The organism is Streptomyces sp. NPDC018964, assembly GCF_044390325.1.
In the GTDB taxonomy this organism is placed as follows: domain Bacteria; phylum Actinomycetota; class Actinomycetes; order Streptomycetales; family Streptomycetaceae; genus Streptomyces.
Genome location: NZ_JBIRYZ010000015.1, coordinates 84,530 through 140,996 on the forward strand (window position 1 = coordinate 84,530; position 56,467 = coordinate 140,996).

Consider the following 56,467-nt stretch of genomic DNA (forward strand, 5'->3'; position numbering starts at 1 on the left):
AGACCCTCGCGGCCCCCCCGCCCCCGCCGCCCCCCCCGCGATCGGCCGGGGCCCCCCTCGTGCCCGGCCGCCGCCCCCGGCGCCGGGACCGCACCCGGGCCGCCTTGTCGGGGCCGATGTCGCCGAGGGCCGGCTGACGGCGGCCGACGCGGGACGGTCAGGCGGTCCCGCCCCGCTCGCCGTCCCCCGGCTTGTCGTCCTTGTCCCTCTCCTCGTCCAGCGACTTCAGGAACTCGGGGTTGTCGTCCGGCGCCACCCACTGCCGGCCGCCGCCGCCCCGGCCCCAGGCGGAGCCGCCCGCGCCCGCCGGGTGCCGCTTCTTGCCGGCGATCAGCCAGGAGATCGAGCCGACCAGCGGGAACAGCAGCACGAGGATCGCCCACAGCGGCTTGGGCATGTGGCGGATGTCATCGTCCTTCGTGCTGATGCAGTCGATGAACGCGTACACGCTCAGGGCCAGTGGCACCAGGAACATCAGCACCCGCAGCATGGGCCTCTCCAGCGAAAGCGGTGGGCGGTACAGGGCCAGCGTAACCGCTCGGGGATACTTGACCGCATGGCTTACGACGATCTTCGCTCCCTGCTCAGGGCGCTGGAGCGCGAGGGCGACCTCAAGCGCATCAAGGCCGAGGTCGACCCGTATCTGGAGGTCGGTGAGATCGTCGACCGGGTGCAGAAGGCCGGCGGTCCCGCCCTGCTCTTCGAGAACGTGCGCGGCTCGAGCATGCCCCTCGCGATGAACGTGTACGGCACGGACCGCCGCCTGCTGAAGGCGCTCGGTCTGAAGTCGTACGCGGAGATCTCCGAGAAGATCGGCGGGCTGCTGAAGCCCGAGCTGCCGCACGGGTTCGTCGGGGTGCGCGAGGCGTTCGGGAAGCTCGGCGCGATGACGCACGTACCGCCGAAGAAGGTGAAGGACGCGCCGGTCCAGGAGGTCGTCCTCACCGGCGACGACGTGGACCTCGAAAAGCTCCCCGCGCTGTTCACCTGGCCCAAGGACGGCGGCTCCTTCTTCAACCTGGGCCTCACCCACACCAAGGACCCGGAGACGGGCGTCCGCAACCTCGGCCTGTACCGCCTCCAGCGCCACGACAGGCGCACCATCGGCATGCACTGGCAGATCCACAAGGACAGCCGCAACCACTACCAGGTGGCCGCCCGGCGCGGCGAGCGCCTGCCCGTCGCCATCGCCTTCGGCTGCCCGCCCGCCGTGACGTACGCCTCCACCGCGCCGCTGCCCGGCGACATCGACGAGTACCTGTTCGCCGGGTTCCTGCAGGGCAAGCGGATCGAGATGGTCGACTGCAAGACCGTTCCGCTCCAGGTCCCGGCGCAGGCGGAGGTCGTCGTCGAGGGCTGGCTGGAGCCCGGCGAGATGCTGCCCGAGGGGCCGTTCGGCGACCACACCGGCTTCTACACCCCGCAGGAGCCGTTCCCCGCGCTGACGATCGACTGCGTGACGATGCGCAAGCGCCCGCTGCTCCAGTCGATCGTCGTCGGCCGGCCCCCGACGGAGGACGGACCGCTGGGACGGGCGACGGAACGCTTCTTCCTGCCCCTCCTCAAGATCATCGTCCCGGACATCGTGGACTACCACCTCCCCGAGTCCGGCGGCTTCCACAACTGCGCGATCGTCTCGATCGACAAGAAGTACCCCAAGCACGCGCAGAAGGTCATGCACGCCATCTGGGGCGCCCACATGATGTCCCTGACCAAGCTGATCGTGGTCGTCGACTCCGACTGCGACGTCCACGACCTGCACGAGGTGTCCTGGCGGGCCCTCGGCAACACCGACTACGCCCGTGACCTCACCGTCGTCGAGGGCCCCGTCGACCACCTCGACCACTCCTCGTACCAGCAGTTCTGGGGCGGCAAGGCCGGCATCGACGCGACGAAGAAGTGGCCCGAGGAGGGGTACACGCGCGACGGCGGCTGGCCCGACATGGTCGAGTCCGACCCGGACACGGCCGCCCTCGTCGACCGCCGCTGGAAGGAGTACGGACTGTGACCTCGGCCTCCGCGGCGCTCCCGCAGCAGCCGGGACGCACGAAAGCCTTCCTGCGCCTGGTGATGATCGAGCACTCGGTGTTCGCGCTGCCCTTCGCCTACATCGCCGCCCTCACCGCGATGTACGAGTGGGACGAGAACATCCACTGGGGCCGGCTGCTCCTGGTCACCGTCGCCATGGTCGGGCTGCGCACCTTCGCCATGGCCGCCAACCGGATCATCGACCGCGAGATCGACGCCCGCAATCCGCGCACCGCCCACCGCGAGCTGGTCACCGGCGCGATGTCGGTCCGGCACGCCTGGACGGGCGCGCTCGTCGCCCTCGCCGTCTTCCTCGGCGCGGCGGCCCTCCTCAACCCGCTCTGTCTCGCCCTCGCACCCGTCGCCGTGATCCCGATGGTGGTGTATCCGTACGGCAAGCGGTTCACGAACTTCCCGCAGGCCATCCTGGGTCTCGCGCAGGCGATGGGCCCGGTCGGCGGCTGGCTGGCGATCACCGGGTCGTGGTCCTGGGACGCCGTCGTCCTCGGCCTCGCGGTCGGCGTCTGGATCGGCGGCTTCGACCTGATCTACGCCTGCCAGGACGTCGACACCGACCGCGAGATCGGCGTGAAGTCGGTCCCGGCCCGCTTCGGCATCCCCGCCGCGATCTGGGGCGCCCGCGCCTGCCACACCGTCACCACGGCCCTCTTCGTCTGGTACGCCCTCCTCACCGACGCCGGCGCGTTCTTCTGGCTCGGCCTGCTGATCGTGGCCGGCGCCTTCGTCTACGAGCACACCATCGTCCGCCCGAACGACCTGACCCGCCTGAACCGGGCGTTCTTCAGCGTCAACGGCTTCATCGGCATCGCGCTGTTCGTGTGCGCGCTGCTGGACCTGCTGGTGCGGGGGCTGACCGTGTGAGGACGCCGGCGTACGGCCCGGGTCAGCCCTGGGGCTCCTGCGGCTTGGCGTCGATCTCGCGCAGGCCCTGGTCCCTGAGTTCGGTGCGGGCCTCGGTGCGGTGGCCGCGGGCGATGTAGTCCCGTACGACCACCTCGATCGCGTCCTGGGGCGAGCCGACCCCCGCCAGGACCATCACTTCCACCACCAGTTCGGCGTCGAGGCTGATGTTGACCTTGGCCATCGTTCCCCCCTCGTCCCGTGTCGCCCCCGCACTCTAGCCACCCGGCCGCCGGGTTCGAAGGCCTCCGACCGGTCCTGAGCGCGGACGCCTGCCGTCCGCCGGTAGGCTCGAGTTGTGAACGCAGGAGAAACGCGGCGCGAGCCTTGGATCGTGGGGGTGTCCGGGGCGTCCGGTACGCCCTACGCAGCCGCTGTGCTGCGTGCGCTTCTGGCGGCGGGGGAGAGTGTCGACCTCGTCGTCAGCCGGGCCTCCCGGCTGACCCTGCTGGACGAGACCGGCATCGCCTTCCGGGACGCCCACTGGCGCGACGACCTGCGGGAATGGCTGTCCCGGGGGGCGGACGGCAAGCCGGACACGTTCACCGTCGACCTCGACGGCGTACGGCACTGGGCCGCCGGTGACCTCGCGGCCGGGCCGTCCTCGGGGTCGTACCCGAGCAAGGGCATGCTGATCGTGCCCGCCTCCACGGCCTGTGTGGCCGGGGTGGCGCTCGGGCTGTCCAAGGACCTGTTGCAGCGGGCGGCGAGCGTCACCCTGAAGGAGGGGCGCACGCTGGTCGTGGCCGTACGGGAGACCCCGCTGAACGGCCAGACGCTGCGGCACCTGGTGACGCTGGACGACGCGGGCGCGAGCGTGGTGCCCGCCTCGCCGGCCTTCTACGCGGGCGCGACGCACATCCAGGACCTGGTGGACTTCGTCGCCGGACGCGTACTCGACGCGGCGGGTGTCGAGCACCGGCTCTACCGCCGCTGGAAGGGCGAACTCGGCGGCGGGTCCCGGCCCGACTGAGCACTTCGGCGGCATTCCAGCACGTGCAGAACTTCAGACCTCTTCAGTGGAAGGCTTCGATCGCATGGACGCGGTGGACAGGCAGCTCATCCAGGCCCTGAGGGAGAACGGCCGGGCCTCCTACGCGGAGCTGGGGCGCCTCGTCGGACTGTCGGGACCCAGTGTCACCGACCGCATCAACCGGCTGGAGGCGGCCGGTGTCATCACCGGCTACCGCGCCACCGTGGACGCCGCCTCGCTCGGCCTCGGCGTGACCGCCCTGATCGGCATCTCGCTCTCCGACGCCGCCGACCACGAGGACGTGGCGCAGCGGCTGAAGGAGCTGAAGGAGATCGAGGACTGCTGGTTCATCGCCGGCGACGACTCCTTCATGCTCAAGGTGCGGGCGACCGACGTGGACGGCCTGGAGAAGACCATCCGCCGGCTGTCCGGCACCAAGGGCGTCTCCCGGACCCGTACCACCATCGTGCTCTCCACCAAGTGGGAGAACCGGGTCGGTGAGCTGCCGGAGGAGACGGAGTAGCCGGGGCGTACGGTTGACCGGGTCTGTCTGACGAGGGAAAGAGGGATCGGCATGGACGTCGGGCTCAAGCGCGAGCTGGAGGAGAAGGTCAGGGCGGGCGAACGCCTGACCCGTGAGGACGGCATCGCGCTGTACGAGTCGGACGACCTGGCCTGGCTGGGCGGGCTGGCGCACGAGGTGCGGACGCGGCTGAACGGCGACGTCGTCCACTTCAACGTCAACCGCCACCTCAACATGACCAACGTGTGCACCGCCTCCTGCGCGTACTGCTCCTTCCAGCGCAAGCCGGGGGAGAAGGACGCGTACACGATGCGCATCGAGGAGGCGGTGAAGCTCGCCAAGGCGATGGAGTCGGAGAACCTGACCGAGCTGCACATCGTCAACGGGCTGCACCCCAACCTGCCGTGGCGCTACTACCCGCGCTCGCTCAGGGAGCTGAAGGCCGCGCTGCCGGAGGTCTCGCTGAAGGCGTTCACCGCCACCGAGATCCACCACTTCGAGACCATCTCCGGGCTGAGCGCGAGCGAGATCCTCGACGAGCTGATCGACGCCGGTCTCGAGTCCCTCACCGGCGGCGGCGCGGAGATCTTCGACTGGGAGGTGCGGCAGCACATCGTCGACCACCGCACCCACTGGGAGGACTGGTCGCGCATCCACCGGCTGGCGCACGAGAAGGGGCTCAAGACGCCGTGCACCATGCTGTACGGCCACATCGAGGAGCCCCGCCACCGCGTGGACCACGTGCTGCGGCTGCGTGAACTCCAGGACGAGACCGGCGGTTTCCAGGTCTTCATCCCGCTGCGCTACCAGCACGACTTCGTGGACATGAAGGACGGCAAGGTGCGCAACCGGCTCCAGGCGCGGACGCAGATGGCGACCGGGGCGGAGGCGCTGAAGACGTTCGCGGTGTCGCGGCTGCTGTTCGACAACGTGCCGCACGTCAAGGTGTTCTGGGTGATGCACGGCGTGCGGACGGCGCAGCTGGCGCTGCAGCACGGGGCGGACGACATGGACGGGTCGGTGGTCGAGTACAAGATCACGCACGACGCGGACGACTTCGGCACGCCGAACAAGCTCACCCGTGAGGATCTGCTGGACCTCATCCGCGACGCGGGGTTCCGGCCGGTGGAACGCAACACCCGGTACGAGATCATCCGGGAGTACGACGGCCCCGACCCGGCGCGCCGGGAGTCCCCCCAGCCGATGCGCGTGTGAGGTGAAGGGGCGGCGGAGTCCCTTCGACCCCGCCAGGGGGCGGGAGCCCCCTGGTCCCCGGCCCGTACCCGTCCGGTTTTCGGGTGCTCCACCCCCGGTAAGGGTTAGCATCGCCACATGTCCCTTACCTTCACGTTCGATCCCGCCGTCACGCCCGAGCTCCGCGACGGCATCCTCGACCTGTGGACCGACGTCACCAACGCCGGTGGGGCGGTCGGGTTCGTGCCGCCCGTGACGCGGGAGGACATCCGCCCCGCCCTGGTGCGGCAGCTCGTGTCGATGGCGGAGGAGCGTTCCCGCCTGCTCGTCGGACACGACGAGCAGGGCAGGGTGGCCGCGACCGCGTTCCTCACCTTCAACACCCATCACCTGATGACCCACTGGCTCTGGCTCTACACGGTGATGGTCCACCCCCGCCACCAGGGCAAGGGCTACGGCCGTGACCTGCTGGCCGCCGCCGAGCGGTCCGCCCGCACCGTCGACGGCATCGAGGCGATCCGGCTCACCTGCCGCGGCGGCCTCGGCCTGGAGCGCTTCTACGCCTCCTGCGGCTACAAGGAGGTCGGCCGGGTCCCGGGCGCCATCCGGGTGGCCCCCGGAGACGACCGCGACGACGTCGTCATGCTGCTGCCGCTGACCTGAGCCCCGCACCCCGCTGAAAGATCCACGCCCGGCCGTGCTTCACTGGACATCGTCCCTTCGGGGCGTTCTGACCGTACGCAGGGAAGAGTGGATGAGATGCTCCGCTACACACTGATGCGCCTCGGAGTCTTCGTGGGCTGCCTCGTGGTCGTCTGGGGCCTCGTCTACTCCGGCCTCGCCCCGCGCGGCCTCGGTGACTCCAACGGCCTGTGGATCGTCCTGCTCGCCCTGCTGATCTCGGCCCCGATCAGCCTCGTCGCGCTCCGCAAGGAGCGGGACCGGGCCTCCGAGCGGATCGTGCAGCGGGTGAACCGGGCCAAGGCCGGCCTGGAGGCCAACCGCGCCATGGAGGACACGGCCGACGACACCGCCCGTACGCAGGGCCAGACCTCGTAACGTCCGTCACAGCCGCGCACCGCACTCGGGCGCCCCGGTTTCCGAACTGACCCGGAAACCGGGGCGCTTCGCGTTGTGCGGATGCCTTCGGTCTCCCACCTCTCAAAGCAAGGCTTTGAGGATCCCAAAGCTCAGGTGTTACGGTCTTCGGGTGAAGTCAGCAGCCGTGTTCCCCACGCCCCGGAGTGTTCCGCTCGTGGCGCGTCTGCACGTGGACCTCTGCCGGGTCACTTCCGCGAACTGTCGTCACTGACGTTCCGCCGCGCCCCGAATCCACGTCACTTTCCCACGCGTCCCCCTCACCGGAGCATGTCCGTGTCCACGAACACGCAGTTCAAGCTGCCCGTACGCGCGCCCTTCTGGGCCCAGATACTCGCCGGCCTCGTCCTGGGCGTCCTGCTCGGCTGGCTCGCCCGCAGCCAGGACGTCTCCTGGCTGGTCACCACCCTGGAGAAGGTCGGCGGCACCTTCATCGGCCTGCTGAAGCTGGCCGTCGCCCCGCTCGTCTTCTTCGCGATCCTGGTCTCCATCACCAACCTGCGGAAGGTCAACAACGCGGCCCGGCTGGCCTCGCGCACCCTCCTCTGGTTCATGATCACGTCGCTGATCGCGGTGGCGATCGGCCTGGCCATCGGCCTGGTCACCAACCCGGGCGCCGGCACCGGCCTCACCCCGGCGGACGGCGGCGAGCCGGAGAAGACCGGCTCCTGGATCGACTTCCTCACCGGCATCGTGCCCACCGACGTCATCACGCCGTTCACCGAACTGAACGTCCTGCAGATCGTCTTCATGGCCGCCGTCGCCGGTGTCGCCGCCCTCCAGCTCGGCGAGAAGGCCCAGCCGATCCTCACCCTGAGCGAGTCCGTCCTCGAACTCCTCCAGAAGGCCCTGTGGTGGGTCATCCGCCTCGCCCCGCTCGGCACCGTCGGCCTCATCGGCAACGCCATCGCCACCTACGGCTGGGACCTGATCGGCAAGTACGCCACCTTCACCGCCGACATCTACGTCGGCTGCGCGCTCGTCCTCTTCGGCGTCTACCCGGCCCTGCTCGCGACCGTCGCCAAGGTCAGCCCCATCCAGTTCTTCAAGGGCGCCTGGCCCGCGATCCAGCTCGCCTTCGTCTCCCGCTCCTCCGTCGGCACCATGCCGCTGACCCAGAAGGTCACCGAGCGCCTCGGCGTGCCGAAGGAGTACGCGAGCTTCGCCGTCCCGTTCGGCGCGACGACGAAGATGGACGGCTGCGCCGCGATCTACCCGGCCATCGCCGCGATCTTCGTCGCGCAGATCTTCGACGTCCCGCTCGGCGTCGGCGACTACCTGCTGATCGCGTTCGTCTCGGTGGTGGGTTCCGCCGCCACGGCCGGCCTCACCGGCGCGACGGTCATGCTCACCCTCACCCTCTCCACCCTGGGCCTGCCCATGGAGGGCGTGGGCCTGCTCCTCGCCATCGACCCGATCCTGGACATGATCCGCACGGCGACCAACGTCGCGGGCCAGGCCCTGGTCCCGGTCATCGTCTCCGCCCGTGAGGGGCTGCTCGACCGGGAGGCGTACGACTCGGTCCACGCCTCGCCGGTCGACGAGCCCCAGCAGGTGGCCGTGGCCGCCTGACCCGGCGACCGACCGGCCGGCCGGCCGCGGCCCGCACCGGTCACCGCCCGCGGCCCCCGCCGCCCGCACCTCCCCGGTGCGGGCGGCGGGGGCCGCTCGGCCCCGTACGCTGATCGGCATGGGTGCCGTGAAGACGAAGCGGATGCCGCGTGCGGTCCGTGAACAGCAGATGCTGGACGCCGCCGTACGGACCTTCGGCCGACGGGGGTACACGGCGGCGTCGATGGACGAGATCGCCGAACTGGCGGGCGTTTCCAAGCCGTTGGTGTACCTGTACCTGAACTCCAAGGAAGACCTGTTCACCGCGTGCATCCGGCGCGAGGCGAAGGCCCTCGTCGAGGCCGTGCGCGCCGGTGCCCTCCCCGGTCTGCCGGCCGACCGCCAGCTCTGGTCGGGGCTGACCGCCTTCTTCACGCACACCGCCCGGCATCCGGACGGCTGGGCGGTGCTGCACCTCCAGGCCCGCACCCACGGCGAGGTCTTCGCCGCCGAGGTCGCCGCGATGCGCGCGGAGATCGTGGCGTTCGTGACACAGCTCATCCTCGCCGCCGCCCGTGAGGCGCACCACGACCCCGACCTCCCCGAACGCGAGGTCTCCGGGCTCGCGGAGGCCCTGGTCGGCGCCGCCGAGTCCCTCGCGGACTGGGCCAACGCCACCCCGGGCGTCACGGCCCGGCAGACGGCGGCGACCCTGATGAACGTCGCCTGGGCGGGTCTCGGCGACCTGATGGCCGGCCGCCGCTGGACCCCGCCGGACGACGAGCCCGCCCCGAAGACGGCTCAGAGCGGGCTGACCTCACCGGTCACGTGAACCCGGCCGCCGTCGCCGCGCAGCGCGAAGCGTCCGCCCTTCGCCGCGTACGTCACCGTCCCCGGCAGGAGCACCGGCGCCCGGAAGTCCGCGTGGACCTGTGCCGCGTCCGGGGTGCCGTGGGCGGCGAGGCAGCGGGCCACGGTCCACATGCCGTGCGCGATGGCGCGGGGGAAGCCGAAGAGCCGGGCGGTGAGCGGGTGCAGGTGGATCGGGTTGCGGTCGCCGGACACGGCACCGTAGCGCCGCCCGACGTCCCCGGACAGCCGCCACTCGTCGACGGCGGGCAGGGGCTCGCGCTCGCGTTCTTCCTCCCGGTCCTCCCGGTCCTTCCGCTGTCCGGGGGCGGTCCGGTGGCGGGCCAGGTACGTGCTCCGCGACTCCCACACGACGTCCCCGCCGTCCCGCAGCTCGGTGACCACGGTGGCCTGGGTGCCGCGCCGGTGCGGGGCCAGCGCGTCGACGTACACCGTCAGCGCGTACGCGCCCGTGGCCGGTGTCGCCCGGTGCCGGGTGATCCGTATCGACGTGTGGACCAGGCCCAGCAGCGGGAGCGGGAAGTCCGGCCGGCTCATCAGGCGCATGGCCAGCGGAAAGCCCAGTACGTGCGGATACGTCACCGGCAGCGCGTCCCCGGGGCTCGCGGAGCCGGTCGGGAAGCCGCACACCCGCTCGTACGCGGCGAGCCGGGCGGTGTCGACGCGCAGGGCGGGCAGCACCAGCCGGGCGCGGGGGTGGGCGGCGTCGGGGCGGGGGCGCTTGAAGGGGGAGAGCAGGGCGCCGCGCGCGAGGAGCGGAGGGAGGGCCGGGGAGTGCGGGAGGACGACGGTCGGTACGGACGTCATGGAACGCTCACGCCCCCAGCAGGCTCTGGCCGCAGACCCGTACGACCTGCCCGTTCACCGCGCCGGAGGCCGGGTGGGCGAGCCAGGCGGTGGTCTCGGCGACGTCGACGGGCAGGCCGCCCTGGGCGAGGGAGTTCATCCGGCGGCCCGCCTCGCGGATGAGCAGCGGGACGGCGGCCGTCATCCTCGTCTCGATGAATCCGGGCGCGACCGCGTTCACGGTCACCCCGTGCCCGTCGAGCGCACGCGGTGCGAGGGCGCGGACCAGGCCGGTGATCCCGGCCTTGCTCGCCCCGTAGTTGGTCTGGCCGGCGTTCCCTGCGATCCCCGCGATGGACGCCGTGGCGACGATCCGCCCGCCCCGCTTCAGCGTCCCGGCGGCGAGCAGCGCGTCGGTGGTGCGCAGCACGCTCGCCAGGTTCACCTCCAGGACGGAGCTCCAGCGCTCGGCGGGCATGTTGACCAGCCGCCGGTCACGGGTGATGCCCGCGTTGTGGACGAGCACGTCGAGGCCGCCGGGGAGGGCCTCGGCGATGCGGGCGCCCGCGTCGGCGGCGGTGATGTCGAGGGGGAGCGCCCTTCCGCCGAGCCGTTCGGCGACGCGCCGGGCGTCCGCCTCGGCCCCGGGGACGTCGAGGACGATCACCTCGGCGCCGTCCCGGGCCAGCGTCTCGGCGACCGCCTCGCCGATGCCGCGCGCGGCGCCGGTCACCAGGGCGGTACGGCCGGACAGGGGGCGGTCCACGTCGTACGGGGCGGGGGGCTCGTGCGCGCCGACGCCGATCACCTGGCCGCTCACGTAGGCCGATCTGGGGGAGAGCAGGAAGCGGAGGGTGGACTCGGCGGCGGGGGCGTCGGTGAGGCGGACCAGGTTCACGGTGATGCCCCGGCCGGTCTCCTTGCCGAGGGAGCGGGTGAATCCCTCCAGCGCCTGCTGGGCGGCGGCCTGGTGGTGGTCGGCGGGGTCGAGCGGGGCGCCGAGCACCACGATTCTGCCGCTCGCGGCGAGGGACCGTACGACGGGATGCAGGGCCGCGTGCACCGCGGCGAGCCCGTCGACGTCCCGTATCCCGCTCGCGTCCAGGACGACGGCGGCGGGCCGGCCGGTGTCGTCCGGACCGGGTCCCGTGCGGGCGAGCACGGGGGCGAGGTCGAGGCCGGACGTCCCGGCCGTCAGGTGGAGCAGGCCGCCGTCCAGCTCCGGCCGCTCCGGTGACCAGCGCCGCAGCGTCGCCGGCCGGGGCAGGCCCAGCCGGCGGGTGAGGAAGCGGCCGGGCGCGGTGCCGGTGAAGCTCAGATAGCGGTCGGCCATGGGGGATTCCTCCGTGACTGCTCCGAGACGTGCTTACTCTGGAGTAAGGTTACCGGAGGTAAGGCTATGTCACGGTGAGGAGCAGGTCGAGATGAGCACCCCCAAGCCCGCCGCCGTCCGGCGCGTCGCGGTCATCGGCGGCAGCCGCGTCCCCTTCGCCCGCTCCGACGGCCCCTACGCCACCGCCTCGAACCAGGAGATGCTCACCGCCGCGCTGGACGGACTCGTCGAGCGGTACGGACTCCAGGCGCCGGGCACGATCGGGGAGTTCGTCGCCGGTGCGGTCCTCAAGCACAGCCGTGACTTCAACCTCGCCCGCGAGACAGTCCTCGGCTCGGCGCTCGACGCCCGCACCCCCGCCTACGACATCCAGCAGGCCTGCGGCACCGGACTCCAGGCCGTCATCGCCGCCGCCAACAAGATCGCCCTCGGCCAGACGGAGGCCGCGATCGCCGGCGGCGCCGACACCGCGAGCGACGCGCCCCTCGGCGTCAACGACGACCTGCGCAAGGTGCTGCTGGAGGCGCGGCGGGCGAAGACGCTCGGCGGCCGGCTGAAGGCGCTGGCGAAGGTGCGCCCCGGCCACCTCGTCCCCGACATCCCGCGCAACGCCGAACCGCGCACGGGCCTGTCCATGGGCGAGCACGCCGCGGTCACCGCACGCGCCTGGGGCATCACCCGTGAGGCGCAGGACGAACTGGCGGCGGCCAGCCACCGGCGGCTGGCGGCGGCGTACGAACGCGGCTTCTTCCAGGACCTGGTGGTGCCCTTCCGTGGCCTGGCCCGCGACCAGAACCTGCGGCCGGGCTCGACGGTGGGGAAACTCGCCGCGCTGAAGCCGGTGTTCGGCCTCGACGGACCCGGACCCACCATGACGGCGGGGAACTCGACCCCGCTCACGGACGGCGCGGCGCTGGTGCTGCTCGCGAGCGAGGAGTGGGCGGCGGAGCGCGGCCTGGAACCCCTCGCCTATCTGACCGCGTACGAGACGGCCGCCGTGGACTTCGTGCACGGGGACGTCGCCGACGGCGAGGACGGCCTGCTGATGGCACCCGCCCACGCGGTCCCGCGCATGCTGGAGCGGGCCGGCCTCGGCATGGCCGACTTCGACCTGGTCGAGGTGCACGAGGCGTTCGCCTCCCAGGTGCTGGCCACGCTGGCCGCCTGGGAGAAGCGGGGCCTGGCGCCCGTCGACCGCTCCCGGCTGAACGTGGCGGGCTCGTCCCTGGCCACCGGCCACCCCTTCGCCGCCACCGGTGCCCGCATCGTGGCGACCCTGGCGAAGCTCCTCGCCGAACGGGGCGCCCCCGCACGCGGGCTGATCTCGATCTGCGCGGCGGGCGGACAGGGCGTGACGGCGATCCTGGAACGGACGTGAGTGACCCTCGAGTAACCCGCAACACTGCACACCCCCGGCCCGGGACCGTCCCCGAACCCGCACAGACCTTCCACGTCAGGGCCGTACGATCTCCGCACCGACCGGTGGTGAGCCCCTTCCCCCCCACGCCCACCGGTGAGCGCCTCGGCGTGCGAGGCACGTATGTCGTGGCATCACGCAGTTCCCCCGCACGCCCCAGGAGCCGCCCGTGTCCACCGCCTACTCCTCCGCTCTCGACGACGACGTCCACGGAGCTCCCGTCCTGGTCGAGCCGGAGATCCGGCGGCTGGACGGCGTCGTACGGGAAGCGTCCGTACCGCCGTTCGCCCGGCAGGTGCGGCACGGGTCGCTCGCCGACCTGCCGTTCGAGAACGCGAGGACGGCGCCGGACGAGGTGGTGCTCAGCCGGAAGACGGCGGACGGCGGGTGGCTGGACGTCACGGCGGAACGGTTCGCCGCGGAGGTCCTGGCCGTCGCGAAGGGACTGATCGCCGAGGGGCTGACGCCGGGCGACCGGATCGCCGTCATGGCCCGCACGATCTACGAGTGGACCGTCCTCGACTTCGCCGCGTGGGCGGCCGGACTGGTCACCGTCCCCGTCTACCCCACCTCCTCCGCCTTCCAGGCCCGCTGGATCCTGCACGACTCCGGCGCGGCCGCCCTGGTCACGGAGACCGCGGGCCAGGCCGCCGCCCTCGGCCCGGAGTTCGTGCACCTCCCCGGCCTGCGGCGGGTGTGGACCGTGGAGAAGGGCCACGTCGACGCGCTCGCGGCGGCCGGGGCGCACGTGCCCGACCAGGAGGTGGAGGTGCGCCGCGGCGTCCTGGGCCCCGACACCCTCGCCACCCTCGTCTACACCTCCGGCACCACCGGCCGCCCCAAGGGCTGCGCCCTCACCCACGGCAACTTCTTCGCCGAGGTGGACAACGCCATCGAACTGCTCTACCCCGTCTTCAAGGCCCGGACCGGCGAAGAGGCCTCCGTCCTCCTCTTCCTGCCGATGTCCCACGTCTTCGGCCGGATGGTCGCCGTCGCCTGCGTACGCGCCCGGGTGCGCCTCGGCCACGCGCCGAGCCTGGCCGCCGAGGACCTGCTGCCCGACCTGGCGAGCTTCCGGCCCACCTGCCTGCTGGCCATCCCGTACATGCTGGAGAAGGTCTTCAACACGGCCCGGGCGAAGGCGGAGGCGGGCGGACGGCTGTCGGCCTTCGACCGCGCGGCCTCGGTGGCCCGCCGCTACGGCGAGGCCGTCGAGGCCCGCCAGACGGGGACGGGCCCCGGCCCGTCCCGCGCGCTGAAGACCTCCCGCGCCTTCTACGACCCGCTGGTCTACCGCAAGATCCGCAACGCCATGGGCGGCAGGGTCCGGTACGCCATCTGCGGCGGCTCCCCGCTCGGCCGCCGCCTCGCCGCGTTCTACGCCGGTGCCGGCATCGAGATCTTCGAGGGCTACGGCCTGACGGAGACCACCGGGGCCTCGACGGTGACACCCCCGCTGAAGCCCCGGCTGGGCACGGTGGGCTGGCCGCTGCCGGGGACGCGGATCCGCATAGCGGCGGACGGCGAGATCCTGGTCGGCGGCGCGCACGTGCTGCGCGGCTACTGGGACTCCCAGGCGGGCGGGATCGCCCCCGCCTCCCCCGACGGCTGGCTGCACACCGGCGACCTCGGCGAACTGGACGACGAGGGCTACCTGACCATCACGGGCCGCAAGAAGGAGCTGATCATCACCGCCGGCGGCAAGAGCGTCGCCCCGGCCCCGCTGGAGAACTGGCTCCGCTCGCACCCGCTGATCTCCCAGGTCATGGTGATCGGCGACAACCGCCCCTACGTCTCCGCCCTGATCACCCTCGACCCCGCCGGGATCACCCACTGGCGCCGCATGAACGGCAAGCACCCGGTGCCGCCGGAACTCGTCCTCGACGACGAGGAGCTGTACGCGATCCTCCAGCGCGCGATCGACGAGGCCAACAAGATGCTCTCCCGACCGGAGTCGATCCGCCGCTTCACCGTCCTGCCGGTGGACTTCACGGAGGAGGCGGGCCACCTGACCCCGTCGATGAAGCTGCGGCGCGAGGCGATCCTGCGGGACTTCGCGGCGGAGGTGGAGGGGCTGTACGCGGGGTAGGTCACGTCGCCGCGCGGGCGAGGAGGAACGCCTGGGGCGTCGACTCGCCCTGGTCGGTGTCGGCCGCGCGCACCGTGCGCTGGACGAGGGTGAAGCCGGCCGCCTCCAGGAGCGCGGTGACGCGCTCGGGCCGCATCCGCCGGAAGTCGAGGGCGACCGGGTGGCCCCAGGGACGGTCGTGGCGGCGGGGCTCGTCACCGCACTGGAACGCGAGCAGCAGATGGCCCCCGGGTGCCAGGACCCGGCGGAACTCGGCGTAGACGGCGGGCAGTTCGTCCTGCGGGGTGTGGATGGTGGAGTACCAGGAGACCACGCCGGCGAGGGCACCGTCGGGGAGGTCCAGGTTCCGCATCGAGCCCTGTTCGAAGCGCAGGCCGGGGTTCTCGCGGCGGGCGATCGCGAGCATGGATTCCGACAGGTCGAGGCCGAAGACGGAGAGGCCGAGGGAGGCGAGGTGCGCGGTCACCCGGCCGGGACCGCACCCCAGGTCGGCCACCCGGCCGCCCTCGCCGACCAGCTCGGCGAAACCGACCATCACCGCCCGGTCCAGGGGCATGGCGGCGAGGGAGTCACGGAACAGGGCGGCGTAGTCCTCGGCGACGGCGTCGTAGAAGACGCGGGTGGTGACCACGTGATCGGCTGCGTGATCGGTTACGTCATCGGTTACGTGATCGGCGTCGGTGGCGGTCATGGGCGGTGACCCTACTCGCCCCCGTCGGCGGCACCGGGTGAAACCGGCCTCGCGCCCCGCGCCGCGAACGCGTCGGCCCCCTCCCCCTCCGAACCGGCCGGACGTGCCGGAATCACCGAGTCCACGCTGTCCCGGCGGGAGGCGGCGAGCGGGAATCCGGGCCGGGGGACCGGCGGGGCTCCGGCGACGGGCTCGGTGGGCGCGGTGGGCGCGTGGCGCGATATCTGCGCCGCGAGGCTGGAACAGGGGACCGCGCACACATCCGAACCGCACATTCCGGGAACCGTGGAGCACCTCGTGGTCGGCGCGGGACGGATGAAGGCGGAACCCGGCGGAGAGAGCGCGGAACTCGGCCCGGGGACCGCGTGACGTACCGCGGGATGCGCCGCACGCGTACGGGCGCGGGAAGCCGGCGCGGAATTCGTACGGGTCATGTGGCACGTATGAGAGGAATTCCCCGAACATTCACCGGGCATTTCGGCGGTGAGGGCGGGGGAGCGGAGTGAGGGGGACCAGAGCAGTGCGAGGGGAAAAAGGCAGGAGCCCCGTCGCCTGACGGCGTGGGGCTCCTTGGGTACTGCTAGTCGTTCCCGGATCGGGTGAGGATCAGACCGGGGTGACGTTCTCCGCCTGCGGGCCCTTCGGGCCCTGCGTGACGTCGAAGGACACCTGCTGGTTCTCCTCGAGGGAGCGGAAGCCGCTCGCGTTGATCGCGGAGTAGTGGACGAAGACGTCGGGGCCGCCGCCTTCCTGGGCGATGAAACCAAAGCCCTTTTCGGCGTTGAACCACTTCACGGTTCCGGTAGCCATAAGCCCTCCTTGGGCCCAAAGGGTTGCCCTGCTCCAGAACCAGCAAGTGTGAAGACTATTCCGCACAAGTGCATCCGTCTGAGAACGACGAGAGCCCGCGGTCACATGCTCCGCAGGCTCTGTACTGCAAGGGAAACCAAACTGCAACTTGCGAAGAGCCTAGCACGCAGGCTCCCGAATGCAATAGAGGTCAAGATCACGTCACCCGAATGTTTGAACACCTCGTCCGTCGCGGGCGTTCAGTCGAACGTTTGGGCGACCTGGGGGCGGGGGTCGGCCCACCGGGGACGAGGACTAGCCTCACGATGTGGACAATCCTCGCACCCGGCCGCGCGTCGGCCACATCCAGTTCCTGAACTGCCTGCCCCTGTACTGGGGGCTCGCGAGAACGGGCACGCTCCTCGACTTCGAGCTGACGAAGGACACCCCGGAGAAGCTCAGCGAGAAGCTGGTGCAGGGCGACCTCGACATCGGGCCCGTCACCCTCGTCGAGTTCCTCAAGCACGCGGACCAGCTCGTCGCCTTCCCGGACATCGCCGTCGGCTGCGACGGCGACGTCATGTCCTGCGTGATCGCCTCGCAGGTCCCGCTGGACCGGCTGGACGGGGCACGGGTCGCCCTCGGGTCGACCTCCCGCACCTCCGTACGCCTCGCCCAGCTCCTCCTCGCCGAGCGGTACGGCGTCCAGCCCGACTACTACACCTGCCCGCCCGACCTGAGCCTGATGATGCAGGAGGCCGAGGCGGCCGTCCTCATCGGCGACGCCGCCCTGCGCGCCAACATGCTCGACGGCCCCCGCTACGGACTCGACGTGCACGACCTGGGCGCGCTGTGGAAGCAGTGGACGGGCCTGCCGTTCGTCTTCGCGGTGTGGGCGGTGCGCCGCGACTACCTGGAGCGCGAGCCGGTCATCACCCGCAAGGTGCACGAGGCCTTCCTCGCCTCCCGCAACCTCTCCCTGGAGGAGGTCGGCAAGGTCGCCGAGCAGGCGGCCCGCTGGGAGGCCTTCGACGAGGCGACCCTCGCCCAGTACTTCACCACCCTCGACTTCAGCTTCGGCGCCCCGCAGCTGGAGGCGGTCGCCGAGTTCGCCCGCCGGGTCGGACCGACGACCGGGTTCCCGGCCGACGTGAAGGTCGACCTGCTCCGGCCCTGAGGTCACGGGCGGCCCGCCCACCACCCTGCTGGAAGGTTCCGGCGTACGGGAGTGACGGGGGAGGGGCGGGCGCCCTCCGGCACACGGACATCCTCGGCGGCGTCCGCGGCCGGACCGGGCACACGCTCCGCCTCACCCCGGTCGGCGACGACCTGGTCCACGAGTCGGACAGCAAGGACGCGGGACCACCGAAGGCCCGGCTCCCGAAGATCGGGTGAGTGCCTTCCGGCCGCTCCCGGTCGCTGTCCGTCCCCCGGCACTCACTAATGTGTCCGCGTCGGCGAACGACACCAGCCGCATCACATGCCGCACGGGCACCACCACGGGGGAAGGCCACCATGGAGACTCTGCAGCCGGACGACCCACGCGAGTTGGGCGGTTACCGCCTGCTGCGACGACTCGGCGCAGGCGGCATGGGACGCGTGTACCTGGCGCGTTCGTCCGGTGGCCGTACCGTCGCCGTGAAGGTGGTCCGTCAGGACCTCGCGGCGGACGCCGACTTCCGGGCCCGTTTCCGGCACGAGGTGGAGATCGCCAAGGCGGTGTCCGGCCGCTACACCGCGCCGGTCGTGGACGCCGACCCGGAGGCGGCACTGCCGTGGCTCGCGACGTCATACGTGCTCGGCCCCGACCTCACGGACGTGGTCGACGCGCACGGCGCGCTGCCGGAGCGCACCGTCCACGCCCTGGCCGCGGGCCTCGCCGCGGCACTGCAGGAGGTGCACGCGGCGGGCCTGATCCACCGCGACCTCAAGCCGTCCAACGTGCTGCTGGCCGCCGACGGCCCCCGCGTCATCGACTTCGGCATCGCCCGGGCGGTCGACGGGAGCCGCATGACGCAGACCGGAGTCGTGGTCGGATCACCCGGCTACATGTCCCCGGAGCAGGCGCAGGGCAAGGACGTCGGCACGGCGGGCGACGTCTTCTCCCTGGGCGCGGTGCTCGCCTTCGCGGCGACCGGCCGGAGCGCCTTCGGGGACGGGGCCTCCTCGCACGCCGCGCTGCTGTACCAGATCGTGCACGGCGAGCCCGACCTCACCGGCGTACCGCAGTCCCTGCTGGGCCTGGTCCGCGCGTGTCTGATGAAGGACCCCGCCCAGCGCCCCACCCCGGCGCGGATCGTGTCGTCCCTCGCCCCGCAGGGCGTCGACCCCGTCCTGACCGACTGGCTGCCGTCGGCGGTGGCGTCGACGATCGCGACGCACGCGGCGGGGATCCTCGACCTGGACGCCCCGGAACCGGCTCCGGCTCCGGCCGTGGCGTCCTTCGGCCCGGCGCCGACCATGACGGCGGGGCCCGGCGCGAGCAACCCGGCCCAGGCGTACGGCGGTCACCCCGGCGGCGCGCCGACCCCGGGGTACGGAAGCGCGCCGACGCCGGGCTACGGCTCCGCCGCCCACGGAGGAGCCCCAGGCACCCCCCTGCCCGGCACGGTGCGGCTCGGCGGGCCGGACGCCGGCGCCGTCCGGTCCCGTCGCCGCGTGCTCGGCCTGGCGCTGGGCGCCGCCGCCGGTGTCGCCGTGGCGGGCGGCGGAGCCGCCTGGTGGCTCGCACAGGACGGGGACGGCTCCTCTCCCACGACGGGCGGGACGGGCCGGGGCGGCGCGGCCGGCTCCACCGGGGAGCGGTTCACCACGCCGCCGCCCGGTGTGGCACCCCAGCCCCTGTGGCACACGTCGGCGGCGGAGGACAGCACCACCTCCCTCGTACCGCTGCTCACGCACGACGGCCTCCTGCTGATCAGCGGCGACCCGCTCGTGGCGTACGACGTGAAGACGGGGAAGGCCCGCTGGTCGAAGAAGGAGGCGTGCCGCCCGGGGGAGCCCCTCCTCTTCCACGACGGCAAGGTGTTCCTGGCCGACGGCGGCTACGACGGGGTGCTCGTCGCCCTCGACGTGAAGACCGGCGAGGAGGTCTGGCGCAGCAGGCTGGGCAAGTCCCTGACGGTCGAGTCCGCCATCGCCGTCGACGACGAGAACGTCTACGTCACGGCCAAGGACCTCGGCGAGTCCAGGAGCGCCACGGACTACCGGACGGCCGTGGCCGCCGTCAGCCACGCCACCGGCAAGCAGACGTGGCTGCAGCGACGGGACTGGGGCACCGAGGACTACGACGTCCAGGGCAGCGTCTCCGGCAAGCACCTGGTGTACGCCGACTCCAACCTCAACCTCACGGTGCGGGACACCGCCACGGGCGCGCAGCTGTGGACCAGGAAGATCGGTGAGGACTGGACCTGGCGGCCCACGGTCGCGAACGGCCTCGTCTTCCTGCCGGGCGACGAGCTCACGGCCCTCGACGCCGACACGGGCGACACCCGCTGGACCCTGTCCTCCAACGGCCGCCGGGCCTTCCGCAACCCGTCGGTGATCGACGACGTGCTGTACGTCAGCGACCACGACGACGGCGTCTGGGCGGTGGACGTCAGGACCGGGAAGCGGACCTGGCTCTGCGAGGAGCTGGAGACCGACGGCCCGGAGACGTTCCTGCGGGTCGGGTCCTCCCTCTACGGGGCGTGCGGCGCCCTGTCCGGCGGCATCGTCGCGCTGGAGACCGGGACCGGCAAGCTCCGCTGGGCCTACGACGACGACAAGGACAACGGCGAACCGTGGCAGGTGACCATCTCCGGCAACCGCCTGCTGGCCACCCACGGCCCCGAGATCTACGCACTGCCGGCCGTCTGACACCCGACCGGGCCGGTCCGAAGCCGCACCCGCCCTGCCTTGGCCAGCCATGATGCCGATAGGAGGTGAGCTGCCGTGTCGGTGATGAGCGAGCTGATCGAGCGGGGTGCCGTCCCCGAGGGGTACAAGGTCGAGGTGTTCGACGGCAGGGTGATCATGACGCCGCGGAGTCCGGAGCAGGACTGGACGGTTTCCGACGTCAAGGACGCGGTCAAGGCCTCCGGGATCGCACGGGAACGTGTCTTCGGCGACGTACTCATCACGTTCCCCGGGGAGAACGACGCCGCGCCGGATCTGACGATCGTCGACTTCGACGCCGAGCGCCGGAAGAACAGCTACTCGTGCCTCGACGTACTGGCGGTGGTGGAGGTCCCGTCGGAACCGGAGGACGAGAAGGATTACGTTCGGAACGTCCGGAAGTACGGTCGCTCCGGGATCGACTTCTACATGATCGCCGACCCTTTCAGGACGACGGTCACCTTGATGTCGGAGCCGTGTGCCTCGGGATACGGGCGGACCGTCGAGATCCCGTACGGCGAGCGGGTCAGCTTCACGCCGGCCACCGGGGAGCGGGTCGAGATCGATACGGGGACCTTCCCGACGCGTGATGCGGGTGACGCGTGACCTCGGAGGAGACCGAGGGGACTCACGCTTCCGGAAGTGTCACAGTTGCCCCGGCTCGGAAAATCCCCCGGACCCGCACACCGTTCACCGGACGGCCGTACGGAAGGGGAGGGGAACGGGGAGGAAGTCGTGACGCGGTGTGGAGAGCCGTTCGGAGAAGTGCCCGCCGGTGGCCGGAGGCTTCGGGGACCGACGGGTGAGGTGAAGGCGTATGCCTGTTCCGTGACCGGATTTCCACACGGTTGAATTCGGTGACGCTGAGGCAGCTTCCGTGGACTGCGCGCCACTGGTCGGCTGTTGGCGTGCGTGCTTTGATCGGGGCGCACGGCTCGTCGGAGTGAGTCCCGGTTCCGGGCTTCCGGTGAATTCCCCGCCGCTGCGTTCCTCGCTACGAATGGAAGGCCAGCCATGAACTTCGTCCCCCAGGTCGAAACGGCCGAAATCTCCGACGCGGACCTCGACAACGTGTCCGGCGGTCAGTCCGTCTCCGCCGGCATCGACGCCGGTGTGGCCGTCGTCGCGGACCACGGTTCCGTCGGTGTGGGCGTGTACGCCGAGGCGGGCCCCCTCAGCGTCTCCGTCGGCCTCGGCGCCGCGGTGGGCCACGCGGGCGCCGCGCGCACCACGATGCTCTGAGCGTCGCTCCGACGTGAGCCGGGGCCCGGTCCGTTCACGGACCGGGCCCCGGCTCATTCGTCTCCGGTCCCTTCCCCACTGCCTGACCTGAGGGCTTCGATGAAGACGTCGAACGGGGCCGGGCGGGCCAATAGGATCCCCGTAGCCCTCTCCTCGTACGTCTCCAGGACACCTGCCATGCCGCGATGTCGTAGTTCCAGCCCGTCCAGGCCCGTCCGGTTCGGCGGCTCCGAGGTGTCGCCCGCGCGGTGGTGAGATGAGCGAGTACCTGGACCTCTGGCTGATCGTCGCCGCCGCGCTGTGGGGCGCGGTGGCCGGTGCGGTGCTGCCCCGGGCGGCCTACCGGTTCTCCGTCCCGTCGGGGGAGGCGTGGCGGACGGCGTGCCCGGCGGGGCACCCGGTCGGCGGCTGGATCGGGCGGGCCCGGTGCGGGCCGTGCGCGGGACCTCCGTACGGGCCCGGCGCCACCGCCGTCGTCGTCACCGCCCTCGTCTGCGCCGCCCTCGCCGCCGCCACCGGCACCCGGCCCGAACTGGGCGTCTGGCTGCTGCTCGCGCCCGTCGGCGTGCTGCTGGCGGTGGTCGACTTCCGGGTGCAGCGGCTGCCCGACCCGCTCACCCTCCCCTTCGCCGGGGCCGCCCTCGCCCTGCTCGGCCTCGCCGCCCTCACCCCCGAGCACGCGGGGGAGTGGACCGGCGCCCTGCTGGGCGCGCTCGCGCTGGGCGCCGGCTACTTCGTACTGTTCCTCCTCAACCCGGGCGGCATGGGCTTCGGCGACGTCAAGCTCGCCCTCGGCGCGGGCGCCGTCCTCGGCTGGTACGGCTGGCCGACCGTGATGCTCGGCACCCTCGCCGGGTTCGTGTTCGGGGCGCTGTACGGGGGCGCCCTGGTCGTCGCCCGGAGGGCGGGACGCGGGACGGCGATCCCGTTCGGACCGTTCCTGATCAGCGGGGCCTTCGCGGGGCTGCTGATCGGCGCGTACGCGGCCTGACGTCGGCCCCGGAACCCCCCTGGCGTAGGCTGGATCGGTCCGTCCACAACCCTTACGAAAGGGACGCCGGTGACCGAGAAGGCCGACCTTCAGCCCATCCTCGACCGTGCCGCCGCCGGTGGGCGGATCACCCCCGAGGAGGCCCTCGACCTCTACCGCGACGCCCCGCTGCACGCGCTGGGCGCCGCCGCCGACGCCGTGCGCAGGCGCCGGTACGCCGGTACGGAGCACATCGCGACGTACATCATCGAGCGGAACATCAACTACACGAACGTGTGCGTCACGGCGTGCAAGTTCTGCGCCTTCTACGCGGCCCCCAAGGACACCGCGAAGGGCTGGACCCGCGACCTCGACGACATCCTGCGGCGCTGCGCGGAGACCGTCGAGCTCGGCGGTACGCAGATCATGTTCCAGGGCGGTCACCACCCGGACTACGGCGTCGAGTACTACGAGAAGCACTTCGCCGCCATCAAGAAGGAGTTCCCGCAGCTCGTCATCCACAGCCTGGGGGCGAGCGAGGTCGAGCACATGGCGCGGATCTCGGGCGTGAGCGTCGACGAGGCGATCACCCGGATCCACGCGGCCGGGCTCGACTCCTTCGCCGGCGCGGGCGCCGAACTGCTCCCCGCCCGCCCCCGCAAGGCCATCGCGCCGCTCAAGGAGTCCGGCGAGCGCTGGCTGGAGATCATGGAGATCGCGCACAACCTCGGCGTCGAGTCCACGTCCACCATGCTCATGGGGACCGGCGAGACCAACGCCGAGCGGATCGAGCACCTGCGCATGATCCGTGACGTGCAGGACCGCACGGGCGGCTTCCGCGCGTTCATCCCGTACACCTACCAGCCCGAGAACAACCACCTGAAGGGCCGCACCCAGGCGACCCTCTTCGAGTACCTGCGCATGATCGCCATCGCCCGGATCTTCCTGGACAACGTGGCGCACATCCAGGGCTCCTGGCTGACCACCGGCAAGGAGGTCGGCCAGCTCTCCCTGCACTACGGCGCGGACGACCTCGGCTCCATCATGCTGGAGGAGAACGTGGTCTCCTCCGCCGGCGCCAAGCACCGCTCCAACCGGCTGGAGATCATCGACCTGATCCGCAAGGCGGGACGGGTCCCGGCGCAGCGGTCGACGACGTACGAGCACCTCGTCGTCCACGACGACCCGGCGAACGACCCCGTCGACGACCGCGTGGTCTCCCACATCTCCTCCACGGCCATCGAGGGCGGCACGGCCCACCCGGAGCTGAAGCTCCTCGCCTCCAACTGACGTCCCCGTGCTGACCCTTCACACCGCCGACGCCTCACCCGAGACCGCCGTCCTGGTCGACGGCGCGCACATCGCCGCCGTCGGCCCGTACGAGCGGCTGGCCGCCGCTCATCCGGACGCCCGGTTGCGGCGGTGGCCCGGCATCCTGACGCCCGGTCTGCTCAACCCCTACGGTCCGGAACTGCTGGAGCAGGCGTACCACCCCGACCCGCGCGAGGCGGACCGGCTCGGTACCGAGCCGGTGTTCGGGGAGCGGGCGCGGGCCCTCCTGGCCGCCGGACCGTCCGCGCGGGGCGCCAGCGCACGCCGCGGAGTGCAGCGCATGCTGGCGCACGGGACGGTCGCGGTCGCCGGTGAGCTGCGCGGCCGTGAGGCCCTGGACGCGGTGCGCAGGGCCGGGCTCGCCCTGGCGGGGCGTCCGCCCGCACTGCCGGGGCCCCCGGCGCTCTCCCCGGTTCCTCTTGTGTTGCTACCGGGCCTCGCCGCCGGGAAACCCGCGCGGTTCGCGGTGTTCGACGCGCCCGACCGGGACGCCCTCGTGCGGGACGGCGCGTCCACCTGCGTGGCCACCGTCGTGGGTGGCCGCCTGGTGTACCGGCGACGCTGACTTCGTGACGGCGCCGGCGCCCCCGATGGCGCCGACCCTCACCCCGAGAACGCCTCCCCGAACGCCCCCTCCTCCTGCTCCACCCCGCTGCAGTTCGTCAACGCGTCGTCCGCGGCGGCGTCCTCGTCGCACTCCTTGTCCCGGAACGTCGACCACACCGACACCCACGCGATGCCCTTCTCCTCCGCGAAGGCACGGACCTCCGCCGCGTCCGCGAGCGTGAACGTCTCCCCCTCCACGTCGTTGACGCCGAGCATCGAGGTGAGCGCCATGCCCCGCCAGGCGGCGGCCTCCGACAGCCCGAAGACGTCCTGGAGCTGGGCGTTCGCCGCCTCGGCGGAGGTGAGGGCGTACTCGCCCATGTCACCGTCGTAGGACTCGCCGTAGTTCATCGTCATGAGGTTGACGGTGGCGACCTGGACGCCGTGGTCGTTGGCCGACGCCAGCAGGGCCAGGCCGTCCTCGTCGAGCCCCGACGGCATGACCGGGAGCGTGAACGACACCTCCAGGTCGGTGCGTTCCTCCTGGAGCAGCGCGATCGCCTCCGAACGCAGGTCCACGGAGGCGGAGTCGGTGAGTTCGTCGCCCTCGATGTCGAAGTCGGCGCGGGTGGTGCCGGCCGCGTCCAGCGCGGTGCCGTACGCCTCCGCCAGTTCCTCCGCGGTGTCGCAGGTGGCCGCCAGTTCGTCCCCGGAGGCGCCGCCGAAGGAGACCCGGACGTCGGCGCCGGACCCGGTGAGCCCCGCGATCCGGGACGTCACGCTCGCGTCGTCGATGTCCTGGGTGCCGTTCCAGTACGGGGTGCAGCCGCTGCCGGAGGAGATCACGAACGCCAGGTTGTACGTCGTGGGAGAGCCCGCCGAGTCGGTGTCGGAGGCAGCGGCGGCACTGACGTACGGGGCGTACGCGGTGACCTGCGCGGACGACGACGAGGCCGAGGGGGCGGGATCCGTCGGGGCCGCGTCCGTCGTGGTGCCCCCGGCGGAGCAGCCCGCGGTGGCCGCGACCAGGGCCAGGGCCGGGAGGAGGGCGAGCCCGGCAACGGACTTCAGTGGACCGCGCATCGTGCTCGTTCCCTTCGTGAGACATCGGGTGGACGGCCAACGTGGCACACGGGTCTGTGCGCTTCCTGAGGATGTGCGCCCGCTCCCCGGACGATTCTCAGGGGACGGAGAGGTTCGCGGCCTTCCCACGGGAGACTCACAGGGAACGCCGGGTTTTCCCCAGACAACGGCCCCTACCGTCCGGGCCATGCATTCCGATCCCGCCATCGAAAGCCGCGCCGACGTGCGCGGCCGTCGCCGCAAACGCCGCAACGGGCCCGGTGAGGGGCCCGTCTTCGTCGACTCCTCCGGACGCCGGGCCAGGCTGCTGCGCCGGATCGGCCTGCTCCTGGGAACCGTCTGCGCCGGGTACGCGGTCGTGCTGGGGATGGCCTTCATGGGCATCGGCACCTCGGTCACACCGGCCTCGCTGCTGCCGTTCGGGGGCGGGCAGGGGGAGGCAGGACCCGGTGGCGGCGCGGGACCGCGCGGCGGGGTGGCCCCGACCGGGACACCGCCGTCCCCGCCGGCCGGCACCCCGAGCGCCACCGCCGTACCCACCCCCGCGGTGACCTCATGACCGCCGCGCCCCCCGCGCGCGGCCGGCGCCGCGCCCCCACCCGCATCGAGCGCGCCGCAGGGCGGGCCGCCGTGCTGCACCGGCCGCGGGTCCTCCTCGCGCTGCTGCTCCTGCTCGCCCTGACCTGCGTGATGCTGCTCGACGGCTATCTGCGCGCCGAGGTCGGCGACGACCAGCGGGTCCGCACCGGGGCCTCGTCCTCCGAGGTGCCCGACGAGGTCCTCGACGGCGGCCCGATCCTCACCTTCCCCGGCGGACAGGCCGAGACCGTCTCCGTGCCGGACAAGACGATCGTGCTCACCTTCGACGACGGACCGGACCCCACCTGGACGCCGAAGGTCATGGAGGTCCTGGAGGAGTACGACGTACCCGGCACGTTCTTCGTGGTCGGTTCGATGGTGTCGAGATACCCCGACATCGTGGAGGACCTGGTCGAGCAGGGCCACGAGATCGGTGTCCACACCTTCACGCACGTCGACCTGTCGTACCAGAGCGCCTCCCGCGTCACCCGCGAGATGGAGCAGACCCAGCTCGCGCTCGCGGGCGCGGCCGGGATCACCACCACGCTGTTCCGGGCGCCGTACTCCTCCAAGCCGAACGCCATCGACAACTACAGCTGGCAGGTCTACCAGCAGCTCGGCGAGGACGGGTACACCAGCGTCTTCATCGACACCGACAGCGAGGACTGGAAGGAACCGGGCGTCGCGAAGATCGTCGAGGGGGCCACCCCGGAGGACGGGGAGGGCGCCTCGGTGCTCTTCCACGACTCCGGCGGCGACCGCACGCAGACCGTCGAGGCGCTGGCGGACTACATCGAGAACATGCAGGCGGAGGGCTACACCTTCACCACCGTCAGCGGCGCCATGACCGAGCAGCAGCAACAGCAGCAGCCCGCCGGCGGATCCGGAACGGACGGCCCCGGTGCCGCCGCCGGTGCCCCGTCCGGCACCGGTGACCCGCTCCAGGCCTCCCACCGCACCGCCACCGGTGCGACCCTCTACGAGGGCAAGGCGCTCGTCGCGGCCGTCACCGTCGCCGAGTGGACGGTGCCCGCGCTCTCGGCCGGCCTGGTGATCGTGGGCGTGGCCGTCATGGGACGGTTCGGGCTGATGCTCGTCCTCGCCCGGCGCCACCACCGGCAGCGCAACAGACGCCGCTTCAGCTGGGGGCCGCCCGTCACCCGGCCGGTCAGCGTGATCGTCCCGGCGTACAACGAGAAGGAGTGCATCGAGAACACCCTGCGGTCGCTGGCCGGGAGCACCCATCCGATCGAGATCGTCGTCGTCGACGACGGCTCCACGGACGGCACGGCGGAGCTCGCCGAGGGGCTGGGCCTGCCCAACGTCCGGGTGATCCGGCAGGAGAACGCGGGCAAGCCGGCCGCCCTGAACAACGGCATCCGCAACGCCCGGCACGACATCGTCGTGATGATGGACGGCGACACCGTCTTCGAACCGGACACCGTGGGCCGCCTGGTGCAGCCCTTCGCCGACCCGTCGGTGGGCGCCGTCGCGGGCAACGCCAAGGTCGGCAACCGCTCCACGCTCATCGGCGCCTGGCAGCACATCGAGTACGTGATGGGCTTCAACCTCGACCGGCGCATGTACGACCTGCTGCGCTGCATGCCGACCATCCCCGGCGCGATCGGCGCGTTCCGCCGCGAGGCCGTGCTCGAGGCGGGCGGGATGAGCGAGGACACCCTCGCCGAGGACACCGACATCACCATCGCGCTGCACCGCGCGGGATGGCGGGTCGTCTACGAGGAGCACGCCCGCGCGTGGACCGAGGCCCCCCGGTCGCTGCGGCAGCTGTGGTCGCAGCGCTACCGCTGGTCGTACGGCACCATGCAGGCGCTGTGGAAGCACCGCAAGTCCCTCACCGACAAGGGGCCTTCGGGACGGTTCGGGCGGGTCGGCATGCCGCTGGTGGTGCTCTTCCAGGTCGTCACGCCGGTGTTCGCGCCGCTCATCGACGTGTTCACCGTGTACTCGATGCTCTTCGTCGACTTCGGGGCCGCCCTGCTGGCCTGGTGCGCCGTCCTGGGCGTGCAGCTGGTGTGCGCCGCGTACGCCTTCCGGCTCGACCGGGAGAAGTACCGGTACCTGCTGATGATGCCGCTGCAGCAGCTCGCGTACCGGCAGATGATGTACCTCGTCCTCATCCACTCCTGTGTCACCGCCCTGACCGGCGGCCGGCTGCGCTGGCAGAAGCTGAAGCGGACGGGTGAGGTCGGGATGCCGGCGGGGACGGGCGGCTGATGGGGGCGCACCGCAAGGGGGCCGTGCGTCAGCAGGACGCGGCCCCGGCCGGCCGCGACGGGTACTTCGACCTCCTGCGCGCGGTGGCCCTCGTCCGGGTCGTGGCGTACCACACCTTCGGCTGGGCCTGGGCGGGGATGGTCTTCCCGTCGATGGGGGTGATGTTCGGGCTGGCCGGCACCCTGATGGCCAGGTCGCTGCGGCGCCCCGCGCTCACGGTGATCCGGAGCCGGGTCCGCCGCCTGCTGCCGCCGTTCTGGTTCTGGGGCTTCTTCGTGGTCACCGCGATGCTGGTGCACGGCTGGATGCCGGGGTGGCGGATCGTGTACTGGATCGTGCCGCTCGGCGACCCGCCGGGCAGCGCCTGGGCCGAGCAGGCCTGGGAGATCGTCTGGTACCTGCGGACGTACCTGTGGTTCGTGCTGCTCTCCCCGCTGCTGCTGCGGGTGCTGCGGCTGTCCCCGGTCGTGGTGCTGGTGCTGTCGCTCGTCCCGGTCGTCGTCCTCACGTACGTGTGGCAGCCGCCGGAGGGCCGGTTCGGCAGCGCCCTCACCGACCTCGTGACGTTCCTGTTCTGCTGGCTCCTCGGTTTCGCCCACCACGAAGGGGTGCTCGCGCGGCTGCGCCCCCTCGCCGTCACCGCGGCGTCGCTCGCCGCGCTCGCCTACGGCGGCTGGTACGCCCTCGCCCACCAGGCGGAGTACGGCGGCACCTACGACCTGGACGACGACCCGCTCGCGCAGGCCTTCTGGTCGGCCGGGTTCGTGACGCTGCTGATGTACGCCAAGGAGTACGCGGGCCTCGTGGGGCCGTCCCGTTCCCGGCTGGTCGCCGTGTTCAACGCGCGCGCCGTGACGATCTACCTCTGGCACGAACTGGCGCTGATCCTGGCCGTGCCGCTGATCGACCGGTTCTGGGAGGTGCCCGCGTTCGAGACGTACCTGCCGCTGGAGAGCCAGTGGTTCCTGTTCGGCGTCGGCTGGGTCCTGACCGGCGGCTTCGTCCTCGCGTGCGGCTGGGTCGAGGACGTCGCCGCCCGCCGGAAGCCGACGCTCCTGCCCGGTGGGCGGGCTGCAAGAATGGGCGCGTGACCCGCGCATCCCTGGACAAGCAGCCGCACGAAGTCGCCTCGATGTTCGACGACGTCGCGGAACGATACGACCTGACGAACGACGTGCTGTCCCTCGGCCAGGACCGGCGATGGCGCAAGGAGGTCGCGAAGGCCGTCGACGCCCGGCCCGCGCAGAAGATCCTGGACCTGGCGGCCGGCACGGGCACCTCGTCGATGCCCTTCGCCCGCGCCGGCGCCTACGTCGTGCCCTGCGACTTCTCCCAGGGCATGCTCCGGGTCGGCAAGCGGAACAACGCCTGGCTGCCGTACACGGCGGGCGACGCGACCCGGCTGCCCTTCAAGGACGACGTCTTCGACGCCGTCACCATCTCCTTCGGGCTGCGCAACGTGCAGGACACGGACGCGGCGCTGCGCGAGATGCACCGGGTGACCCGGCCCGGCGGACGGATCGTCATCTGCGAGTTCTCGCACCCGACGTGGGCGCCGTTCCGCACCGTCTACACCGAGTACCTGATGCGCGCGCTGCCGCCGGTCGCCCGGTCGGTGTCGTCCAACCCGGACGCGTACGTCTATCTCGCCGAGTCCATCCGCGACTGGCCCGACCAGCCCGCGCTGGCCGGGCGGCTGCAGGGCGCCGGCTGGTCGAAGGTGGCGTGGCGCGACCTCACGGGCGGCGTGGTGGCGCTGCACCGGGGGTTCAAGGAGAGCTGAGCAGCACCGCGTGGTGCGGGGCGGGCTCCTCCAGTTCCCGCTGGAGCCCGCCCGTCGGCGGCACCGGACCGCGCGGCTCGCGCACCCCTCCGCCGCCCTCGCCCTCACCGAAGTCGAACCACACGTGGACCACGGAGTGCCGCGGCACCTCCGTGCCGGGCTGCGGGTACTGGCGTACGACGTAGTCGACGACGGCGCGCTGGAAGTCCGGCCGGTCCGGGGCGTCGACGGACAGGCCCCGTGCCCGGGCCGACTCGCGCGCGTCCACGGCCATCAGTCCGACCAGGCGCGGCACGCGCACGTCGGGTGTCGGTGTCCTGGGTGTCATGCGCACGGACGTCACCCCCAAGCGGTACCGGCAGAGTAGACCCGGTGCCGGGTCCACCGGAAGCTTTACGTGGCTTTCCGTGACAATTGACTACTCTGCGTGACGAACGGGTTCCGGGGTCAGAGGTCCAGCCGGTAGCAGTGGGCCTCCCGCGGGTCGGGCGGGAGCGTGAACGTTTCGGCGAGGCGCATCCCGAGCCGCCGGGTCACCGCTATCGAGCGGGTGTTGCGGGCGTCCACCATCGCCACCACACCCGTCAGGCCCGCCGCCGTCACCCGCTCCAGCGTCTGCCGGGCCGCCGCGGTGACGTACCCCTTGCCCCAGTGCTCCCGCGCGAGCCGCCAGCCGATCTCGATCTCGCCCGTCGGGCCCCAGTCGCGCTCCCACGGCTGGGCGCCGGTGAAACCGATGACCCGGCCGGACTCGTCGAGCATGGTCCACAGGCAGAAGCCGAGCTGGGCGTCGTGCCGGCGCTGGCGGGCGGTGAGCTCCTCGTAGACCGACAGCTCCGCCGGTGCGCCGCCGTGGAACTCCATGACCTCCGGATCGTCGAAGATCCGGTGCCAGGCGAAGGCGTCCTCGTGGGTGGGGACGCGCAACCGTACGACGGGGAGAGCTCGGTTCACGGGGGCAGCCCTTCAGCCGGGTGATCACTCGTGCTGAATAGACTGCCCGTGTCCAGTGCCGGTCGGCACGCAGATTTCGAACTTGGGGAGATCCCGCCGTGACCGAGCCCCTCTCCGACAACACCGCGGACGTCATCGTCGTAGGCGCGGGGCCGGCCGGCTCCGCCACCGCGTACCACCTGGCCCGGTCCGGACTCGACGTGCTCCTGCTGGAGAAGACCGAGTTCCCGCGGGAGAAGGTCTGCGGCGACGGTCTCACCCCGCGCGCCACGAAGCAGCTCGTCGCCATGGGCATCGACATCTCCGAGGAGGCCGGCTGGCTGCGCAACAAGGGCCTGCGCATCATCGGCGGCGGGGTCCGCCTCCAGCTCGACTGGCCGGAACTCGCCTCCTTCCCCGACTACGGCCTGGTCCGCAAGCGCGACGACTTCGACGAGCAGCTCGCCCGCCAGGCCCAGAAGGCGGGCGCCCGGCTGTACGAGCGCTGCAACGTGAGCGGCCCGATCATCGACGACCGCACCGGACGCATCACCGGCGTCAAGGCCAAGCTCGGCGAGGAGAAGCGGGAGGTCACCTTCCACGCCCCGCTGGTGGTGGCCGCCGACGGCAACTCCACCCGGCTGTCCCTGGCGATGGGCCTGCACCGGCGCGAGGACCGGCCGATGGGCGTCGCGGTGCGCACGTACTTCACCTCGCCCCGCCACGACGACGACTACCTGGAGTCCTGGCTGGAACTGTGGGACCGCCGCGGCCCGCAGGACCGGCTGCTGCCCGGCTACGGCTGGATCTTCGGCATGGGCGACGGCACCAGCAACGTCGGCCTCGGCGTGCTCAACACCTCCGACTCCTTCAAGGAGCTGGACTGGCGCGAGGTCCTCAAGGCCTGGTGCGCGTCCATGCCGGAGGACTGGGGCTACACCCCGGACAACATGACCGGCCCGATCCGCGGCGCCGCGCTCCCCATGGCCTTCAACCGCCAGCCCCACTACACGCGCGGCCTGCTGCTGGTCGGCGACGCGGGCGGTCTGGTGAACCCCTTCAACGGCGAGGGCATCGCCTACGCGATGGAGTCCGGGCAGATCGCCGCCGACGTGATCGTCCAGGCCCACGCGCGGGCCACCCCGGCCCAGCGGGAGATCGCCCTCCAGCGCTATCCGCGCGTGCTGAAGGACACCTACGGCGGCTACTACACGCTCGGCCGGGCCTTCGTGAAGCTCATCGGCAACCCGAAGATCATGCAGATCGCCGCCCAGCGCGGGCTGACGCACCCGATGCTGATGAGGTTCACCCTGAAGCTGCTCGCCAACCTGACCGATCCGACGGGCGGCGACGCGATGGACCGCATCATCAACGGTCTGAGCAAGGTGGCGCCGAAGGCGTGACCGTCGTCCGAGAGGCGTGGGGCAGACGCGTCGGTGAGGCGTGCGCGTCAGTTCAGTGAGACGTGCGCGTCGGTGAGGCGTGCGAGAGGCGTCGGTGAGGCGTGAGTGAGCGCCTGTGCGGCGCGAAGCCGTGAGCGGCGCTGTGGACGGCCGGGGTCCGGAGGGCGGACCCCGGCCGTCGGCGTCCGTGCCGGGGCGTCGTGAGGGGCCGTCACGGGGCCGCAGGGCGTCCGGCAGGTGCGTACCGACGCCGTCAACCCGCCCGGATGATGGGGCGATTCGGGCAATAGGGAGATCTCGACCCGGTGTGCGGGCATGCCGGAGGGCCGCTGCCCCCGAGCGGCAGCGGCCCTCCGGCCCATGACGGGGCGCGGCTCAGAGCACGCGCACGGCACCCGACGCGGGGTAGCCGGAAAGGTCCTGGATGACGACGCCCTTGGAGGGATTGGCGGCGTCCAGGTACTGACCGCCACCGATGTAGACGCCCACGTGGTACGCGGAACCCTTGCCACCCCAGTAGAGGATGTCGCCGACCTGGATCTGGGACAGCGGGATGTCGGTGCCGGCCATCGACTGGTCCTGCGAGACGCGCGGCAGGTCGACGCCGACCTGCTTGAACGCGGCCTGGACCAGGCTGGAGCAGTCCCAGGCGTTGGGGCCCGAGGCGCCCATGACGTAGGCGTCGCCCACCTGCGCCTGCAGGAAGGCGATGACCGTCGCGACGCTTCCGCTGGCGGGCGCGGAGGCGGTCGTGGTGGTGGAGGCGGCGGAGGTGGTGGTGAGGGTGGTGCGCTCGGCGTTGCGGGTGGCGCGCTCGGCGGCGGCCTTGCGGGCCTCCTCGGCGGCCTCCTTCTTCGCCTGGGCCTTCTTCTTGGCCACGGCGAGGTCGGCCTTGGCCTCCTTGGCGGCCTGCTCCGCGGCCGCGTCACGCTCGGCCTGCAGCTGGTAGTTCGCGGCGGCCTGCTGGGTGGCGTCCGCGGACTGGGCGACCTGAGCGGCGAGGTCCGCCGTCAGGGTGGGCAGTTCGAGGGTCTGCGTCACCGGCTCGGCAGCGTTCGCCGAACCCGACGCCCCGGCCACTGCCAGGGTGCTGAGGACGCCACCGGCAACGCCGGCCCGCATCGCCATCGTGGACTGGGCGGTGCGGCGAGGCTTCCGGTGGCTGCGTATGTGAGCGGTGTGGGACATGGGAACAACCGGTACCAGGGACTGCTTCATACCTTCAAGAAACGTGTGCTGCGCCACAGTTGTTCAACCAGGGCTCCGAATCCCGGGCGTGTCGCTTTTTATTGACGCCCTAACGGACATTGCGGGCACCTGTGATCGGCCCGTGATCACGTACTTTCATCGTTACGTCCGAATTGCCCCGCGCTTACCACTGCTTGGACTGGTTGGCCAAGCCCTCCTCTCATCCGCCTCTCATGGATGTGGCGGAGGTCACGGAACGATTGCCCGCGCCGCCGCGTCCAGGAGCCCCGGCCGCGCTCCGGCCGGCCGTCGGGACCGGTGCGGGGGTCGACGGCGGGATCGGTGAGCCGTTCGACGGCCGGATCGACGACTCGGGTGGCGGCCGGGACGGTGGCCGGGGCGACGGCTCGAGCGGCGGCCGGGGTGACGCCCGGAGCGGTGGTCGGATCGCGGCGCCGCGGACTTCGTGAACGCGTGCACACGTCCACATCCCGTTCCCGGACCCCTCTGACGTGTGAACGCTCCTCTACCAAGAGATCAAGTCCAGCGCCAATTTGCATGCGCGGGAAGCTTCTTGATATTGAGACGGCCGCCCTGAGCAGCGCTGACGAGGTGAAATGTCACCTTTGGTAAGCGCGTGGATGCTTGGCGTATGAAGATTACCGCTCATCCGACTTCATGATCGTTCGTCAGGTGGTGGAGATCACAAAGCTTGTGCAATACCCCGTGTCGCAGATCACAGACCCACGGGCATAAGATGCGGAGCGGTTGGGCTTGTGACCTGCTTCACATGTTCTCGATCTTCGCCGGGGCGGGCGTGGTTCGTGGGGCTGTTGAGGCCGGACGGGCCCGACGCACAACCGCCACAGTCAGTGCCGACTGAGAGGAGCGAGGAGCGGTGAACGCGTATGCGCCCATCCTCGTACTGGGAGCCCTCGGGGCAGGCTTTGCGATCTTCTCCGTGGTCATGGCCACGCTGATCGGTCCGAAGCGGTACAACCGCGCCAAGCTCGAGGCATACGAGTGCGGTATCGAACCGACCCCCACGCCGGCCGGCGGCGGGCGCTTCCCCATCAAGTACTACCTGACGGCGATGCTCTTCATCATTTTCGATATCGAGATCGTCTTCCTCTACCCCTGGGCCGTCACCTTCGACGCCCTGGGGATCTTCGGGCTCGTGGAGATGCTGCTCTTCGTGCTCACCGTCTTCGTCGCGTACGCGTACGTATGGCGGCGCGGCGGCCTGGAATGGGACTGAGGGGCCTTTAGCCATGGGACTCGAAGAAAAGCTGCCGAGCGGATTCCTGCTCACCACCGTCGAGCAGGCCGCGGGCTGGGTGCGCAAGTCGTCCGTCTTCCCCGCCACGTTCGGCCTCGCCTGCTGTGCCATCGAGATGATGACCACCGGCGCCGGCCGCTACGACCTGGCGCGCTTCGGCATGGAGGTCTTCCGCGGCTCGCCGCGGCAGGCGGACCTCATGATCGTCGCCGGGCGGGTCAGCCAGAAGATGGCGCCGGTGCTGCGGCAGGTCTACGACCAGATGCCGAACCCCAAGTGGGTGATCTCCATGGGGGTCTGCGCCTCCTCGGGCGGCATGTTCAACAACTACGCGATCGTGCAGGGCGTCGACCACATCGTCCCGGTCGACATCTACCTCCCCGGCTGCCCGCCCCGCCCCGAGATGCTGATGGACGCGATCCTCAAGCTCCACCAGAAGATCCAGACCTCCAAGCTCGGCGTCAACGCGGAGGAAGCGGCCCGCGAGGCGGAGGAGGCGGCGCTCAAGGCCCTGCCCACGATCGAGATGAAGGGGCTGCTGCGATGAGCGACGCGAACGGCGCGGGCGGGTCGAACGGGGTGAACCCCGGGTCGAACGGGGCGAACCCCGAGAAGGACCTCTCCGCCGAGAACCTCCCCGGTCAGCGAGGCCAGGGCGGCGAGGAGATCCGCGTCCAGCGCGGCATGTTCGGCGCCGCGGGCGGCGGCGACACCTCCGGCTACGGCGGACTGGTCCGCTCGGTCCGGCTCCCGGGACCGGCGTCCCGCCCCTACGGCGGCTGGTTCGACGAGGTCGCCGACGAACTGGAGGGCGCGCTGGAGGAGCAGGACCTGCTCCCGGAGAACGCCATCGAGAAGACGGTCGTCGACCGCGGCGAACTCACCTTCCACATCGAGCGCGAGCACCTGGTCCGGGTCGCCCGCACCCTGCGCGACGACCCGGCCCTGCGCTTCGAGCTGTGCACCGGCGTCAGCGGAGTGCACTACCCGAACGACAAGGGCCGCGAGCTGCACGCCGTCTACCACCTGCGCTCGATCACCCACAACCGGCTGATCCGCCTGGAAGTCAGCGCCCCCGACAGCGACCCGCACATCCCGTCGCTGTTCTCGGTCTATCCGACGAACGACTGGCACGAGCGCGAGACGTACGACTTCTTCGGCATCGTCTTCGACGGGCACCCGGCCCTGACGCGGATCATGATGCCGGACGACTGGCAGGGCCATCCGCAGCGCAAGGACTATCCCCTCGGCGGCATCCCCGTCGAGTACAAGGGCGCCCAGATCCCGGCTCCGGACCAGCGGAGGTCGTATTCATGAGCACTTCCCACGCCTCCCCCAGGGAGACCACCGAGGGCACCGTATATACGGTCACCGGCGGCGACTGGGACGAGGTCGTCGAGACCGCGGCCCGCGCCGACGACGAACGCATCGTCGTCAACATGGGTCCGCAGCACCCGTCCACCCACGGGGTGCTCCGCCTGATCCTGGAGATCGACGGCGAGACGGTCACCGAGGCCCGCTGCGGCATCGGCTACCTCCACACCGGCATCGAGAAGAACCTCGAGTACCGCACGTGGACCCAGGGCACCACGTTCGTGACGCGCATGGACTACCTGACGTCGTTCTTCAACGAGACGGCGTACTGCCTCGCGGTCGAGAAGCTCCTCGGCATCGAGGACCAGGTGCCCGACCGGGCCTCGGTCATCCGGGTGCTCCTGATGGAGCTGAACCGGCTCTCCTCCCACCTGGTGTGCATCGCCACCGGCGGCATGGAACTCGGCGCCACCACGATCATGATCTACGGATTCCGTGATCGTGAACTCATTCTCGATCTCTACGAGCTCATCACCGGGCTGAGGATGAACCACGCGTACATCCGCCCCGGCGGACTCGCCCAGGACCTGCCGCCCGGCGCGGTGGACCGGATCCGCGAGTTCGTGAAGACGATGCGGAAGAACCTCCCGGAGTACGACAAGCTCGCCACCGGGAACCCCATCTTCAAGGCCCGCATGCAGGACGTCGGCTACCTCGACCTGGCCGGCTGCATGGCCCTCGGCGCCACCGGCCCGATCCTGCGCTCCACCGGCCTGCCGCACGACCTGCGCAAGGCGCAGCCGTACTGCGGGTACGAGACCTACGACTTCGAGGTCCCGACCGCCGACACCTGTGACTCCTACGGCCGCTTCCTGATCCGGCTGGAGGAGATGCGGCAGTCGCTGCGCATCGTCGAGCAGTGCCTGGACCGGCTCCAGCCCGGACCGGTCATGGTCGCCGACAAGAAGATCGCCTGGCCCGCCCAGCTCGCCCTGGGACCGGACGGACTGGGCAACTCCCTCGACCACATCAAGAAGATCATGGGCACCTCCATGGAGGCCCTGATCCACCACTTCAAGCTGGTCACCGAGGGCTTCCGGGTCCCGCCGGGACAGGCGTACGCGACGGTCGAGTCGCCCAAGGGCGAACTCGGGGCGCACGTCGTCTCCGACGGCGGCACCCGCCCCTACCGGGTCCACTTCCGCGACCCGTCCTTCACCAACCTGCAGGCCATGGCGGCGATGTGCGAGGGCGGCCAGGTCGCCGACGTCATCGTCGCCGTCGCGTCCATCGACCCCGTGATGGGAGGCGTCGACCGGTGACCACCTCTTCTTCGGAGCGGTCCGAGCGGGGCGTCAGCCTGGGCATGCCCGAACTGCCCGCACCCGCCTACCCGGACGACGTCCGGGCCCGGCTGGAGACCGACGCGCGCGAGGTCATCGCCCGCTACCCGGACTCCCGGTCCGCCCTCCTGCCGCTGCTGCACCTCGTGCAGTCGGAGGAGGGCCACGTCACGCGCACCGGGATGCGGTTCTGCGCGGACATGCTCGGCCTGACCACGGCCGAGGTGACCGCGGTCGCCACCTTCTACACCATGTACCGGCGCAAGCCGAGCGGTGACTACCAGGTCGGGGTGTGCACCAACACCCTGTGCGCCGTCATGGGCGGCGACGCGATCTTCGAGGAGCTCCAGAAGCACCTGGGCGTCGGCAACGGCGAGACCACCGACGACGGCAAGGTCACCCTGGAGCACATCGAGTGCAACGCGGCCTGCGACTTCGCGCCCGTGGTGATGGTCAACTGGGAGTTCTTCGACAACCAGACCCCCCAGAGCGCCAAGCGCATGGTCGACGACCTGCGCGCCGGCCGCCCGGTCGCCCCCACCCGCGGGGCACCCCTGTGCACCTTCAAGGAGACCGCCCGCATCCTGGCCGGCTTCCCCGACACGCGCGAGGGAGCCGTCGAGGCCACCGGCAGCGCGGGACCCGCCTCCCTGATCGGCCTGAAGCTGGCCAAGGGGGAGGCCGCGCCCGCGCGTGTGGTGCACCCGCGCGGTGAGGCACCCCGGGACACCCCGCCGCACGAGCCGTCACCGACGGAGCACCTCAGCTCGCACGACGCGCCACAGGACACATCGGCCTCCGACCCGGCGCACCCCGCCGGGCCCACCGCCGAGGAGGGGGAGTGATGACCTTGGCACCCGAACTCAAGGACATGAACCCGGAGAAGCTGCTCGCACCCGTGCTGTCGGCCTTCTGGGACGAGGACCGGTCCTGGACGCTGGACGTCTACAAGAGGCACGACGGGTACGAGGGGCTCCGCAAGGCGCTCGCCATGTCGCCGGACGACGTCATCGCGTACGTCAAGGAGTCCGGTCTGCGCGGGCGCGGCGGCGCCGGCTTCCCGACGGGAATGAAGTGGCAGTTCATTCCCCAGGGGGACGGAAAACCCCACTATCTGGTTGTCAACGCCGACGAGTCGGAGCCCGGAACGTGCAAGGACATTCCGCTCCTCTTCGCGAACCCACATAGCCTCATCGAGGGCATCGTCATCGCCTGTTACGCCATCAGGTCGTCTCACGCCTTCATCTATCTGCGTGGTGAAGTCGTCCCCGTACTGCGGCGGTTGCACGAGGCCGTGCGCGAGGCCTACGCGGCCGGCTTCCTCGGCGAGAACATCCTGGGCAGCGGACTCGACCTCCAGCTCACCGTGCACGCGGGCGCGGGCGCGTACATCTGCGGTGAGGAGACCGCACTGCTCGACTCGCTCGAAGGCCGCCGGGGTCAACCGCGGCTCCGTCCCCCCTTCCCTGCCGTCGCGGGCCTCTACGCGTGCCCGACTGTGGTGAACAACGTCGAGTCGATCGCTTCGGTTCCCGCCATCATGAACCGGGGCAAGGAATGGTTCCGCTCGATGGGCAGCGAGAAGTCCCCCGGCTTCACGCTCTATTCCCTCAGCGGCCACGTCGCCAACCCCGGACAGTACGAGGCGCCCCTCGGCATCACCCTGCGCCAGCTGCTGGAGATGAGCGGCGGGATGCGCCCGGGCCACCAGCTGAAGTTCTGGACGCCGGGCGGCTCCTCGACGCCGATGTTCACCGAGGAGCACCTCGACGTCCCCCTCGACTACGAGGGAGTGGGCGCCGCGGGTTCCATGCTCGGCACGAAGGCCCTGCAGTGCTTCGACGAGACGACCTGCGTCGTGCGCGCCGTCACCCGCTGGACCGAGTTCTACGCCCACGAGTCCTGCGGCAAGTGCACGCCCTGCCGCGAGGGCACGTACTGGCTGGTCCAGCTGCTGCGGGACATCGAGGCCGGCAAGGGGCGGATGACCGACCTCGACAAGCTGAACGACATCGCCGACAACATCAACGGCAAGTCCTTCTGCGCCCTCGGCGACGGCGCCGCCTCGCCGATCTTCTCCTCGCTCAAGTACTTCCGCGAGGAGTACGAGAAGCACATCACGGGCCGCGGCTGCCCCTTCGATCCGGCCAGGTCGACGGCCTGGGCCGACCACCGTACGGAGGTGAACGCATGACCGTGACCGCAAGCGCTCCCTCCGGAGGCGGAGAGGCGGCGGTCCCGCCCGAGGACCTCGTGACGCTGACCATCGACGGCGCCGAGATCAGCGTGCCCAAGGGCACCCTGGTCATCCGGGCCGCCGAGCAGCTCGGCATCGAGATCCCCCGGTTCTGCGACCACCCGCTCCTCGACCCGGCCGGCGCCTGCCGGCAGTGCATCGTCGAGGTCGAGGGCCAGCGCAAGCCCATGGCGTCCTGCACCATCACCTGCACCGACGGGATGGTGGTGAAGACGCAGCTCTCCTCGCCGGTCGCGGAGAAGGCCCAGAAGGGTGTGATGGAGCTGCTGCTCATCAACCACCCGCTGGACTGCCCGGTCTGCGACAAGGGCGGCGAGTGCCCGCTGCAGAACCAGGCGATGTCGCACGGCAACGCCGAGTCCCGCTTCGAGGGCAGGAAGCGCACCTACGAGAAGCCCGTCCCGGTCTCCACCCAGGTGCTGCTCGACCGCGAACGGTGCGTGCTGTGCGCCCGCTGCACCCGGTTCTCCAACCAGGTCGCCGGCGACCCGATGATCGAGCTGATCGAGCGGGGCGCGCTCCAGCAGGTCGGCACCGGCGAGGGCGACCCCTTCGAGTCGTACTTCTCCGGCAACACCATCCAGATCTGCCCGGTCGGCGCGCTCACCTCGGCGGCGTACCGGTTCCGCTCCCGCCCCTTCGACCTGATCTCGTCGCCGTCGGTGTGCGAGCACTGCTCCGGCGGCTGCGCCACCCGCACCGACCACCGGCGCGGCAAGGTGATGCGGCGGCTCGCCGCGCACGACCCCGAGGTCAACGAGGAGTGGATCTGCGACAAGGGGCGCTTCGCGTTCCGGTACGCGCAGATGCCGGGCCGTCTCGACACGCCGCTGGTACGCAACCCGGAGGGTGAGCTGGAGCCGGCGTCCTGGCCGGACGCGCTGCGGATCGCGGCGCAGGGACTGCTGGCCTCGCGCGGCCGCACCGGTGTCCTGACGGGCGGCCGGCTCACCGTCGAGGACGCCTACGCGTACAGCAAGTTCGCGCGGGTGGCGCTCGCCACCAACGACATCGACTTCCGCGCGCGCGTGCACAGCGCCGAGGAGGCCGACTTCCTCGCCGCGCGGGTGGCGGGCCGCGGCCGTGACCTCGACGGCACGGGCGTCACGTACACGCACCTGGAGAAGGCGCCCGCGGTCCTGCTGGTCGGGTTCGAGTCCGAGGAGGAGGCGCCCGGCGTCTTCCTGCGGCTGCGCAAGGCCTGGCGCAAGCACGGGCAGAAGACCTTCACCCTGGCCACGCACGCCACGCGCGGGCTGGAGAAGGCCGGCGGCACGCTGCTGCCGGCGGCTCCCGGCACCGAGACCGAGTGGCTGGACGCCCTGGCCGGCGGCGTCGGCCTGGAGGGCGACGGGGCCAGGGCCGCCGAGGCGCTGCGGGGCGAGGGCGCGGTCATCGTCGTCGGCGAGCGGCTGGCGGCCGTACGGGGCGGCCTGACCGCCGCCGTCCGGTTCGCCGCCGCCACCGGGGCCCGGCTGGTGTGGATCCCGCGCCGGGCCGGGGAGCGGGGCGCGCTGGAGGCGGGGGCGCTGCCGGCGCTGCTGCCCGGCGGCCGCCCGTCGACCGACCCGCGCGCACGCGAGGAGATCGCCGCCGCGTGGGGTGTGGCCGAACTGCCGCACCGCTACGGCCGCGACACCGGACAGATCGTCGAGGCGGCGGCCCGCGGTGAGCTCCAGGCGCTGCTGGTCGCGGGCGTGGAGGTCGCCGACCTGCCCGACCCGGCACGCGCGCGTGCCGCGCTCGCCGAGGCCGGGTTCGTGGTGTCGCTGGAGCTGCGGCCCGGCGAGGTCACCGCACTCGCCGACGTCGTCCTGCCGGTCGCCGCGGTCGCGGAGAAGGCCGGCACCTTCCTCAACTGGGAGGGCAGGGCCCGCATGTTCGAGGCGGCGCTCAAGCCCGACCAGATGACCCGGCGGGTCGCGCCCACCGACGCGCGCGTGCTGCAGATGCTGGCCGACGCCATGGACGTCCACCTGGGACTGCCGGACCTGCGCACCATCCGCGCGGAGCTCGACCGGCTCGGCGCCTGGGACGGCCCCCGGGCCACCGACCCGCTGGAGACCGCGGGCGCGCTGCCCCGGCCGGCCGCCGGGGAGGCCGTGCTCGCCGGGCACCGGCTGCTGCTCGACGAGGGCGTCCTGCAACGGGGCGACGAGGCGCTCGCCGGCACCCGGCACGCCGCCCGCGCGCGCGTGTCGGCCGCCACCGCGGCCGAGGCCGGCGTCAAGGACGGCGACCTGCTCGCGGTGACCGGCACCGGGGGGACGGTCGAACTGCCCCTGGCCGTCACCGAGATGCCCGACCGCGTGGTGTGGCTTCCGCTGAACTCTGTCGGCGGCGGCGTCGCCTCCGGCACCGGGGCCCTGCCCGGTTCACTCGTCCGTATCGGCCCGGCGACCCTCGCCGACGGGGCCCCCGAGGAGGTGGAGGCATGAGTCCGTACCTCGCCGCTGAAGACCTCTCGATGTTCGGCCGCGATCCCTGGTGGCTGATCGTCCTCAAGGCGGTGTTCTGCTTCGCCTTCCTGATGGTGACCGTGCTGATCTCCATCGTCATGGAGCGCAAGGTCGTCGCCTGGATGCAGCTGCGCATCGGCCCCAACCGGCACGGCCCCTGGGGCATGCTCCAGTCGCTCGCCGACGGCGTGAAGCTGATGCTCAAGGAAGACGTCGTCGTCAAGCGCGCGGACAAGGCCGTCTACGTCCTCGCGCCGATCGTCGCGGCCGTCCCGGCCTTCATGGCGTTCGCGGTGATCCCCTTCGGCCCGGCCGGCAACGAGGTCTCGATCTTCGGCCAGCGCACCACCATGCAGCTCACCGACCTGCCGATCGCGATGCTGTACATCCTCGCGGTCGCCTCGGTCGGCATCTACGGCATCGTCCTGGCGGGCTGGAGCTCCGGCTCCACCTATCCGCTCCTGGGCGGCCTGCGCTCCTGCGCGCAGATGATCTCGTACGAGATCGCCATGGGCGCCGCGTTCGCCTCCGTGTTCCTGTACTCGGGGTCGATGTCGACGTCGACGATCGTCGGGGCGCAGACCGACCGCTGGTACGTCCTGCTGCTGCCGGTCTCCTTCCTCATCTACATCGTGACGATGGTCGGCGAGACCAACCGCGCCCCGTTCGACATGCCGGAGTCCGAGGGCGACCTGGTCGGCGGCTTCAACACCGAGTACTCGTCGATCAAGTTCGCGATGTTCATGCTCGCCGAGTACATCAACATGGTGACCGTCTCGGCCGTCGCCGTGACCCTCTTCCTGGGCGGCTGGCGGGCCCCGTGGCCGATCAGCACCTTCTGGGAGGGCGCGAACCACGGCTGGTGGCCGATGCTCTGGTTCACCGGCAAGCTCCTCTCGCTGCTGTTCGGCTTCGTGTGGCTGCGCGGCACGCTCCCGCGCGTGCGTTACGACCAGCTGATGAAGCTCGGCTGGAAGGTCCTCATCCCGGTCTCCCTGGTGTGGCTGATGCTCGTCGCCACCGTGCGGGCGCTGCGGAACGAGAACTACGACTTCGCCGACATCGCCCTCTACATCGGCGGTGCCGTCCTCGCCCTCCTGCTGCTGTCCTTCGTCGCCGACCTGTTCCGCGGCAAGGGGAAGGAGGCCGGGCAGCCCGCCGAGGGTCCGCCCGCCTTCGACCCGATGGGCGGCGGATTCCCCGTACCGCCGCTGCCGGGACAGGAGATGCCGCCGGTGCCGCGACGCCGCTCGCGCCGGGAGCGGGAGCTGATTGTCAGTGGTGCCCCCGATACTCACAGTGACGGATCTCCGGTCGGATCCGCGGATGGAAAGGAGGCGTCCGATGGCTGAGGAGCCCAAGGGGACCGAGCCCGGTTTCCTGAACCCCGTGGCCGGCTTCGGCGTGACCTTCAAGGCCATGTTCAAGAAGCGGCTGACCGAGCAGTACCCGGAGCAGCGGAAGACCACCGCTCCGCGTTTCCACGGACGGCACCAGCTCAACCGCCATCCGGACGGCCTGGAGAAGTGCGTCGGCTGCGAGCTGTGCGCCTGGGCCTGTCCCGCCGACGCGATCTACGTCGAGGGCGCGGACAACACCGACGAGGAGCGCTACTCGCCCGGCGAGCGGTACGGCCGCGTCTACCAGATCAACTACGCCCGCTGCATCCTGTGCGGGCTGTGCATCGAGGCGTGCCCCACGCGGGCGCTGACGATGACCAACGAGTTCGAGCTGGCGGACTCCAGTCGCGCCAACCTCATCTACACCAAGGAGCAGCTGCTCGCCGGTCTGGAGGAGGGCATGGTCGACTCGCCGCACGCCATGTACCCGGGCACCGACGAACAGGACTACTACCGGGGTCTGGTGACCGAGGCGGCGCCCGGTACGGAGCGGCAGGTGGCGCACTCCAAGGGCGAGGTGGTCCAGGAGGCCGCCTCGACCTTCGGCCCGGAGGAACCGGCGTCGGAGAAGGTGATCGGGCGATGACCGGGCAGCTCGCCGACGCGGTGACCCTCTCCGCGGGCACCTCCACCGGAGAGGCCGTCCAGTTCTGGATCCTCGGCACGGTCGCCGTGATCGGCGCCCTGTGCACCGTCTTCATGAAGCGGGCCGTGCACAGCGCGCTCTGCCTCGCCGGCACCATGATCATCCTGGCGGTGTTCTACCTGGCCAACGGCGCCTATTTCCTGGGTGTCGTGCAGATCGTCGTCTACACCGGCGCGATCATGATGCTGTTCCTGTTCGTGGTGATGCTGGTCGGCGTCACCGCGGCGGACTCCCTGAAGGAGACCATCAAGGGCCAGCGCTGGCTGGCCCTGCTGTGCGGGCTCGGCTTCGGCGTCCTGCTGGTCGGCGGGATCGGGAACGCCTCGCTCAGCGAGTTCGACGGCATCGGCGAGGCGAACGCGGGCGGCAACGTGGAGGGCCTGGCGGCCCTCCTCTTCACCAAGTACGTCTTCGCCTTCGAGATCACCGGCGCCCTGCTCATCACGGCCGCCGTCGGCGCCATGGTGCTCACCCACCGCGAGCGCACCGAGCGTGCGAAGACGCAGCGGGAGCTGGCCGAGCGGCGCGTCCGCGAGGGCACGTACCTGCCGCCGCTGCCGGCACCCGGTGTGTACGCCCGGCACAACGCGGTGGACATCGCGGGCCTGCTGCCCGACGGCACCCCGTCGGAGCTCACCGTCAGCAAGACGCTGCGGGAGCGCGGCCAGATCCGTGACGTGTCGCAGGAGGCGATCAACGACCTGCGGGCGATGGAGCGGCGCGCCGAGGAGCGCCTGGAGCGCACCGCGATCGACGCGCCGACCTTCAAGCGGGCCGAGGAGGCGTCGAAGTGAACCCCGTGAACTACCTGTACCTGGCCGCGCTGCTGTTCACGATCGGCGCCACCGGCGTACTGATCAGGCGCAACGCGATCGTCGTGTTCATGTGCGTCGAGCTCATGCTCAACGCCTGCAACCTCGCGTTCGTCGCCTTCTCCCGGATGCACGGCAACCTCGACGGCCAGGTCATCGCGTTCTTCACGATGGTCGTCGCCGCCGCGGAGGTCGTGGTCGGGCTGGCGATCATCGTGTCCCTGTTCCGTTCCCGCCACTCGGCCTCGGTCGACGACGCCAGCCTGATGAAGCTGTGAGGGGCTGCTGAATCGTGGAGAACCTGATTGCGCTGCTGGTGGCGGCGCCCCTGCTCGGAGCGGCGGTCCTGCTGTGCGGCGGACGCCGGCTGGACGCCGTCGGCCACTGGATCGGCACGCTGCTCGCGGCCGTCTCCTTCGCGCTCGGCCTGGTGCTGTTCATCGACCTGCTCGGCAAGGGCGCCGAGGAACGCACCATTACGCAGCACCTGTTCAGCTGGATCCCGGTGGAGGGCTTCCAGGCCGACGTCGCCTTCCGGCTCGACCAGCTGTCGATGACGTTCGTCCTGCTGATCACCGGCGTCGGCTCGCTGATCCACCTGTACTCCATCGGGTACATGGAGCACGACGAGCGGCGCCGCCGCTTCTTCGGCTATCTGAACCTGTTCCTCGCGGCGATGCTGATCCTCGTCCTCGCCGACAACTACCTGCTGCTGTACGTCGGCTGGGAGGGCGTCGGTCTCGCCTCCTACCTGCTGATCGGCTTCTGGCAGCACAAGCCCAGCGCGGCGACGGCGGCGAAGAAGGCCTTCCTGGTCAACCGCGTCGGCGACATGGGCCTGTCCATCGCGATCATGCTGATGTTCCTGTGGTTCGGCACCTTCGCCTTCGGGCCGGTGCTCGGCACCCTGGAGGAGCCCGGTCTCGCCGGGCAGGCCGGTGAGGGCAAGCTCACCGCGATCGCGCTGATGCTGCTGCTCGCCGCGTGCGGCAAGTCCGCCCAGGTGCCGCTGCAGTCCTGGCTCGGGGACGCGATGGAGGGCCCGACCCCCGTCTCGGCCCTGATCCACGCCGCGACCATGGTGACGGCGGGCGTCTACCTGATCGTCCGCTCCGCGGCCGTCTTCAACGGCGCCCCGGACGCCCAACTGGTCGTCACCATCGTCGGCGCGGTCACGCTGCTGTTCGGTGCGATCGTCGGTTGCGCGAAGGACGACATCAAGAAGGCGCTGGCCGGCTCGACCATGTCGCAGATCGGCTACATGGTGCTCGCCGCCGGCCTCGGCCCCATCGGCTACGTCTTCGCGATCATGCACCTGGTGACGCACGGCTTCTTCAAGGCCGGCCTGTTCCTCGGCGCCGGTTCGGTGATGCACGGCATGAACGACGAGGTCGACATGCGCCGCTACGGCGGCCTGCGGAAGTACATGCCGGTCACGTTCGTCACCTTCGGCCTCGGCTACCTCGCGATCATCGGCTTCCCGGGCCTGTCCGGCTTCTTCTCCAAGGACAAGATCATCGAGTCCGCGTTCGCCAAGGGCGGCACCGAGGGCTGGATCCTCGGCGCCTGCGCCCTGCTGGGCGCGGCCATCACCGCGTACTACATGACGCGCGTGATGCTGATGACGTTCTTCGGCGAGGAGCGCTGGCGCAACGCGCCGACGCCGTCCCCGGCCGAGCCCGACGTGGAGCCCGCCGCCGAGACGCGCGGCGCGTACGAGCCCCCGCACCCGCACGAGTCCCCGAAGGTCATGACGATCCCGATGATCGTGCTGGCCGTCGGGTCGGTCGCGGGCGGTGCCTTCTTCAGCATCGGCGACCGCTTCATGCACTGGCTGGAGCCCGTCACCGGCCACGACCACGGTCACGCGCCGATCAGCGCGATGACGGTGACCGCCTCCACGGTCGCGGTGATGGTCATCGGCGTGGCGATCGCCTGGGCCCAGTACGGGCGCCGTCCGGTGCCGGCCGTCGCCCCGCGCGGGTCGCTGCTCACCCGGGCCGCCCGGCGCGACCTGCTCCAGGACGACTTCAACCACGTGGTCCTGGTCCGCGGCGGTGAGCACCTCACCCGCTCCCTGGTCTACGTCGACCACACCCTGGTCGACGGGGTCGTCAACGGCACGGCGGCCTCCATGGGCGGCCTGTCCGGGCGGATGCGCAGGCTGCAGAACGGCTTCGCGCGGTCCTACGCGGTCTCGATGTTCGGGGGAGCGGCGGTCCTGGTCGCCGCGACCCTGCTGATGAGGGCGGTCTGATACCGATGTCCTTTCCTCTGCTGACAGCGACGGCGGCGCTCCCGGCCATCGGGGCGATCGCCACGGCCGCCGTACCGGCCGCGAAGCGCACGGCCGCCAAGTGGCTGGCCCTGCTGTTCTCGCTCGCCACACTCGTCCTGGCGATCACCGTCCTGGTCCGGTTCGACCCGGACGGCGACCGCTACCAGCTCACCGAGTCCCACGCCTGGATCGCGGACTTCGGCGTGCGGTACGAACTGGGCGTGGACGGCATCGCGGTGGCGCTGATCGCGCTGACCGCCCTGCTGATCCCCTTCATCGTCCTCGCGGGCTGGCACGACGCCGACCCGCTGGAGACCGGTAGCAGGAGGTGGCGGCCGACGCAGGGCTTCTTCGCCCTGATCCTGGCCGTCGAGGCGATGGTGATCCTCTCCTTCGAGGCCACCGACGTCTTCCTCTTCTACATCTTCTTCGAAGCCATGCTGATCCCGCTGTACTTCCTCATCGGAGGCTTCGGGGACCGCGCCCACGAGCACGGCGAGGAGACGGCGGCGACGCAACGGTCGTACGCGGCGGTGAAGTTCCTCCTCTACAACCTGGCCGGCGGACTGATCATGCTGGCCGCGGTGATCGGGCTGTACGTGGTCGCCGGGAACTTCTCCCTCACCGAGATCGCCGAGGCCCGGGCGAGCGGCGAGCTGGACATGGCGACCAGCACCGAGCGCTGGCTGTTCCTCGGCTTCTTCTTCGCCTTCGCGGTGAAGGCGCCGCTGTGGCCGCTGCACACCTGGCTGCCCAACGCCATGCAGGAGTCCACCGCCCCGGTGGCCGTGCTGATCACGGCGGTCGTCGACAAGGTGGGCACCTTCGCGATGCTCCGCTTCTGCCTCGGGCTGTTCCCGGAGGCCAGCGAGTGGGCGACGCCGGTCGTCCTCGTGCTGGCGGTCGTCAGCATCATCTACGGGGCGCTGCTCGCGGTCGGCCAGCGCGACATCAAGCGGCTGATCGCGTACGCGTCGATCTCGCACTTCGGCTTCATCATCATGGGCATCTTCGCGATGACCAGCCAGGGCCAGTCCGGGGCGACGCTCTACATGGTCAACCACGGCATCTCGACCGCCGTGCTGATGCTGATCGCCGGATTCCTGATCTCGCGGCGCGGCTCCCGGCTCATCGCCGACTTCGGCGGTGTGCAGAAGGTCGCCCCGGTGCTCGCCGGCACCTTCCTGATCGGCGGGCTCGCGACGCTCTCGCTGCCGGGGCTCGCGCCCTTCGTCAGTGAGTTCCTGGTCCTGGTCGGCACGTTCACGCGCTATCCGGTGATCGGCATCGTCGCCACCCTCGGCATCGTCCTCGCCGCGCTCTACACCCTCGTCCTGTACCAGCGGACGATGACCGGCCCGGTGAGGCCCGAGGTCTCCGCCATGCCCGACCTGCGGGTGCGGGAGATCGCGGTGGTGGCGCCGCTGGTCGTGCTGCTGGTCTTCCTGGGCGTCTACCCGAAGCCCCTCACGGACGTCGTGAACCCGGCGGTGAAGCACACCATGTCCGACGTACAGAAGCAGGACCCCCGGCCCGAGGTGGAGGCGGCCAAGTGAGCGCAACAGCCGTCCACAGCCTGTGGACAACGGCGGCCGACCCGATCTCGAAGATCGACGCGCCGAAGATCGAATACGGGCAGCTCGCGCCCACCCTGATCATCGTCGGCGCGGCGGTCCTCGGGGTGCTGGTCGAGGCGTTCGTCCCGCGCAAGTCGCGTTACTACGCGCAGATGTTCGTCTCCGTGGTCGCGCTCGTCGCCGCGTTCGCCGCGGTCGTGGCGCTCGCCGCGGACGGCTACGGCACGACCAAGGCGGGCATCGCGGCGATGGGCGCCGTCGCCGTCGACGGGCCGGCCCTGTTCCTCCAGGGCACGATCCTGCTGACGGCCCTGGTCGGCCTGTTCACCTTCGCCGAGCGCCGGCTCGACCCGGAGGCGCACGGCAACCGGGTGGACTCCTTCGCCGCGCAGGCCGCGTCCGTACCGGGCAGCGACAGCGAGAAGCAGGCGGTCAGGGCCGGGTTCACCACCACCGAGGTGTTCCCGCTGCTGCTCTTCGCGGTCGCCGGCATGCTGGTCTTCCCCGCGGCCAACGACCTGCTGACGCTGTTCGTGGCGCTCGAGGTGCTCTCCCTCCCGCTGTACCTGCTGTGCGCGCTGGCCCGCCGCAAGCGGCTGATGTCGCAGGAGGCGGCGGTCAAGTACTTCCTGCTCGGCGCGTTCGCCTCCGCGTTCACGCTGTTCGGCATCGCCCTGCTGTACGGCTACTCGGGCTCGATGTCGTACGCCACGATCGCGCAGGTCGTCGACGGCACGGTCCAGGACGTCACCCCGGCGCTCGCCGACACCATGGGCAACGACGCGCTGCTGCTGGTCGGCACCGCGCTGCTGGTCATGGGCCTGCTGTTCAAGGTCGGCGCCGTGCCCTTCCACATGTGGACGCCCGACGTGTACCAGGGCGCCCCCACGCCGGTGACCGGCTTCATGGCGGCGGCGACCAAGGTGGCGGCGTTCGGCGCGCTGCTGCGGATCCTGTACGTCGTGCTGCCGGGCCTGCGCTGGGACTGGCGGCCGGTCATGTGGGCCGTCGCCATCGTCACCATGCTGGCCGGTGCGATCGTGGCGATCACCCAGACCGACATCAAGCGGCTGCTGGCGTACTCGTCGATCGCGCACGCGGGCTTCATCCTCGCGGGTGTCATCGCGACCACGCCGTCGGGCATCTCGTCCGTCCTCTTCTACCTGGCGGCGTACTCGTTCGTGACGATCGGCGCGTTCGCGGTGGTCACGCTGGTTCGGGACGCCGGCGGCGAGGCGACGCACCTGTCGAAGTGGGCGGGGCTCGGCCGGCGCTCCCCGCTGGTGGCGGCGGTGTTCGCGGTGTTCCTGCTGGCCTTCGCGGGCATCCCGCTGACCTCCGGCTTCTCCGGGAAATTCGCCGTGTTCAAGGCGGCGGCGGAGGGCGGGGCGGCCCCGCTGGTCGTGGTCGGTGTGATCTCGTCGGCCATCGCGGCGTTCTTCTACATCCGCGTGATCGTCCTGATGTTCTTCAGCGAGCCGCGCCCCGAGGGCCCGACCGTCGCGGTGCCGTCACCGCTGACGATGACGGCGATCGCGGTCGGCGTGGCCGTCACGGTGGTCCTGGGCGTCGCACCCCAGTACTTCCTGGAGCTGGCGGGGGACGCGGGAGTGTTCGTGCGCTGACCCGGCCCGCACCGGCGCGTCGACGGCGGCCCGGCACCCTTCGGGGAGCCGGGCCGCCGTCGTCGTACGGACGGGGCTGTGGATAACTCCGGGGGCTGTCGGTGCGGACCCCTATCGTGGGGGCAGTGGTTGAGGGACGGCTCACGGGGGGCACGGTGACGGGCGGTAGTGACGGGATGACAGTGACGGAGAGCGAGGCGCTGGCCACGCTGCACCGGGTGTTCGGGTACGACGCCTTCCGCGGTGAGCAGGAAGCGGTCATCGAGCACGTGATCACGGGCGGCGACGCCGTCGTGCTCATGCCGACCGGTGGCGGAAAGTCGCTCTGCTACCAGATTCCGGCCCTGGTCAGACCGGGTACGGGAATCGTCGTCTCCCCGCTCATCGCGCTGATGCAGGACCAGGTGGACGCGCTGCGGGCGCTGGGCGTGCGGGCCGGGTTCATGAACTCCACGCAGGACTTCGACGAGCGGCGCGTCGTCGAGGCGGAGTTCCTCGCCGGCGAGCTGGACCTGCTGTACCTCGCCCCGGAGCGGCTGCGGCTGGACAGCACCCTGAACCTGCTCTCACGCGGCAAGATCTCCGTCTTCGCGATCGACGAGGCGCACTGCGTGTCCCAGTGGGGGCACGACTTCCGGCCGGACTACCTCACGCTGTCGCTGCTCGGCGAGCGGTGGCCGGACGTGCCCCGCATCGCGCTCACGGCGACGGCCACGCACGCCACGCACCGGGAGATCACCGAGCGGCTCGGCATGCCGGACGCCCGCCACTTCGTGGCGAGCTTCGACCGGCCCAACATCCAGTACCGGATCGTGCCCAAGGCCGACCCCAAGAAGCAGCTGCTGGGCTTCCTGCGCGCGGAGCACGCCGGGGACGCGGGCATCGTCTACTGCCTGTCGCGCAACTCGGTGGAGAAGACCGCCGAGTTCCTCTCCCGCAACGGCGTCGAGGCGGTGCCGTACCACGCGGGCCTCGACGCGGGGACGCGCGCCGCGCACCAGGCGCGGTTCCTGCGCGAGGAGGGCCTGGTCGTGGTGGCGACCATCGCGTTCGGCATGGGCATCGACAAGCCGGACGTCCGGTTCGTCGCCCACCTCGACCTGCCCAAGTCCGTCGAGGGCTACTACCAGGAGACGGGCCGCGCGGGGCGCGACGGGCTGCCGTCCACGGCCTGGATGGCGTACGGGCTCAACGACGTCGTACAGCAGCGCAAGCTGATCCAGTCCGGTGAGGGCGACGAGTCCTTCCGGCGGCGGGCGAACCAGCACCTGGACGCGATGCTCTCCCTCTGCGAGACCGCGCAGTGCCGGCGCGGCCAGCTCCTCGCCTACTTCGGCCAGGAACCCGACCCGGCGGGCTGCGGCAACTGCGACACCTGCCTCACCCCGCCGGAGACCTGGGACGGGACCGTCGCGGCGCAGAAGGTGCTGTCCACGGTGGTGCGGCTGCAGCGGGAGCGCGGGCAGAAGTTCGGCGCGGTGCAGATCGTCGACATCCTGCTGGGGCGGCGCACGGCCAAGGTCATCCAGTTCGACCACGACCAGCTCTCCGTGTTCGGCATCGGCGAGGAGCTGACCGAGGCGGAATGGCGGGGCGTGGTGCGGCAGTTGCTCGCCCAGGGGCTGCTCGCCGTCGAGGGGGAGTACGGCACGCTGGTGCTGACCGAGGCGAGCGGGGCGGTGCTGCGGCGGGAGCGGGAGGTGCCGCTGCGCAAGGAGCCGAAGAAGCCGACGACCTCCCGGTCGGGCGGGTCGGGTTCGGGGCGGGGCGAGCGCAAGGCCAAGGCCGCCGCGGCCGAGCTGCCCGAAGAGCTCCAGCCCGCGTTCGAGGCGCTGCGGGCCTGGCGGGCCGAGCAGGCCCGGGAGCAGGGCGTTCCGGCGTACGTCATCTTCCACGACGCCACGCTGCGGGAGATCGCCACGGTGTGGCCGACGTCGGTGGGTGAACTCGGCGGGATCAGCGGCGTGGGGGAGAAGAAGCTGGCGACGTACGGGGAGGGCGTGGTGGCCGTGCTGGCGGGGCTGACCGCTCCGGGGGACGCCGGCGCCGGGTCCGAGGACCCCGGCGGCCCGGACGACTGGCCCGAGGAGGAGCCGGAGCCCGACTGGACGTAGGCGGCCGTCACGCGGCTGCGGGCGGGTCGTGCCTTCCCCAGCGCCTCAAGGCCTGGGAGGTGCCCCTGGGGCGATGGCGGTCCCCTCCGCTCGTGGGGGAGGCACCCCGCGGGTGCCGGGCTGCGGCCTTCTTCCCGCCCTCGGCCGGCCGGGGCATGACGGCTACGGCAGAGCCGTCAGACCCGGTGCGAAGGTGATCAGCAGGGGGACCAGCGGCACCAGTGCCGCCGCGGCCGTCGTCAGGGCGCGGTGGCGGCGGCCGAGGCGGGGCGGGGGTTCCAGGAGGCGGTCGACGCGTTCGCCGAGGAGGCGGTGGCTGGAGGCGCAGGACAGCACGCCCCGGTGCTGGTTGAGCTCGATCAGCGCCAGGGCCGTGGTCAGGTGGCCGCAGCGGCGGGAGGCGGTGTCGTCGGCGGACAGTTCGACCAGGCGGTGGGTCTGGTCGCAGAAGTGCGCGAACAGCGGGACGTGGGGGAAACCGGTGGCGAGGGCGGTGGAGAGGTGCAGCAGCCAGTCGTGGCGGGCGCGGGCGTGGCCCCGCTCGTGGGTGAGGACGGCGTCGAGCTGGTGGTCGGTGAGGCGTTGCAGGGCGCCGGTGGTGACGATGAGCTGGGGCGGACTGCCCGGCATCCACCAGGCGTCGGGGTAGTCGTCCTCCAGTACCAGCAGGGGACCGCGGGCCTCGGGGAGTCCGGCGGGCAGGTCGGGGGCGCGTTCCCGCAGATGGGCCCGGGAGCGGGCGCGCCGGCGGCGGGCCTCGACCAGCTCCCGCCCGAGCATGGCCGTCGTCCAGGCCGCCCCGGACGCCAGCAGCACGGTGAGGGCGATGGTCCAGGGCGAGGCGGCGGACAGGTCGTACGCGGCGGTGACCGCGGGCGGGGCCGGGGCGAAGAGCTGGGCGCGGACGGTGCCGAAGACGGCGGCGGCGCCCAGGGCGAGCGCCGTGACGCAGCACAGCAGGACGGTGGCGACCAGGCACTGCCACACCCACAGGGCGACCACCGGTTCCCGTTCCGGCCACTTCGCCCGGGTCAGCGCCCGGGGGACGGGCACGGCGGCCGTCACGGCGACGACGCTCAGCAGGAGCAGGCAGACGGTCATGCCACGGGCTCCGGATCCTGTCGGAAGAGGGCGGCTTCGGGTCGTGCTGGGGGCGTGCGGGAAGTACGGGGGCGCGCGGCATGAACGCGCACACCGCCCGATGCCAAGTATGACGGCGAAGGGCGGTGTGAGTCAGGGGGCGGCGGAGATCGGTGAGGGCCGGACGGGTCAGACCGCGGGGACCACCCGTCCCGTGACCTCGCCGAGGCCCACGCGGACGCCGTCCGGGCCCGGCGCCCAGGCCGACAGCGTCACCACGTCCCCGTCCTCCAGGAACGTCCGCTTGCCGTCGGGGAGTTCGAGGGGGTCACGGCCGTTCCAGGTCAGTTCGAGGAGCGAGCCGCGTTCCCGCTCGGCGGGGCCGCTCACCGTGCCGGAGCCGTACAGGTCGCCGGTGCGCAGACGGGCGCCGTTGACGGTCATGTGGGCGAGCTGCTGGGCGGCCGTCCAGTACATGGTGGAGAAGGGGGGTTCGGAGACCGGGTGGCCGTTGACGGTGACGGTGATCCGCAGGTCGTAACCGCCGGGTTCCTCGTTCGCGTCGTCCAGGTACGGCAGCAGTTCGTGCGTGCGCTCCGGCGGTGCGACGCGGGCCTCCTCCAGGGCGTCCAACGGGGTGATCCAGGCCGACACCGAGGTGGCGAAGGACTTGCCGAGGAACGGGCCGAGGGGGACGTACTCCCAGGCCTGGACGTCGCGGGCGGACCAGTCGTTGAGGAGGCAGAGGCCGAAGACGTGGTCGCGGAAGTCGCCGAGCGGCACCGGCCGGCCCGGCTCGGACGGCACGCCGACCACGAAGCCGACCTCGGCCTCGATGTCCAGCCGGACGGACGGCCCGAAGACCGGGGCGGCGTCCGCGGGCCCCTTGCGCTGGCCGGAGGGGCGCACGACGTCGGTGCCGGACGCCACGACCGTGCCGGAACGGCCGTGGTAACCGATCGGCAGGTGCTTCCAGTTCGGCGTCAGGGAGTCGGCGGCGTCGGGGCGGAAGATCCGGCCGACGTTCCGGGCGTGGTTCTCGGAGGCGTAGAAGTCGACGTAGTCCGCGACATCGAAGGGGAGGTGCGGGGTCACCTCGGACAGCGGGTGGAACAGCGGCTCGACGGTCTCCCGGTGCGCCGGGACGGTCACCCACGCCGTGAGCGCCCGCCGCACGTCCGACCAGGCCGTACGGCCCGCCGCCAGCAGGGGGTTGAGGGTCGGCCGGGCGAGCAGGGAGGCGTACGGCGAGCCCAGGGCGTGCGCCGCCGCACCGGCGTCGAGGACGTGGTCGCCGAGCCGGACGCCCACGGTCCGCTCCGACGAACCGGGGGGCGAGAAGACGCCGTACGGCAGGTTGTGCGGGCCGAAGGGATCGCCCTCGGGGACATCGAAGGGGGGCATCGGGTGCTGCCTCGCTTTCGTGTGCGCGGTGCTCCACGTGTCCGTGGCCGTGCCACACGTTACGGGTGGGACGGCGGTCTTGGGCAGAGCCGATGTGGTGGCGCCCCCCGCTTCCTCTTGCGTACCGGAAGTTATCCACAGAACGGGAGGCAATCTTGACGGAGCGGTGCGAACGGGGTGACTCTGGGCAGGTGCCGGAAGGCCTCGGGGAGGGGGCGTTTCCGAAGGCACACTGGGGGGCGGATGGCCATTGGGGAGGCCGGACCGCGCTCGGCGCGCCGGGGATCGCAGTCGAAACGGCTGGAAGAGACCATGCGCGGCCGGCTCGGCCGGGAATGCGTGTACGTGCCGTCGTGCAGATTCGGGCTGTTCGTGGCGTTGCGCCACTGGTGCCCGCCCGGCGGCAGGGTGCTGATGTCGCCGGTCAACGACGACGTCATCTTCTTCGTGGTGCTGGCGGCGGGACTGCGGCCGGTGCAGGCGCCGTTGAACCCGTTCGACGGGACCATCGACGTCGACGCCGTGCCCGAGGAGACGTGGGGCTCGCTGTCCGCCGTACTGACCACGAACCTGTACGGCAATCCGGACCCGGCGCCGGAACTGCGGGCGCGCTGCGACGCGTCGGGCATCCCGCTGCTGGAGGACGGGGCGCACGCCATCGGCAGCACGGTCGGCGGGCGGCCGGTCGGGGCCTGGGGGGAAGCCTCCGTTTTCAGCCTTTCCAAACACGCCGGCGCTCAGGCCGGCGGCATGCTCTCGCTCGCCGACCCGGGTCTGGCCGACGCGATGCGGGCCGACTGCGACGAACTGCTCACCCCGTCCAGGGCGGCGTCCGAACTCGTTTATCTCTTACGGCCGTACGCCGAGGCCGCCGTACGGGGGCTGGGACTGCGACGGGCCGCCTGGGCGGCGCTGGGACTGCTGGGGCTGACGGAGCGCGACGGGATCAGGATGCCGCTGCGTCCGGAGGCACTGGCCGCGGCCGCCGGCGCGGCCCCGGACCTGACCGCGCACGATCCCTGGGTCCGCGTCGACATGCACACCTACCGCCTGCGGTCGGGACCGCTGCGGCTGCGGCGGATCCGGCACCGGCTCGGACGGCTGGACGAGGTGCTCCGGGCCTGCCGGGACGGCACCGAACTGCTGCTGTCGACCCGGTGGGCCCGGCCGGGGGAGGGGGGCCGGGCACAGCCGCTGTTCCGGGTGCCGCTGCTGGTGGCGGACCGGGACGCGGCGATCGCGGCACTGGCCCGGCGCGGGATCGTCGTCGGTTATCTCTACGACCCGCCCCTCGACGACTACGCGGGGAAGGACTTCACGGACCCGTCACCCGCGCCGGAGGCGGCCCGCTGGTTCGCGCGGCACGCGCTGCCGGTCGACCCGTTGCGGGCGAGGGAGGCCGTCGACGTGCTGGAACGGTCCGGTGTCCGGCCGGCCGAACCA

The 56,467-nt window shown here is 71.4% G+C and carries 52 protein-coding genes (1 of these 52 only partly in view); 40 read left to right on the plus strand and 12 right to left on the minus strand.

Annotated features, from left to right (window positions below; all coding sequences use genetic code 11):
• Nucleotides 1-157: 157 nt before the first annotated feature.
• Nucleotides 158-490: a PLD nuclease N-terminal domain-containing protein gene (locus ACH5AO_RS24460; protein WP_398928019.1), complete on the minus strand. Its 333-nt coding sequence runs from the start codon at nt 488-490 to the stop codon at nt 158-160.
• 66 nt (nt 491-556) lie between these two features.
• On the opposite strand from ACH5AO_RS24460, the gene ACH5AO_RS24465 reads away from it, so the two are divergent.
• Together ACH5AO_RS24465 and mqnP are read left to right on the plus strand one after the other, a co-directional pair.
• Nucleotides 557-2,008 carry a menaquinone biosynthesis decarboxylase gene (locus tag ACH5AO_RS24465; RefSeq protein WP_398928021.1) on the plus strand — a complete coding sequence of 484 codons (1,452 nt, stop codon included), beginning with the start codon at nt 557-559 and terminating at the stop codon, nt 2,006-2,008.
• Nucleotides 2,005-2,910, plus strand: a complete 906-nt coding sequence (mqnP, locus tag ACH5AO_RS24470) for a menaquinone biosynthesis prenyltransferase MqnP (RefSeq protein WP_030860637.1) — start codon at nt 2,005-2,007, stop codon at nt 2,908-2,910. Before ACH5AO_RS24465 ends, mqnP begins: the two co-directional genes overlap by 4 nt.
• A gap of 22 nt (nt 2,911-2,932) precedes the next feature.
• On the opposite strand, the gene ACH5AO_RS24475 is transcribed toward mqnP, so the two are convergent.
• Nucleotides 2,933-3,133 (minus strand): type II toxin-antitoxin system VapB family antitoxin, encoded by a 201-nt coding sequence (locus tag ACH5AO_RS24475; RefSeq protein ID WP_398928023.1) that lies wholly within the window; start codon nt 3,131-3,133, stop codon nt 2,933-2,935.
• Between the two features lie 114 nt (nt 3,134-3,247).
• Between ACH5AO_RS24475 and ACH5AO_RS24480 the strand changes: the two genes are divergently transcribed.
• The 8 genes from ACH5AO_RS24480 to ACH5AO_RS24515 all read left to right on the plus strand — a co-directional run bounded on the left by ACH5AO_RS24480 (nt 3,248) and on the right by ACH5AO_RS24515 (nt 9,120).
• Complete coding sequence (locus tag ACH5AO_RS24480; protein WP_398928025.1) at nt 3,248-3,922, plus strand: UbiX family flavin prenyltransferase; 675 nt, start codon at nt 3,248-3,250, stop codon at nt 3,920-3,922.
• Between the two features lie 64 nt (nt 3,923-3,986).
• Nucleotides 3,987-4,445, plus strand: coding sequence for an Lrp/AsnC family transcriptional regulator (locus tag ACH5AO_RS24485; RefSeq protein WP_398928027.1), 459 nt, complete (start codon nt 3,987-3,989; stop codon nt 4,443-4,445).
• Between the two features lie 51 nt (nt 4,446-4,496).
• Nucleotides 4,497-5,660 carry an aminofutalosine synthase MqnE gene (gene mqnE / locus ACH5AO_RS24490; protein ID WP_398928029.1) on the plus strand — a complete coding sequence of 388 codons (1,164 nt, stop codon included), beginning with the start codon at nt 4,497-4,499 and terminating at the stop codon, nt 5,658-5,660.
• 117 nt (nt 5,661-5,777) lie between these two features.
• Nucleotides 5,778-6,302, plus strand: a complete 525-nt coding sequence (locus tag ACH5AO_RS24495; protein ID WP_398928031.1) for a GNAT family N-acetyltransferase — start codon at nt 5,778-5,780, stop codon at nt 6,300-6,302.
• A 96-nt stretch (nt 6,303-6,398) separates the two neighbouring features.
• Nucleotides 6,399-6,698 carry a DUF4229 domain-containing protein gene (locus ACH5AO_RS24500; RefSeq protein ID WP_398928033.1) on the plus strand — a complete coding sequence of 100 codons (300 nt, stop codon included), beginning with the start codon at nt 6,399-6,401 and terminating at the stop codon, nt 6,696-6,698.
• Nucleotides 6,699-6,864: 166 nt separating this feature from the next.
• Nucleotides 6,865-6,951: a putative leader peptide gene (locus ACH5AO_RS24505; RefSeq protein ID WP_310740022.1), complete on the plus strand. Its 87-nt coding sequence runs from the start codon at nt 6,865-6,867 to the stop codon at nt 6,949-6,951.
• Between the two features lie 56 nt (nt 6,952-7,007).
• Complete coding sequence (locus tag ACH5AO_RS24510) at nt 7,008-8,309, plus strand: dicarboxylate/amino acid:cation symporter (RefSeq protein WP_398928035.1); 1,302 nt, start codon at nt 7,008-7,010, stop codon at nt 8,307-8,309.
• Nucleotides 8,310-8,427: 118 nt separating this feature from the next.
• On the plus strand, nt 8,428-9,120 hold the full coding sequence (locus tag ACH5AO_RS24515) for a TetR/AcrR family transcriptional regulator (RefSeq protein ID WP_398928037.1): 693 nt from the start codon (nt 8,428-8,430) through the stop codon (nt 9,118-9,120).
• Here ACH5AO_RS24515 and ACH5AO_RS24520 read toward each other — a convergent pair.
• Entirely contained in the window at nt 9,090-9,965 is an 876-nt protein-coding gene (locus tag ACH5AO_RS24520; protein WP_398928038.1) for a MaoC family dehydratase, read from the minus strand. The two genes, ACH5AO_RS24515 and ACH5AO_RS24520, sit on opposite strands and share 31 nt — an antisense overlap.
• 7 nt (nt 9,966-9,972) lie before the next feature.
• On the minus strand, nt 9,973-11,277 hold the full coding sequence (locus ACH5AO_RS24525) for a 3-oxoacyl-ACP reductase (protein ID WP_398928040.1): 1,305 nt from the start codon (nt 11,275-11,277) through the stop codon (nt 9,973-9,975).
• A gap of 91 nt (nt 11,278-11,368) precedes the next feature.
• Between ACH5AO_RS24525 and ACH5AO_RS24530 the strand changes: the two genes are divergently transcribed.
• Together ACH5AO_RS24530 and ACH5AO_RS24535 are read left to right on the plus strand one after the other, a co-directional pair.
• Nucleotides 11,369-12,655 (plus strand): acetyl-CoA C-acetyltransferase, encoded by a 1,287-nt coding sequence (locus tag ACH5AO_RS24530; protein ID WP_398928042.1) that lies wholly within the window; start codon nt 11,369-11,371, stop codon nt 12,653-12,655.
• A 208-nt stretch (nt 12,656-12,863) separates the two neighbouring features.
• The gene (locus ACH5AO_RS24535; protein ID WP_398928044.1) at nt 12,864-14,783 is read left to right on the plus strand and encodes an AMP-dependent synthetase/ligase; all 1,920 of its coding nucleotides are present in this window, start codon (nt 12,864-12,866) and stop codon (nt 14,781-14,783) included.
• 1 nt (nt 14,784) lies between these two features.
• Here the strand turns inward: ACH5AO_RS24535 and ACH5AO_RS24540 are convergent, their stop codons facing one another.
• Both ACH5AO_RS24540 and ACH5AO_RS24545 read right to left on the minus strand, forming a co-directional pair.
• On the minus strand, nt 14,785-15,474 hold the full coding sequence (locus ACH5AO_RS24540; RefSeq protein ID WP_398928046.1) for a methyltransferase domain-containing protein: 690 nt from the start codon (nt 15,472-15,474) through the stop codon (nt 14,785-14,787).
• A 606-nt stretch (nt 15,475-16,080) separates the two neighbouring features.
• On the minus strand, nt 16,081-16,284 hold the full coding sequence (locus ACH5AO_RS24545) for a cold-shock protein (RefSeq protein ID WP_003992177.1): 204 nt from the start codon (nt 16,282-16,284) through the stop codon (nt 16,081-16,083).
• A 307-nt stretch (nt 16,285-16,591) separates the two neighbouring features.
• Between ACH5AO_RS24545 and ACH5AO_RS24550 the strand changes: the two genes are divergently transcribed.
• From ACH5AO_RS24550 to ACH5AO_RS24580, 7 genes are all read left to right on the plus strand, one after another.
• A complete protein-coding gene (locus tag ACH5AO_RS24550; RefSeq protein WP_398928048.1) occupies nt 16,592-17,440 on the plus strand; it encodes a menaquinone biosynthetic enzyme MqnA/MqnD family protein in 849 nt (282 codons plus the stop codon).
• 338 nt (nt 17,441-17,778) lie between these two features.
• Nucleotides 17,779-20,121: a serine/threonine-protein kinase gene (locus tag ACH5AO_RS24555; RefSeq protein ID WP_398928050.1), complete on the plus strand. Its 2,343-nt coding sequence runs from the start codon at nt 17,779-17,781 to the stop codon at nt 20,119-20,121.
• Nucleotides 20,122-20,205: 84 nt separating this feature from the next.
• Nucleotides 20,206-20,745: a Uma2 family endonuclease gene (locus ACH5AO_RS24560; RefSeq protein ID WP_398928052.1), complete on the plus strand. Its 540-nt coding sequence runs from the start codon at nt 20,206-20,208 to the stop codon at nt 20,743-20,745.
• Between the two features lie 408 nt (nt 20,746-21,153).
• The gene (locus tag ACH5AO_RS24565; protein WP_398928054.1) at nt 21,154-21,381 is read left to right on the plus strand and encodes a hypothetical protein; all 228 of its coding nucleotides are present in this window, start codon (nt 21,154-21,156) and stop codon (nt 21,379-21,381) included.
• 256 nt (nt 21,382-21,637) lie between these two features.
• Nucleotides 21,638-22,372 (plus strand): prepilin peptidase, encoded by a 735-nt coding sequence (locus ACH5AO_RS24570; RefSeq protein WP_398928056.1) that lies wholly within the window; start codon nt 21,638-21,640, stop codon nt 22,370-22,372.
• 69 nt (nt 22,373-22,441) lie between these two features.
• Entirely contained in the window at nt 22,442-23,641 is a 1,200-nt protein-coding gene (mqnC, locus tag ACH5AO_RS24575; RefSeq protein ID WP_398928058.1) for a cyclic dehypoxanthinyl futalosine synthase, read from the plus strand.
• 7 nt (nt 23,642-23,648) lie between these two features.
• A complete protein-coding gene (locus tag ACH5AO_RS24580; protein WP_398928060.1) occupies nt 23,649-24,248 on the plus strand; it encodes an imidazolonepropionase-like domain-containing protein in 600 nt (199 codons plus the stop codon).
• Between the two features lie 38 nt (nt 24,249-24,286).
• On the opposite strand, the gene ACH5AO_RS24585 is transcribed toward ACH5AO_RS24580, so the two are convergent.
• Nucleotides 24,287-25,312, minus strand: coding sequence for a chitinase (locus ACH5AO_RS24585; protein ID WP_398928061.1), 1,026 nt, complete (start codon nt 25,310-25,312; stop codon nt 24,287-24,289).
• A 187-nt stretch (nt 25,313-25,499) separates the two neighbouring features.
• On the opposite strand from ACH5AO_RS24585, the gene ACH5AO_RS24590 reads away from it, so the two are divergent.
• From ACH5AO_RS24590 to ACH5AO_RS24605, 4 genes are read left to right on the plus strand one after another with little or no spacing between them, the layout of a single operon-like run.
• Entirely contained in the window at nt 25,500-25,871 is a 372-nt protein-coding gene (locus tag ACH5AO_RS24590) for a hypothetical protein (RefSeq protein ID WP_398928063.1), read from the plus strand.
• Complete coding sequence (locus tag ACH5AO_RS24595; RefSeq protein ID WP_398928065.1) at nt 25,868-28,129, plus strand: bifunctional polysaccharide deacetylase/glycosyltransferase family 2 protein; 2,262 nt, start codon at nt 25,868-25,870, stop codon at nt 28,127-28,129. The genes ACH5AO_RS24590 and ACH5AO_RS24595 overlap by 4 nt, the downstream gene beginning before the upstream one ends.
• Nucleotides 28,129-29,220, plus strand: coding sequence for an acyltransferase (locus ACH5AO_RS24600; protein ID WP_398928067.1), 1,092 nt, complete (start codon nt 28,129-28,131; stop codon nt 29,218-29,220). Before ACH5AO_RS24595 ends, ACH5AO_RS24600 begins: the two co-directional genes overlap by 1 nt.
• Nucleotides 29,217-29,912, plus strand: a complete 696-nt coding sequence (locus tag ACH5AO_RS24605; RefSeq protein WP_073932859.1) for a demethylmenaquinone methyltransferase — start codon at nt 29,217-29,219, stop codon at nt 29,910-29,912. The genes ACH5AO_RS24600 and ACH5AO_RS24605 overlap by 4 nt, the downstream gene beginning before the upstream one ends.
• Here the strand turns inward: ACH5AO_RS24605 and ACH5AO_RS24610 are convergent.
• Together ACH5AO_RS24610 and ACH5AO_RS24615 are read right to left on the minus strand one after the other, a co-directional pair.
• Nucleotides 29,899-30,240, minus strand: a complete 342-nt coding sequence (locus ACH5AO_RS24610) for a PASTA domain-containing protein (RefSeq protein ID WP_398928069.1) — start codon at nt 30,238-30,240, stop codon at nt 29,899-29,901. The genes ACH5AO_RS24605 and ACH5AO_RS24610 overlap by 14 nt on opposite strands.
• Before the next feature lie 119 nt (nt 30,241-30,359).
• Complete coding sequence (locus tag ACH5AO_RS24615; protein ID WP_398928072.1) at nt 30,360-30,866, minus strand: GNAT family N-acetyltransferase; 507 nt, start codon at nt 30,864-30,866, stop codon at nt 30,360-30,362.
• A gap of 98 nt (nt 30,867-30,964) precedes the next feature.
• On the opposite strand from ACH5AO_RS24615, the gene ACH5AO_RS24620 reads away from it, so the two are divergent.
• A complete protein-coding gene (locus tag ACH5AO_RS24620; protein ID WP_398928074.1) occupies nt 30,965-32,248 on the plus strand; it encodes a geranylgeranyl reductase family protein in 1,284 nt (427 codons plus the stop codon).
• Between the two features lie 375 nt (nt 32,249-32,623).
• Here ACH5AO_RS24620 and ACH5AO_RS24625 read toward each other — a convergent pair whose 3' ends face one another.
• Entirely contained in the window at nt 32,624-33,466 is an 843-nt protein-coding gene (locus ACH5AO_RS24625; RefSeq protein ID WP_030860771.1) for a C40 family peptidase, read from the minus strand.
• A gap of 868 nt (nt 33,467-34,334) precedes the next feature.
• Between ACH5AO_RS24625 and ACH5AO_RS24630 the strand changes: the two genes are divergently transcribed.
• From ACH5AO_RS24630 to recQ, 15 genes are all read left to right on the plus strand, one after another.
• Nucleotides 34,335-34,694, plus strand: coding sequence for an NADH-quinone oxidoreductase subunit A (locus tag ACH5AO_RS24630; RefSeq protein ID WP_003974383.1), 360 nt, complete (start codon nt 34,335-34,337; stop codon nt 34,692-34,694).
• Nucleotides 34,695-34,707: 13 nt separating this feature from the next.
• Entirely contained in the window at nt 34,708-35,262 is a 555-nt protein-coding gene (locus tag ACH5AO_RS24635; protein ID WP_010041554.1) for an NADH-quinone oxidoreductase subunit B family protein, read from the plus strand.
• The gene (locus ACH5AO_RS24640) at nt 35,259-36,032 is read left to right on the plus strand and encodes an NADH-quinone oxidoreductase subunit C (RefSeq protein WP_398928077.1); all 774 of its coding nucleotides are present in this window, start codon (nt 35,259-35,261) and stop codon (nt 36,030-36,032) included. The genes ACH5AO_RS24635 and ACH5AO_RS24640 overlap by 4 nt, the downstream gene beginning before the upstream one ends.
• Entirely contained in the window at nt 36,029-37,351 is a 1,323-nt protein-coding gene (locus tag ACH5AO_RS24645) for an NADH-quinone oxidoreductase subunit D (protein WP_398928079.1), read from the plus strand. The genes ACH5AO_RS24640 and ACH5AO_RS24645 overlap by 4 nt, the downstream gene beginning before the upstream one ends.
• The gene (nuoE, locus tag ACH5AO_RS24650) at nt 37,348-38,217 is read left to right on the plus strand and encodes an NADH-quinone oxidoreductase subunit NuoE (protein WP_398928081.1); all 870 of its coding nucleotides are present in this window, start codon (nt 37,348-37,350) and stop codon (nt 38,215-38,217) included. The genes ACH5AO_RS24645 and nuoE overlap by 4 nt, the downstream gene beginning before the upstream one ends.
• Nucleotides 38,217-39,566: an NADH-quinone oxidoreductase subunit NuoF gene (gene nuoF, locus ACH5AO_RS24655; RefSeq protein WP_398928083.1), complete on the plus strand. Its 1,350-nt coding sequence runs from the start codon at nt 38,217-38,219 to the stop codon at nt 39,564-39,566. Before nuoE ends, nuoF begins: the two co-directional genes overlap by 1 nt.
• On the plus strand, nt 39,563-42,067 hold the full coding sequence (locus ACH5AO_RS24660) for an NADH-quinone oxidoreductase subunit G (RefSeq protein WP_398928085.1): 2,505 nt from the start codon (nt 39,563-39,565) through the stop codon (nt 42,065-42,067). Before nuoF ends, ACH5AO_RS24660 begins: the two co-directional genes overlap by 4 nt.
• Nucleotides 42,064-43,440, plus strand: coding sequence for an NADH-quinone oxidoreductase subunit NuoH (gene nuoH / locus ACH5AO_RS24665; RefSeq protein ID WP_398928087.1), 1,377 nt, complete (start codon nt 42,064-42,066; stop codon nt 43,438-43,440). Before ACH5AO_RS24660 ends, nuoH begins: the two co-directional genes overlap by 4 nt.
• Nucleotides 43,433-44,074 carry an NADH-quinone oxidoreductase subunit NuoI gene (gene nuoI, locus ACH5AO_RS24670; protein ID WP_398928089.1) on the plus strand — a complete coding sequence of 214 codons (642 nt, stop codon included), beginning with the start codon at nt 43,433-43,435 and terminating at the stop codon, nt 44,072-44,074. The genes nuoH and nuoI overlap by 8 nt, the downstream gene beginning before the upstream one ends.
• Nucleotides 44,071-44,928, plus strand: coding sequence for an NADH-quinone oxidoreductase subunit J (locus ACH5AO_RS24675; protein ID WP_398928092.1), 858 nt, complete (start codon nt 44,071-44,073; stop codon nt 44,926-44,928). The genes nuoI and ACH5AO_RS24675 overlap by 4 nt, the downstream gene beginning before the upstream one ends.
• Complete coding sequence (gene nuoK, locus ACH5AO_RS24680; RefSeq protein ID WP_037929353.1) at nt 44,925-45,224, plus strand: NADH-quinone oxidoreductase subunit NuoK; 300 nt, start codon at nt 44,925-44,927, stop codon at nt 45,222-45,224. Before ACH5AO_RS24675 ends, nuoK begins: the two co-directional genes overlap by 4 nt.
• Before the next feature lie 14 nt (nt 45,225-45,238).
• Complete coding sequence (gene nuoL, locus ACH5AO_RS24685) at nt 45,239-47,203, plus strand: NADH-quinone oxidoreductase subunit L (protein WP_398928094.1); 1,965 nt, start codon at nt 45,239-45,241, stop codon at nt 47,201-47,203.
• Nucleotides 47,204-47,208: 5 nt separating this feature from the next.
• Complete coding sequence (locus ACH5AO_RS24690; protein ID WP_398928096.1) at nt 47,209-48,780, plus strand: NADH-quinone oxidoreductase subunit M; 1,572 nt, start codon at nt 47,209-47,211, stop codon at nt 48,778-48,780.
• Nucleotides 48,777-50,426 carry an NADH-quinone oxidoreductase subunit NuoN gene (nuoN, locus tag ACH5AO_RS24695; protein ID WP_398928097.1) on the plus strand — a complete coding sequence of 550 codons (1,650 nt, stop codon included), beginning with the start codon at nt 48,777-48,779 and terminating at the stop codon, nt 50,424-50,426. The genes ACH5AO_RS24690 and nuoN overlap by 4 nt, the downstream gene beginning before the upstream one ends.
• A 176-nt stretch (nt 50,427-50,602) precedes the next feature.
• Nucleotides 50,603-52,540 carry a DNA helicase RecQ gene (gene recQ, locus ACH5AO_RS24700; protein WP_398928099.1) on the plus strand — a complete coding sequence of 646 codons (1,938 nt, stop codon included), beginning with the start codon at nt 50,603-50,605 and terminating at the stop codon, nt 52,538-52,540.
• A gap of 162 nt (nt 52,541-52,702) precedes the next feature.
• On the opposite strand, the gene ACH5AO_RS24705 is transcribed toward recQ, so the two are convergent.
• Nucleotides 52,703-53,641 (minus strand): M56 family metallopeptidase, encoded by a 939-nt coding sequence (locus tag ACH5AO_RS24705; protein ID WP_398928101.1) that lies wholly within the window; start codon nt 53,639-53,641, stop codon nt 52,703-52,705.
• Between the two features lie 168 nt (nt 53,642-53,809).
• Nucleotides 53,810-55,024 carry a fumarylacetoacetase gene (gene fahA, locus ACH5AO_RS24710; RefSeq protein ID WP_398928103.1) on the minus strand — a complete coding sequence of 405 codons (1,215 nt, stop codon included), beginning with the start codon at nt 55,022-55,024 and terminating at the stop codon, nt 53,810-53,812.
• Nucleotides 55,025-55,267: 243 nt separating this feature from the next.
• Here fahA and ACH5AO_RS24715 point away from each other — a divergent pair, with 243 nt between their 5' ends.
• On the plus strand, nt 55,268-56,467 hold the 5' portion of the coding sequence (locus ACH5AO_RS24715) for a DegT/DnrJ/EryC1/StrS family aminotransferase (protein ID WP_398928105.1). Its footprint extends 99 nt past the window's final position; the window shows 1,200 of its 1,299 coding nt (coding positions 1-1,200); its start codon is at nt 55,268-55,270; its stop codon lies off the right edge, out of view.

What these genes read in the sequence shown, in the direction of transcription:
- ACH5AO_RS24460 (WP_398928019.1), bottom strand. Translation starts at nt 490, where the DNA reads ATGCTGCGGGTGCTGATGTTCCTGGTGCCACTGGCCCTGAGCGTGTAC.
- ACH5AO_RS24465 (WP_398928021.1), top strand. Translation starts at nt 557, where the DNA reads ATGGCTTACGACGATCTTCGCTCCCTGCTCAGGGCGCTGGAGCGCGAG.
- ACH5AO_RS24475 (WP_398928023.1), bottom strand. Translation starts at nt 3,133, where the DNA reads ATGGCCAAGGTCAACATCAGCCTCGACGCCGAACTGGTGGTGGAAGTG.
- ACH5AO_RS24485 (WP_398928027.1), top strand. Translation starts at nt 3,987, where the DNA reads ATGGACGCGGTGGACAGGCAGCTCATCCAGGCCCTGAGGGAGAACGGC.
- mqnE (WP_398928029.1), top strand. Translation starts at nt 4,497, where the DNA reads ATGGACGTCGGGCTCAAGCGCGAGCTGGAGGAGAAGGTCAGGGCGGGC.
- ACH5AO_RS24495 (WP_398928031.1), top strand. Translation starts at nt 5,778, where the DNA reads ATGTCCCTTACCTTCACGTTCGATCCCGCCGTCACGCCCGAGCTCCGC.
- ACH5AO_RS24500 (WP_398928033.1), top strand. Translation starts at nt 6,399, where the DNA reads ATGCTCCGCTACACACTGATGCGCCTCGGAGTCTTCGTGGGCTGCCTC.
- ACH5AO_RS24510 (WP_398928035.1), top strand. Translation starts at nt 7,008, where the DNA reads ATGTCCGTGTCCACGAACACGCAGTTCAAGCTGCCCGTACGCGCGCCC.
- ACH5AO_RS24515 (WP_398928037.1), top strand. Translation starts at nt 8,428, where the DNA reads ATGGGTGCCGTGAAGACGAAGCGGATGCCGCGTGCGGTCCGTGAACAG.
- ACH5AO_RS24520 (WP_398928038.1), bottom strand. Translation starts at nt 9,965, where the DNA reads ATGACGTCCGTACCGACCGTCGTCCTCCCGCACTCCCCGGCCCTCCCT.
- ACH5AO_RS24525 (WP_398928040.1), bottom strand. Translation starts at nt 11,277, where the DNA reads ATGGCCGACCGCTATCTGAGCTTCACCGGCACCGCGCCCGGCCGCTTC.
- ACH5AO_RS24530 (WP_398928042.1), top strand. Translation starts at nt 11,369, where the DNA reads ATGAGCACCCCCAAGCCCGCCGCCGTCCGGCGCGTCGCGGTCATCGGC.
- ACH5AO_RS24540 (WP_398928046.1), bottom strand. Translation starts at nt 15,474, where the DNA reads ATGACCGCCACCGACGCCGATCACGTAACCGATGACGTAACCGATCAC.
- ACH5AO_RS24545 (WP_003992177.1), bottom strand. Translation starts at nt 16,284, where the DNA reads ATGGCTACCGGAACCGTGAAGTGGTTCAACGCCGAAAAGGGCTTTGGT.
- ACH5AO_RS24555 (WP_398928050.1), top strand. Translation starts at nt 17,779, where the DNA reads ATGGAGACTCTGCAGCCGGACGACCCACGCGAGTTGGGCGGTTACCGC.
- ACH5AO_RS24560 (WP_398928052.1), top strand. Translation starts at nt 20,206, where the DNA reads ATGAGCGAGCTGATCGAGCGGGGTGCCGTCCCCGAGGGGTACAAGGTC.
- ACH5AO_RS24565 (WP_398928054.1), top strand. Translation starts at nt 21,154, where the DNA reads ATGAACTTCGTCCCCCAGGTCGAAACGGCCGAAATCTCCGACGCGGAC.
- ACH5AO_RS24570 (WP_398928056.1), top strand. Translation starts at nt 21,638, where the DNA reads ATGAGCGAGTACCTGGACCTCTGGCTGATCGTCGCCGCCGCGCTGTGG.
- ACH5AO_RS24585 (WP_398928061.1), bottom strand. Translation starts at nt 25,312, where the DNA reads ATGCGCGGTCCACTGAAGTCCGTTGCCGGGCTCGCCCTCCTCCCGGCC.
- ACH5AO_RS24590 (WP_398928063.1), top strand. Translation starts at nt 25,500, where the DNA reads ATGCATTCCGATCCCGCCATCGAAAGCCGCGCCGACGTGCGCGGCCGT.
- ACH5AO_RS24595 (WP_398928065.1), top strand. Translation starts at nt 25,868, where the DNA reads ATGACCGCCGCGCCCCCCGCGCGCGGCCGGCGCCGCGCCCCCACCCGC.
- ACH5AO_RS24600 (WP_398928067.1), top strand. Translation starts at nt 28,129, where the DNA reads ATGGGGGCGCACCGCAAGGGGGCCGTGCGTCAGCAGGACGCGGCCCCG.
- ACH5AO_RS24610 (WP_398928069.1), bottom strand. Translation starts at nt 30,240, where the DNA reads ATGACACCCAGGACACCGACACCCGACGTGCGCGTGCCGCGCCTGGTC.
- ACH5AO_RS24625 (WP_030860771.1), bottom strand. Translation starts at nt 33,466, where the DNA reads ATGAAGCAGTCCCTGGTACCGGTTGTTCCCATGTCCCACACCGCTCAC.
- ACH5AO_RS24635 (WP_010041554.1), top strand. Translation starts at nt 34,708, where the DNA reads ATGGGACTCGAAGAAAAGCTGCCGAGCGGATTCCTGCTCACCACCGTC.
- ACH5AO_RS24640 (WP_398928077.1), top strand. Translation starts at nt 35,259, where the DNA reads ATGAGCGACGCGAACGGCGCGGGCGGGTCGAACGGGGTGAACCCCGGG.
- ACH5AO_RS24645 (WP_398928079.1), top strand. Translation starts at nt 36,029, where the DNA reads ATGAGCACTTCCCACGCCTCCCCCAGGGAGACCACCGAGGGCACCGTA.
- nuoF (WP_398928083.1), top strand. Translation starts at nt 38,217, where the DNA reads ATGACCTTGGCACCCGAACTCAAGGACATGAACCCGGAGAAGCTGCTC.
- ACH5AO_RS24660 (WP_398928085.1), top strand. Translation starts at nt 39,563, where the DNA reads ATGACCGTGACCGCAAGCGCTCCCTCCGGAGGCGGAGAGGCGGCGGTC.
- nuoH (WP_398928087.1), top strand. Translation starts at nt 42,064, where the DNA reads ATGAGTCCGTACCTCGCCGCTGAAGACCTCTCGATGTTCGGCCGCGAT.
- nuoI (WP_398928089.1), top strand. Translation starts at nt 43,433, where the DNA reads ATGGCTGAGGAGCCCAAGGGGACCGAGCCCGGTTTCCTGAACCCCGTG.
- ACH5AO_RS24675 (WP_398928092.1), top strand. Translation starts at nt 44,071, where the DNA reads ATGACCGGGCAGCTCGCCGACGCGGTGACCCTCTCCGCGGGCACCTCC.
- ACH5AO_RS24690 (WP_398928096.1), top strand. Translation starts at nt 47,209, where the DNA reads ATGTCCTTTCCTCTGCTGACAGCGACGGCGGCGCTCCCGGCCATCGGG.
- recQ (WP_398928099.1), top strand. Translation starts at nt 50,603, where the DNA reads ATGACAGTGACGGAGAGCGAGGCGCTGGCCACGCTGCACCGGGTGTTC.
- ACH5AO_RS24705 (WP_398928101.1), bottom strand. Translation starts at nt 53,641, where the DNA reads ATGACCGTCTGCCTGCTCCTGCTGAGCGTCGTCGCCGTGACGGCCGCC.
- fahA (WP_398928103.1), bottom strand. Translation starts at nt 55,024, where the DNA reads ATGCCCCCCTTCGATGTCCCCGAGGGCGATCCCTTCGGCCCGCACAAC.